Origin of the sequence: Bacillus yunxiaonensis (genome assembly GCF_037104695.1) — a bacterium.
In the GTDB taxonomy this organism is placed as follows: domain Bacteria; phylum Bacillota; class Bacilli; order Bacillales; family Bacillaceae_G; genus Bacillus_A; species Bacillus_A yunxiaonensis.
Genome location: NZ_JBAWSV010000010.1, coordinates 1 through 57671, shown reverse-complemented (window position 1 = coordinate 57671; position 57671 = coordinate 1). Strand labels below are relative to the sequence as shown.

General features: G+C 37.0%; 57 protein-coding genes, 5 pseudogenes, 1 riboswitch and 1 other annotated feature. Of the genes and pseudogenes, 42 read left to right on the top strand and 20 right to left on the bottom strand.

Annotated features, from left to right (window positions below):
* Positions 1-30 precede the first annotated feature (30 nt).
* Positions 31-597 (top strand): annotated as a pseudogene (locus WAX78_RS21985) (sensor histidine kinase); the annotation flags it as partial.
* 137 nt (positions 598-734) lie between these two features.
* Entirely contained in the window at positions 735-1355 is a 621-nt protein-coding gene (locus tag WAX78_RS21980; protein WP_336484268.1) for a hypothetical protein, read from the top strand.
* 74 nt (positions 1356-1429) lie between these two features.
* On the opposite strand, the gene WAX78_RS21975 is transcribed toward WAX78_RS21980, so the two are convergent.
* Entirely contained in the window at positions 1430-2332 is a 903-nt protein-coding gene (locus WAX78_RS21975) for a Nif3-like dinuclear metal center hexameric protein (protein ID WP_336484176.1), read from the bottom strand.
* A 137-nt stretch (positions 2333-2469) separates the two neighbouring features.
* Between WAX78_RS21975 and WAX78_RS21970 the strand changes: the two genes are divergently transcribed.
* Positions 2470-2793, top strand: coding sequence for an iron-sulfur cluster biosynthesis family protein (locus WAX78_RS21970; RefSeq protein WP_336484174.1), 324 nt, complete (start codon positions 2470-2472; stop codon positions 2791-2793).
* A 164-nt stretch (positions 2794-2957) separates the two neighbouring features.
* On the opposite strand, the gene WAX78_RS21965 is transcribed toward WAX78_RS21970, so the two are convergent.
* Complete coding sequence (locus WAX78_RS21965) at positions 2958-3188, bottom strand: hypothetical protein (protein WP_336484172.1); 231 nt, start codon at positions 3186-3188, stop codon at positions 2958-2960.
* A gap of 224 nt (positions 3189-3412) precedes the next feature.
* Between WAX78_RS21965 and WAX78_RS21960 the strand changes: the two genes are divergently transcribed.
* On the top strand, positions 3413-4318 hold the full coding sequence (locus WAX78_RS21960) for a DMT family transporter (protein WP_336484171.1): 906 nt from the start codon (positions 3413-3415) through the stop codon (positions 4316-4318).
* Positions 4319-4341: 23 nt separating this feature from the next.
* Here WAX78_RS21960 and WAX78_RS21955 read toward each other — a convergent pair whose 3' ends face one another.
* Entirely contained in the window at positions 4342-4563 is a 222-nt protein-coding gene (locus WAX78_RS21955; protein ID WP_336484170.1) for a hypothetical protein, read from the bottom strand.
* A gap of 247 nt (positions 4564-4810) precedes the next feature.
* On the opposite strand from WAX78_RS21955, the pseudogene WAX78_RS21950 reads away from it, so the two are divergent.
* Positions 4811-4957 (top strand): annotated as a pseudogene (locus tag WAX78_RS21950) (ATP synthase subunit I); the annotation flags it as partial.
* A 153-nt stretch (positions 4958-5110) separates the two neighbouring features.
* On the opposite strand, the gene pckA reads toward WAX78_RS21950, so the two are convergent.
* Positions 5111-6697, bottom strand: a complete 1587-nt coding sequence (gene pckA, locus WAX78_RS21945) for a phosphoenolpyruvate carboxykinase (ATP) (protein WP_336484168.1) — start codon at positions 6695-6697, stop codon at positions 5111-5113.
* A 219-nt stretch (positions 6698-6916) separates the two neighbouring features.
* Positions 6917-7041: riboswitch (SAM riboswitch) on the top strand.
* 166 nt (positions 7042-7207) lie between these two features.
* Here pckA and metK point away from each other — a divergent pair.
* Positions 7208-8407 carry a methionine adenosyltransferase gene (gene metK, locus WAX78_RS21940; protein ID WP_336484167.1) on the top strand — a complete coding sequence of 400 codons (1200 nt, stop codon included), beginning with the start codon at positions 7208-7210 and terminating at the stop codon, positions 8405-8407.
* An 84-nt stretch (positions 8408-8491) separates the two neighbouring features.
* Here the strand turns inward: metK and WAX78_RS21935 are convergent, their stop codons facing one another.
* Genes WAX78_RS21935 through WAX78_RS21925 form a run of 3 tightly spaced genes read right to left on the bottom strand, consistent with a single transcriptional unit; the run spans position 8492 to position 9230 of the window.
* The gene (locus WAX78_RS21935) at positions 8492-8839 is read right to left on the bottom strand and encodes a DUF3139 domain-containing protein (protein WP_336484166.1); all 348 of its coding nucleotides are present in this window, start codon (positions 8837-8839) and stop codon (positions 8492-8494) included.
* Positions 8840-8859: 20 nt separating this feature from the next.
* Positions 8860-9045 carry a hypothetical protein gene (locus tag WAX78_RS21930; RefSeq protein WP_336484165.1) on the bottom strand — a complete coding sequence of 62 codons (186 nt, stop codon included), beginning with the start codon at positions 9043-9045 and terminating at the stop codon, positions 8860-8862.
* 2 nt (positions 9046-9047) lie between these two features.
* The gene (locus WAX78_RS21925; protein ID WP_336484164.1) at positions 9048-9230 is read right to left on the bottom strand and encodes a hypothetical protein; all 183 of its coding nucleotides are present in this window, start codon (positions 9228-9230) and stop codon (positions 9048-9050) included.
* A 160-nt stretch (positions 9231-9390) separates the two neighbouring features.
* Here WAX78_RS21925 and WAX78_RS21920 point away from each other — a divergent pair, with 160 nt between their 5' ends.
* From WAX78_RS21920 to WAX78_RS21905, 4 genes are all read left to right on the top strand, one after another.
* A complete protein-coding gene (locus tag WAX78_RS21920; protein WP_336484163.1) occupies positions 9391-9900 on the top strand; it encodes a MogA/MoaB family molybdenum cofactor biosynthesis protein in 510 nt (169 codons plus the stop codon).
* Positions 9897-10487: a molybdenum cofactor guanylyltransferase gene (gene mobA, locus WAX78_RS21915; protein ID WP_336484161.1), complete on the top strand. Its 591-nt coding sequence runs from the start codon at positions 9897-9899 to the stop codon at positions 10485-10487. The genes WAX78_RS21920 and mobA overlap by 4 nt, the downstream gene beginning before the upstream one ends.
* 215 nt (positions 10488-10702) lie before the next feature.
* Positions 10703-11098 carry a hypothetical protein gene (locus WAX78_RS21910; protein WP_336484159.1) on the top strand — a complete coding sequence of 132 codons (396 nt, stop codon included), beginning with the start codon at positions 10703-10705 and terminating at the stop codon, positions 11096-11098.
* A gap of 41 nt (positions 11099-11139) precedes the next feature.
* Complete coding sequence (locus WAX78_RS21905) at positions 11140-11784, top strand: NUDIX hydrolase (protein ID WP_336484158.1); 645 nt, start codon at positions 11140-11142, stop codon at positions 11782-11784.
* Between the two features lie 119 nt (positions 11785-11903).
* Here WAX78_RS21905 and WAX78_RS21900 read toward each other — a convergent pair whose 3' ends face one another.
* Both WAX78_RS21900 and WAX78_RS21895 read right to left on the bottom strand, forming a co-directional pair.
* Entirely contained in the window at positions 11904-12437 is a 534-nt protein-coding gene (locus WAX78_RS21900; protein WP_336484157.1) for a GNAT family N-acetyltransferase, read from the bottom strand.
* 286 nt (positions 12438-12723) lie between these two features.
* On the bottom strand, positions 12724-13194 hold the full coding sequence (locus WAX78_RS21895) for a hypothetical protein (protein WP_336484155.1): 471 nt from the start codon (positions 13192-13194) through the stop codon (positions 12724-12726).
* A gap of 442 nt (positions 13195-13636) precedes the next feature.
* Between WAX78_RS21895 and WAX78_RS21890 the strand changes: the two genes are divergently transcribed.
* The 4 genes from WAX78_RS21890 (at position 13637) to WAX78_RS21875 (ending at position 21536) form a co-directional block, all read left to right on the top strand.
* On the top strand, positions 13637-15496 hold the full coding sequence (locus WAX78_RS21890) for a GAF domain-containing sensor histidine kinase (protein ID WP_336484153.1): 1860 nt from the start codon (positions 13637-13639) through the stop codon (positions 15494-15496).
* A complete protein-coding gene (locus WAX78_RS21885; RefSeq protein WP_336484152.1) occupies positions 15471-16109 on the top strand; it encodes a response regulator transcription factor in 639 nt (212 codons plus the stop codon). The genes WAX78_RS21890 and WAX78_RS21885 overlap by 26 nt, the downstream gene beginning before the upstream one ends.
* Positions 16110-16352: 243 nt before the next feature.
* Positions 16353-20504 (top strand): S8 family serine peptidase, encoded by a 4152-nt coding sequence (locus WAX78_RS21880; RefSeq protein ID WP_336484151.1) that lies wholly within the window; start codon positions 16353-16355, stop codon positions 20502-20504.
* 432 nt (positions 20505-20936) lie between these two features.
* Positions 20937-21536, top strand: a complete 600-nt coding sequence (locus WAX78_RS21875; protein WP_336484150.1) for a TasA family protein — start codon at positions 20937-20939, stop codon at positions 21534-21536.
* An 81-nt stretch (positions 21537-21617) separates the two neighbouring features.
* Here the strand turns inward: WAX78_RS21875 and WAX78_RS21870 are convergent, their stop codons facing one another.
* The 3 genes from WAX78_RS21870 to WAX78_RS21860 form a co-directional block, all read right to left on the bottom strand.
* Positions 21618-22763, bottom strand: coding sequence for a glycosyltransferase family 4 protein (locus tag WAX78_RS21870; RefSeq protein ID WP_336484148.1), 1146 nt, complete (start codon positions 22761-22763; stop codon positions 21618-21620).
* Positions 22764-22923: 160 nt separating this feature from the next.
* The gene (locus WAX78_RS21865; protein WP_336484147.1) at positions 22924-23466 is read right to left on the bottom strand and encodes a phosphatase PAP2 family protein; all 543 of its coding nucleotides are present in this window, start codon (positions 23464-23466) and stop codon (positions 22924-22926) included.
* 142 nt (positions 23467-23608) lie between these two features.
* Positions 23609-24124: a gamma carbonic anhydrase gene (locus tag WAX78_RS21860; protein ID WP_336484146.1), complete on the bottom strand. Its 516-nt coding sequence runs from the start codon at positions 24122-24124 to the stop codon at positions 23609-23611.
* 74 nt (positions 24125-24198) lie between these two features.
* On the opposite strand from WAX78_RS21860, the gene WAX78_RS21855 reads away from it, so the two are divergent.
* Positions 24199-24990: an alpha/beta hydrolase gene (locus WAX78_RS21855; RefSeq protein WP_336484145.1), complete on the top strand. Its 792-nt coding sequence runs from the start codon at positions 24199-24201 to the stop codon at positions 24988-24990.
* Positions 24991-25057: 67 nt separating this feature from the next.
* Positions 25058-26119 (top strand): tetraprenyl-beta-curcumene synthase family protein, encoded by a 1062-nt coding sequence (locus WAX78_RS21850; RefSeq protein WP_336484267.1) that lies wholly within the window; start codon positions 25058-25060, stop codon positions 26117-26119.
* A gap of 53 nt (positions 26120-26172) precedes the next feature.
* Here WAX78_RS21850 and WAX78_RS21845 read toward each other — a convergent pair whose 3' ends face one another.
* The 3 genes from WAX78_RS21845 to mnmL form a co-directional block, all read right to left on the bottom strand.
* Entirely contained in the window at positions 26173-26856 is a 684-nt protein-coding gene (locus WAX78_RS21845; protein ID WP_336484144.1) for an aspartate/glutamate racemase family protein, read from the bottom strand.
* 164 nt (positions 26857-27020) lie between these two features.
* Positions 27021-27593, bottom strand: a complete 573-nt coding sequence (gene mnmM, locus WAX78_RS21840) for a tRNA 5-(aminomethyl)-2-thiouridylate-methyltransferase MnmM (protein ID WP_336484143.1) — start codon at positions 27591-27593, stop codon at positions 27021-27023.
* A complete protein-coding gene (gene mnmL / locus WAX78_RS21835) occupies positions 27590-28549 on the bottom strand; it encodes a tRNA modification radical SAM protein MnmL/YtqA (protein WP_336484142.1) in 960 nt (319 codons plus the stop codon). The genes mnmM and mnmL overlap by 4 nt, the downstream gene beginning before the upstream one ends.
* A 105-nt stretch (positions 28550-28654) precedes the next feature.
* Here mnmL and WAX78_RS21830 point away from each other — a divergent pair, with 105 nt between their 5' ends.
* The 17 genes and pseudogenes from WAX78_RS21830 to WAX78_RS21755 all read left to right on the top strand — a co-directional run bounded on the left by WAX78_RS21830 (position 28655) and on the right by WAX78_RS21755 (position 42890).
* Positions 28655-28918 carry a YtzC family protein gene (locus WAX78_RS21830; protein ID WP_336484140.1) on the top strand — a complete coding sequence of 88 codons (264 nt, stop codon included), beginning with the start codon at positions 28655-28657 and terminating at the stop codon, positions 28916-28918.
* Between the two features lie 17 nt (positions 28919-28935).
* Positions 28936-29085, top strand: a complete 150-nt coding sequence (locus tag WAX78_RS21825; RefSeq protein ID WP_003208774.1) for a hypothetical protein — start codon at positions 28936-28938, stop codon at positions 29083-29085.
* A gap of 246 nt (positions 29086-29331) precedes the next feature.
* Positions 29332-29943 (top strand): hypothetical protein, encoded by a 612-nt coding sequence (locus tag WAX78_RS21820; RefSeq protein ID WP_336484139.1) that lies wholly within the window; start codon positions 29332-29334, stop codon positions 29941-29943.
* 220 nt (positions 29944-30163) lie between these two features.
* Positions 30164-30856, top strand: a complete 693-nt coding sequence (locus tag WAX78_RS21815) for a hypothetical protein (RefSeq protein ID WP_336484138.1) — start codon at positions 30164-30166, stop codon at positions 30854-30856.
* 196 nt (positions 30857-31052) lie between these two features.
* A complete protein-coding gene (locus tag WAX78_RS21810; protein WP_336484137.1) occupies positions 31053-31814 on the top strand; it encodes an ABC transporter ATP-binding protein in 762 nt (253 codons plus the stop codon).
* Positions 31815-31830: 16 nt separating this feature from the next.
* Entirely contained in the window at positions 31831-33681 is a 1851-nt protein-coding gene (locus WAX78_RS21805; RefSeq protein ID WP_336484136.1) for an ABC transporter permease, read from the top strand.
* A gap of 298 nt (positions 33682-33979) precedes the next feature.
* Positions 33980-35470 (top strand): FTR1 family iron permease, encoded by a 1491-nt coding sequence (locus tag WAX78_RS21800; protein ID WP_336484135.1) that lies wholly within the window; start codon positions 33980-33982, stop codon positions 35468-35470.
* Between the two features lie 14 nt (positions 35471-35484).
* A complete protein-coding gene (locus tag WAX78_RS21795; RefSeq protein WP_336484133.1) occupies positions 35485-35907 on the top strand; it encodes a hypothetical protein in 423 nt (140 codons plus the stop codon).
* Positions 35908-36049: 142 nt separating this feature from the next.
* Positions 36050-36307 (top strand): SunI/YnzG family protein, encoded by a 258-nt coding sequence (locus WAX78_RS21790; protein ID WP_336484131.1) that lies wholly within the window; start codon positions 36050-36052, stop codon positions 36305-36307.
* Positions 36308-36557: 250 nt separating this feature from the next.
* A complete protein-coding gene (locus WAX78_RS21785; protein ID WP_336484130.1) occupies positions 36558-37019 on the top strand; it encodes a DUF2231 domain-containing protein in 462 nt (153 codons plus the stop codon).
* Positions 37020-37157: 138 nt separating this feature from the next.
* Positions 37158-37871: pseudogene (locus tag WAX78_RS25280) on the top strand (hypothetical protein); the annotation flags it as partial.
* Positions 37869-38333: a hypothetical protein gene (locus WAX78_RS25275; protein WP_413789225.1), complete on the top strand. Its 465-nt coding sequence runs from the start codon at positions 37869-37871 to the stop codon at positions 38331-38333. The pseudogene WAX78_RS25280 and the gene WAX78_RS25275, both read left to right, overlap by 3 nt.
* Before the next feature lie 169 nt (positions 38334-38502).
* Positions 38503-39030: an isochorismatase family protein gene (locus WAX78_RS21775; RefSeq protein WP_336484128.1), complete on the top strand. Its 528-nt coding sequence runs from the start codon at positions 38503-38505 to the stop codon at positions 39028-39030.
* A 287-nt stretch (positions 39031-39317) separates the two neighbouring features.
* Complete coding sequence (locus tag WAX78_RS21770; RefSeq protein WP_413789224.1) at positions 39318-39836, top strand: RNA polymerase sigma factor SigX; 519 nt, start codon at positions 39318-39320, stop codon at positions 39834-39836.
* 3 nt (positions 39837-39839) lie between these two features.
* Positions 39840-41015: an anti-sigma factor family protein gene (locus tag WAX78_RS21765; RefSeq protein WP_336484127.1), complete on the top strand. Its 1176-nt coding sequence runs from the start codon at positions 39840-39842 to the stop codon at positions 41013-41015.
* Between the two features lie 65 nt (positions 41016-41080).
* Entirely contained in the window at positions 41081-42046 is a 966-nt protein-coding gene (locus WAX78_RS21760; protein ID WP_336484125.1) for an ABC transporter ATP-binding protein, read from the top strand.
* Positions 42018-42890, top strand: coding sequence for an ABC transporter permease subunit (locus WAX78_RS21755; protein ID WP_336484124.1), 873 nt, complete (start codon positions 42018-42020; stop codon positions 42888-42890). The genes WAX78_RS21760 and WAX78_RS21755 overlap by 29 nt, the downstream gene beginning before the upstream one ends.
* Positions 42891-43217: 327 nt before the next feature.
* Here the strand turns inward: WAX78_RS21755 and WAX78_RS21750 are convergent, their stop codons facing one another.
* The gene (locus WAX78_RS21750; protein ID WP_336484123.1) at positions 43218-43964 is read right to left on the bottom strand and encodes a hypothetical protein; all 747 of its coding nucleotides are present in this window, start codon (positions 43962-43964) and stop codon (positions 43218-43220) included.
* A gap of 316 nt (positions 43965-44280) precedes the next feature.
* Between WAX78_RS21750 and WAX78_RS21745 the strand changes: the two genes are divergently transcribed.
* From WAX78_RS21745 to WAX78_RS21735, 3 genes are all read left to right on the top strand, one after another.
* On the top strand, positions 44281-45474 hold the full coding sequence (locus tag WAX78_RS21745; protein ID WP_336484122.1) for an MDR family MFS transporter: 1194 nt from the start codon (positions 44281-44283) through the stop codon (positions 45472-45474).
* A gap of 50 nt (positions 45475-45524) precedes the next feature.
* Positions 45525-45812 (top strand) — a binding site (T-box leader).
* 66 nt (positions 45813-45878) lie between these two features.
* A complete protein-coding gene (leuS, locus tag WAX78_RS21740; protein ID WP_336484121.1) occupies positions 45879-48287 on the top strand; it encodes a leucine--tRNA ligase in 2409 nt (802 codons plus the stop codon).
* Between the two features lie 143 nt (positions 48288-48430).
* A complete protein-coding gene (locus tag WAX78_RS21735) occupies positions 48431-48688 on the top strand; it encodes a hypothetical protein (RefSeq protein WP_336484120.1) in 258 nt (85 codons plus the stop codon).
* Positions 48689-49047: 359 nt separating this feature from the next.
* Here the strand turns inward: WAX78_RS21735 and WAX78_RS21730 are convergent, their stop codons facing one another.
* The 4 genes from WAX78_RS21730 to WAX78_RS21715 all read right to left on the bottom strand — a co-directional run bounded on the left by WAX78_RS21730 (position 49048) and on the right by WAX78_RS21715 (position 53745).
* Positions 49048-49476, bottom strand: coding sequence for a pyrophosphohydrolase domain-containing protein (locus tag WAX78_RS21730; protein WP_336484119.1), 429 nt, complete (start codon positions 49474-49476; stop codon positions 49048-49050).
* A gap of 129 nt (positions 49477-49605) precedes the next feature.
* Positions 49606-50712, bottom strand: coding sequence for a Ger(x)C family spore germination protein (locus tag WAX78_RS21725; protein ID WP_336484118.1), 1107 nt, complete (start codon positions 50710-50712; stop codon positions 49606-49608).
* Positions 50688-51782, bottom strand: coding sequence for a GerAB/ArcD/ProY family transporter (locus tag WAX78_RS21720; RefSeq protein ID WP_336484117.1), 1095 nt, complete (start codon positions 51780-51782; stop codon positions 50688-50690). The genes WAX78_RS21725 and WAX78_RS21720 overlap by 25 nt, the downstream gene beginning before the upstream one ends.
* 16 nt (positions 51783-51798) lie before the next feature.
* The gene (locus WAX78_RS21715; protein ID WP_336484116.1) at positions 51799-53745 is read right to left on the bottom strand and encodes a spore germination protein; all 1947 of its coding nucleotides are present in this window, start codon (positions 53743-53745) and stop codon (positions 51799-51801) included.
* A 371-nt stretch (positions 53746-54116) separates the two neighbouring features.
* On the opposite strand from WAX78_RS21715, the pseudogene WAX78_RS25265 reads away from it, so the two are divergent.
* The 6 genes and pseudogenes from WAX78_RS25265 to WAX78_RS21690 form a co-directional block, all read left to right on the top strand.
* Positions 54117-54479, top strand: a pseudogene (locus WAX78_RS25265) (transglutaminase domain-containing protein); the annotation flags it as partial.
* A 6-nt stretch (positions 54480-54485) separates the two neighbouring features.
* Positions 54486-54857, top strand: a complete 372-nt coding sequence (locus WAX78_RS25260) for a hypothetical protein (protein WP_413789223.1) — start codon at positions 54486-54488, stop codon at positions 54855-54857.
* 159 nt (positions 54858-55016) lie between these two features.
* A complete protein-coding gene (locus WAX78_RS21705) occupies positions 55017-56141 on the top strand; it encodes an alpha/beta fold hydrolase (RefSeq protein ID WP_336484114.1) in 1125 nt (374 codons plus the stop codon).
* Positions 56142-56219: 78 nt separating this feature from the next.
* Positions 56220-56525, top strand: a complete 306-nt coding sequence (locus WAX78_RS21700) for a rhodanese-like domain-containing protein (RefSeq protein ID WP_336484113.1) — start codon at positions 56220-56222, stop codon at positions 56523-56525.
* Between the two features lie 135 nt (positions 56526-56660).
* Positions 56661-56882, top strand: coding sequence for a spore germination protein (locus tag WAX78_RS21695; protein WP_336484112.1), 222 nt, complete (start codon positions 56661-56663; stop codon positions 56880-56882).
* 18 nt (positions 56883-56900) lie between these two features.
* A pseudogene (locus WAX78_RS21690) lies at positions 56901-57200 on the top strand (hypothetical protein); the annotation flags it as partial.
* Positions 57201-57671: the final 471 nt, after the last annotated feature.

The window sequence follows — 57671 nt, the reverse complement described above, 5'->3', positions numbered from 1 at the left end:
TAGGTGGAGGATAGAACATTATGAAATGAAGTAAAGGAAATACAAAGATTAAATGGTTTAATTAATAACTTATTTGATCTTTCAAAGTTAGAGCATGGGCAAGAAGAGTTTCATCCAAGTTTAACACATGTGGACAGAGTGTTATTAGAAGTACTAGATTCACATTCTATCTTACTAGAGGAAAAACATATGCATTTAGAAGTACAGGTGTCTGATACATTGCCTCGGCTTTGGATTATGCCGTGTAAAATAGTACGGGTTATTAGTAATTTGTTACATAATGCAATTCGGTATTCCCCTGCATCTTCTACAATTAATTTGATTATGGAGGAAAATAAACAGAAGCGACATGTTCAATTTATTGTGCGTGATGAAGGGGAAGGTATCGCATACAATGATCAATTACGCATATTTGAACGTTTCTATAGAACGGATCAGCCCAGAAGTTCGCAATCTGGAGGATCAGGGCTTGGATTAGCTATTGCGAAATCATTAGTTGAAATGCATAAAGGAGAAGTCGGGGTGCAAGATCGTTCAGACGGTAAACAAGGAAGTGAATTTTGGTTTACTCTTCCTGTTACATCGGAAAAGAAATAAGACTGCTGAAGGAGAATTAAATAATATAGTACCAAATAATTTTTATGATATAGAGAAGGGCAAGTATACAAGCCTGCTCCTATCCTTTCTATATAATATTATATAGAAAGGATAGGAGGTTCGTTTAGTTGAGTGATATTTACAACAAGAAAAATGTGGAACTTTCCCCGCCTTGGATCACATATTTTAATGAAATTAAGTTTTCAATTGGAGCAGATCCAGAAGTAACAGTTGGACCACTTATTTCAGATGATGATCATTATATTATTCTTGTAACAGTAACAGGAAATGAGAAGGCAAGAGCAATTGCAACACTTCTCAATCCTACGATAAGCTTCGGGAATATTCATGTAAATGTTGTTGTTTCAAATAGAGAAGGACAAATTGCTTCTCCATTTCCATGTCCGTTAGATGAGTTTGAAATTGCACATTATTTTCAAGTGGCATTAGAAGGAAATCCTTTTTTTGAGGATGTGGTTGTGAAATCACAATTACCTGGAGGACCGAATGTAGTGTATCCTGTTTTTAAGCCCGCAGTTATTCAGTTTTTCAATGATGACATTTCGAATCTGTGCAATACGTTTGTAGCGGTTGCGGCAGATGTGTTCAAAGATGTAATACAAAATACAATATGCGATGTACCTATCTTGTTTTCTACAAGTTGTGATGGAACAAGTGTAGCGAGCGGAAAATTAGCGGATTTTGAGGTGAAGAATAAGGGGACTGCACCCAAACTTTTTTTAAAAGAAGTAATCTAACTGTTACTATACTGTATCCTCTTAAAATGAAAAAAGCGCTATTCTTTTTTATAGAAAGAATAGCGCTTACTGTATTAACACCACCATTTCTCCTGTGGCAATAACACAACATTTACATGAAAGTTTTGCGAAAACCAATCATACATTAACGTTTTTTTCACTAAAAACTCAGATGCAGAATGAGAGACCCCAATTAGCGACATATTTGTATGAGGGATGTACTCTTTCATGATGGCATATTTCTTTTTGCCATATTCGTTATCGATATAACAATGCACCTCTCCAGTAATATAAGCTTGTGCACCTTTTTCCTCTGCTTCTTGCATCATACTTACTTTATCGCCGCAGCCAGCGATGATTGCGATTCTCGAAATATGAGAATGTGTTTGTCCTTCAAAGTCTACATACGGGATGTCAAAAATTTTTTTTGCTTTTTCAATTAGTTCATTTGTATGTGTTGGAGCGATTCCACAAATCAATCCATCACCTTCAGCGAAGCTTTCAATTACTGATGCATGCAGTGCTTTGGCGATGGCGATACTTGTACCGTAAGTTTGATGACGGTCCATTGGCGCGTGGCATGTGTACACGGACAGTCCTTTTTCTTTTATAGCCCGTAAATAATGTTCTGGAATAGGAATGAATCCGCGCCCTGGTAAGCCTTGTGGATCGCCGCATTCCATGACAAGCGGATGATGCATAAATAATAAGTCACCAGCTGTTCCTTCAGAAAGAAACCTATCTAGCACTTCATCTGTTGGAAAGACAGCTAGAAATACGTTATGAACAGTATCTTCTCCTTTTAACATGAGTCCGTTAAAATATGTCACAAAATCATCCTCGAAGAAATCTTGCCACGGAAAAGAGATTGGATCATAAGCAGCTGGAATAAAGCGGCTAAATCCAGGATCTATTCCATATTTGTGCACTGTAAATAAAGTATCTAATTGATGTTGTATGTCTTGGAGTGCTGGCATGATGCAATCCCCCTTTGGAAAAATATATAAATTTTATTATATATTTGAATGAATTTTCTGTATATATAAATCGAACTGATTTATAAAAAAGAATGCTACAATAGGATAATCGTTATATATGTAGGAGGAAAAAAAGAATGAATGTTACAGTGACAGACACGGCATATGAGAAAATCAAAGAGATGATTCCAAGTGAGGCAAAATATATAAAATTATTTTATGATACAGAAGGATGCGGCTGTGTGATGAGTGGAATTATTGACTTAGTTGCTGTATCTGAAAAAGATGAGCGCGACGTAGAGATCTCATCAAACAAATTTCAGTTTATTGCAGATCGAACGAAGCTTGTTTTTATGGATGATAACTTGATTGTTGATTTTCAGGAATCAGGAGGAAACTTTCAATTAAAAAGCCCGAGTCAATATTATAATCCGAACATGAAATTGCATGTTCGAGTGTAATTGATGGAATAAAAAAGAAGAAAGCAGATTATATTTGCTTTCTTCTTTTTTATTTCACTATTTGTATACGATAAAGTTCAGAGAGAACAAAGAAGATGGCTGGAGGAAAATAGTCTGTAGGAGACTCAGCGGTGAAAGTTTCTATCTAATGATATAAGCACGTATTAAGGGATTTCTTCTTCTTGAATAATTGTTTCGGTTTTGATTGAAGAATCACCGTTTGCAAAGAGGAAGAAAGCAAGGCCTCCAAGAACAACGAGAAATAAAAAGAGTATAATTATAATAAGTATGACTGTGATGATGGTTTTTCGCTTCCTGTGTTGTCGCTGGGATAGTAGATTTTCTATCTTTTCGAGTTGTTGCTCTACATGTTCTAGTCGTTTATCCATACTCATATATATTCCTCCTTTCGTATGATAAAACCTTATGCATACCTTGAGGATTGTTATTTCATCTGTCCTAGTATTTTTTCTGTGTTCATACATATTCTTCCTCTATTATGTATGCAAAACCTGATGCATATAGAAAGGATAAGTAGGATGTTTAAAGGAAAGAAGGAGTTACAGTATATGTCTCGAAACTTAATGAAGTAAAGTATCGGATATAGTGGGGGAAAGATATGAAAAGATGGGGAATTGAATTACTGCTTTTCTGTGTCGTGATTATATGGGGAATTAATTATACAATCGGAAAGTACGGTATTGTGGAATTAACAGCAATCCAATTTACAGCAATGCGCATGGTTACTGCTGCACCACTTTTATTATTGTTGACGTTTTACATAGAAAAATCACTTTATATTGCATGGAAAGATATTGTGAGGCTTATTTTTGTTAGTATGGTGGGGATTACGTTATATCAGACGTTGTTTATGGAGACAATTCAACATACGTCTGCAACAAATGCGTCGTTATTAATTTCGATTTCTCCCATTTTTACAACAATGTTTGCCGTATTCTTGAAAGAAGAACAGTTTTCATCACGTAAACTTATTGGATCGGTCATTGCGTGTATCGGAGCTGCACTCGTATTACTTGCGGGGCATTCACTTGTACAATCTTTTTATGGTAATGCAATTGGACTCATTACTTCGATTTGCTGGGGATTGTATCCTGTTTTAGCAGGGCCGCTTATGAAGAAATATTCAGCCCTGCGCGTAACGGCTTGGTCAGCAGCAATTGGTGCAGTGCCACTTGTATTATTAAGTGGTTGGCAAATTGTTCAGCTGCCTTTTGTCATTCAGCATAGTAGTACATGGTTTTCGTTATTGTATTCTATTTTTCTTGTTACAGTGTTCGGACTTGTCATGTGGTACGTTGGGATCCAAAAAATTGGTGCATCCCATACGATGGTGTATATGTACGTTACACCGTTTGTAGCAGTTTTATTTGCAGCAATATGGGCACGAGAACAGTTATCTTTACAACAAATGATAGGCGGGCTTGTTATTTTTGTTGGTTTATGGTTTGTAAAATCTAAAAAAGCTAATCAAGCATTACTTATAAAAGAAAATATATCAAAATAAGAAAGCAGAGCGAATCTGCTTTCTTATTTTTTTATTTTCGGTAAGAAAATAAGATACAAAATAGCTGTAATAAATGGAATCCAGTTGAGAAAAGGGAAGCGGAAATAAGTGACGAGAATCAGACCGGTGAGAAGAACGCTGAGAACAGCATAGAAAACACTATGCTTAGATGTATACCAATATAATGTTAAGCCAACGAGAGCTGGAATAACAAAATGAATAAGAGCGATTAAAAAGAAGAGCAATGGAAGTCCCTCCTTTATTGTATACTTACTATATAGTATCCATATTTTGTAAGATTGATAGCTTATTTTTTAGAATTTGTCAAAAATGTTTGCGAAAGCGACACAATTAGTTGGGCTGCTAGAAAAAGAAACCGTGTAAAATGTTATTTCTTGAAAATGTTTTACTAATATAATTACTGTGTGTACAAGGGAAATTCTTTGGAGATGGATAACTACACATTGGATGAAGATTTATATAGATAGAAATTTTGTAGCAGCAATACTTGGCGCAACTATTATGTACGAAATTGAACATCATATGGTGATGTGGGCATTTGCTGTTGGAATTATGGGTGGATATACACTAATTGTTATAAATTTAGCATATTACAGTATAAAAGATGCTAATAAATAGGAAAGAGGCTTGCGAGATTACTCGTAAGCCTCTTTTTATATGTAAGTATGTGTTACTGCAAGAAAACGTGGGCTTTGTCGGTGAGTACTTGTTTTCCTGCAATAACAACATGCTTATTCACATGATTTAGGATATTTCAAAGTAAAGTCGGGTTTAAGCGATTGGACCGCCAAGTTTTACAATTGTTTCAGAAACGTTATCAAATTGCTTGAAGTTTTCTTTGAACTTATTCGCAAGCTCAGTTGCTTTTGCTTTGTAAGCTTCTTTATCAGCCCATGTTTGTTCTGGCATTAATACTTCATCAGGTACACCAGGAACATGAAGCGGTACTTCAAGACCAAAGATATCATGTTTCACTGTTTCAGCGCTATCTAATTCGCCGTTTAATGCAGCTTGCACCATTGCGCGTGTATGGCCTAAATTCATACGTTTTCCAACGCCGTATTCGCCGCCAGTCCAGCCAGTGTTCACTAAGAATACTTTAGCATCGTGCTTCTCGATTTTTTCTCCAAGCATTTCTGCATAGCGAGATGCATCAAGCGGTAAGAATGGAGAACCGAAGCATGTTGAGAATGTTACTTGCGGTGAAGTAATACCACGCTCAGTTCCTGCTAGTTTACTAGTAAAACCGCTTAAGAAATGGTACATAGCTTGCTCTTTCGTTAATTTGCTGATTGGAGGCAATACGCCAAATGCATCAGCAGTTAAGAAAATGATTGTATTTGGATGACCTGCAACGCTAGGTAATACGATGTTATCAATTGCATCAATTGGATAAGCTGCACGTGTATTTTCTGTTAAGGCAGTGTCATCATAATTTGCAATGCGTGTATGATCATCAAGCACCACGTTTTCCAAAACAGAGCCGAATTTAATCGCGTCAAAGATTTGTGGTTCTTTCTCGCGAGATAAGTTCACACATTTTGCATAGCAACCGCCTTCAATATTGAATACGCCGTTATCAGACCAACCATGCTCGTCATCACCGATTAATTTGCGGTTCGGATCAGCAGATAATGTTGTTTTACCTGTTCCAGATAAACCGAAGAATAAAGCAACATCGCCTTCTTCACCTACGTTTGCAGAGCAGTGCATAGAAAAAATATCTTGCTCTGGAAGTAAGTAGTTCATGATAGAGAAGATTGATTTTTTCATTTCACCAGCGTATTCTGTACCTCCGATTAACACGATACGCTTTTCAAATGAAACAATAATAAATGTTTCTGAGTTTGTGCCGTCGACTTCTGGATCTGCTTTAAAGTTTGGTGCAGATACAATTGTGAATTGTGCATCATGATTTTTTAATTCTTCCTCAGTCGGACGGATGAATAATTGATGTGCAAATAAGTTATGCCATGCATATTCATTAATAACTTGAAGAGGAAGACGGTAGTTGCGGTCTGCTCCTGCAAATCCTTTGAATACGAATAGCTCTTCTTTTTCTTTTAAGTATTCCAATACTTTTGTATATAATTTATTAAAATGCTCTTCAGAAATCGGTTGGTTTACAGAACCCCAAGCGATTTTATCCGTAACAGATGCTTCGTCTACAATAAATTTATCTTTCGGAGAACGTCCTGTATATTTTCCTGTTGAAACAGAAACAGCGCCAGTAGAAGTTAATTGTCCTTCTTTTCTCATTAATACTTTTTCCGTTAATTGTGGAACGCTCAATTGAACCTGTGCATTGCTTCCGTTTAAAAGTTCATGTAATCCAATTTGGACATTCACAGTACTCATATTTATATACCATCCTTTATTTAATTTATAAATATCTCTCATAATCCCTATGAAGAGTATAACACAATTATATAAATAATGTATACTATTTATTTGTTTTTGTTTGTGTTATTATATTACTTTTTTCCATATATTTCTGCCCTGAAAAACTTATAGGAATATGTGTATATGGATTGACAAATGAAAAGCATTTCTTTAGTATAGTTGAGGACGGATACTCTCTTATCCCGAGCTGGCGGAGGGACAGGCCCGATGAAGCCCGGCAACCTCACTTGTATGTATGATAAGCGCAAGTGAATAGGTGCTTAAACCTGTGCGAGGTGTAATATCTCGAACGATAAGAGCGAAAAGGGCAAAAAGCAGTATGCAAGTAGCGAATACAACCTTTCCTCTATTATAGGAAAGGTTTTTCTTTTGCACTTGTGGGAGAATACATGAATGTCGCAGTTTGTGGCAAATTAAGGATGAGTTCCGTACAATATATACATTTACTGTAGGGAGGTTTACCACATGACAAAAAAACGTCATCTGTTCACATCTGAGTCTGTAACTGAAGGACATCCAGATAAAATTAGTGACCAAATTTCTGATTCAATTTTAGATGCAATCTTAGCAAAAGATGCAAACGCACGTGTAGCTTGTGAAACAACAGTAACAACTGGTTTAGTATTGGTAGCGGGGGAAATTACGACTTCTACTTATGTAGATATTCCCAAAATCGTTCGTGAAACAATTAAAGGAATTGGTTATACTCGTGCAAAATATGGTTTCGATTCAGAAACTTGTGCAGTTTTAACATCTATCGATGAGCAGTCTGCTGACATCGCAATGGGTGTTGACCAAGCGTTAGAAGCACGCGAAGGTCAAATGACTGACGAAGAGATCGAAGCAATCGGTGCAGGCGACCAAGGTTTAATGTTTGGTTTCGCATGTAATGAAACAAAAGAATTAATGCCGCTTCCAATTTCTCTTGCTCATAAATTAGCTCGTCGTTTAACGGAAGTACGTAAAGATGATACATTACCATACTTACGTCCAGACGGTAAAACACAAGTAACAGTTGAGTACGATGAAAACGGTAAACCAGTTCGTGTTGATACAATTGTAATTTCTACACAACATCATCCAGAGATCGCTTGGGAACAAATCGATCGCAACTTAAAAGAATTTGTAATTAAACCAGTTGTACCAGCTGAATTAATCGATGAAGATACAAAATTCTTCATTAACCCAACTGGCCGCTTCGTTATCGGTGGACCACAAGGGGATGCTGGTTTAACAGGTCGTAAAATTATCGTAGATACTTACGGTGGATACGCTCGTCACGGCGGCGGTGCATTCTCTGGTAAGGATGCAACAAAAGTTGACCGCTCTGCAGCATACGCAGCTCGTTACGTTGCGAAAAACATCGTAGCAGCAGGTCTTGCTGACAAAGCAGAAGTACAACTTGCATACGCAATCGGCGTAGCGAAACCAGTATCTATCTCTGTTGATACATTCGGCACTGGAAAAGTATCTGAAGAAGTATTAGTAGAACTAATCCGCAGCAACTTCGATCTTCGCCCAGCTGGTATCATCAAAATGTTAGACTTACGTCGCCCAATTTACAAACAAACAGCAGCATACGGCCACTTCGGACGTACTGATGTAGATCTTACTTGGGAACGTACAGACAAAGCTGAAGCTTTAAAAGAGCAAGCTGGTCTATAATATAGGAAGAAAAAAGCTTTGCGCGTGTGCGCAAAGCTTTTTTTATTTAAATCATATGGTAACGTAGCGTTGTAAACGAGAGTCCTAATACTCCCCAAAATGTTTATGTTTGTATGAATAAGTGTAAGGATTTACCTTGCTATCAAGTAATGTTTCATTATAAGCAAGAACTCCTTTTCTTTCTGTATCTCCAATTTTTTGATAGCGATACGTATAGATAACATGTGATTCATCCTTGTACGTAACATCGACCATATATCCGAACTTAAAGTCGTACCGTACTTCAAGACTTTTTAAATCATCTTTCTGGTCGCCTTGTGAGAATAAATACGCTTCTACTTTATGAGCTATGTGATTTTTATAAAATGAAGTACCGCTCCAAAAACAAATGATTACAATTGTAATTATGAAAGCAATATTTCTTATTTTCACGCAATCACCTTTTTAACATTTTAGTTGCTTTCCTGTTTTTCTACTTTCCCAACGCAAGAAGTGCAATACACTTCCCCGCCGAGTTCAATATATTTTTGAATGTTTGTCATACCGCTTGGCGGATATTGCATGTAAATCCAAGAACGCTCATGTACTGCAATTTCCTTCCCGCATGATGTACACGTAGTTGATTTTTTACCGAACATAGTTATTCCCCTTTACGATAACGAATTTTTCCGGCCCAAAAGGCTGAACATAATAAAAAGAGCGTGCCAAATCCCCAGCCGCCAATTGCTGCATATGGTACAGCGTCTTTTAGTGCCATGCCAGCGCTAATAGAAGCGACGAATAGCAAAATAAATAACGTCGTTAATTTTCTCATTGTATCCATATGAATTTCCTCCCTTTAAAAACCTATATTTTTATTATAAGGTAAATTTTAGAAAAGGAATGTTTTTTCGGTAAAGAAGTGTGACAGGTCTCACATTTTTTTGCTGCCATATTATATATGATAAAATTTAGACAAGCTTATCAATGGGGAGGAAAATAGAATGAGTGTCACAGAACATAAAAAACAATCACCACTATCTGTTCGCTGTAAAATCATAACAATTTCAGATACACGAACAGAAGAAACGGATAAAAGTGGACAGTTATTAAAAGAGTTATTAATAGAAGCAAATCATCAAGTAACAGCGTATGAAATTGTAAAAGACGATAAAGAAAGCATTCAGCAAGCTGTGTTAACAGGCTACCAACAAGAAGATGTAGATGTTGTGTTAACAAATGGCGGCACTGGAATTACAAAACGTGATGTTACAATTGAAGCAGTAGAGGCATTGCTTGATAAAGAAATTGTAGGCTTTGGAGAACTATTTCGGATGATTAGTTATTTAGAAGATATCGGCAGCGCGGCGATGCTAAGCAGAGCAATTGGTGGAACAATTGGAAGGAAAGTTGTCTTTTCCATGCCAGGATCGACTGGTGCGGTTCGCCTTGCGATGAATAAATTAATTTTACCAGAGCTTGGGCACATTACATTTGAGTTGCATCGCCAGTGAAAATAGCAGGAATTGTATTAGCCGGCGGACAGTCCAGTCGTTTTGGAGAGCCGAAAGCATTAGCCATTTGGCAGGGAAAAACATTTATTGAACATAGTATAGAAGCATTGCAAGAAGTTGTAACAGACATTGTTGTAATTAGTCATCCACGCATTACAAATGAACTTTCGCACATATTGGATGTACCCGTTGTAGAAGATATTGAATTATACAAAGGAAACGGCCCGCTTGCCGGTTTATTAACAGGTATGGAATTTGTAGATGCAGATTGGTATATCGTTGCACCGTGCGACACACCAAATGTTTCGAAAGAGTGGGCACTGGAATTAACAGAACGAGCGAATGAAACATATGAAGCAATTGTTCCACTTGTTGAAGAACGAAAACAACCGCTTTTAGCGCTATATCATAATAAAGTAAAAGAAAAAATAGAGCAGTTATTAAAGGAAGAGAAGAGAAGCATGCAGGGGCTATTATCTCAGTGTAATGTTCAGTATGTGACAATAGAAGAAGCACTAGATGTATTTCTGAATGTAAATACAAAGGAAGAATATAGCCAATTACAGAAGCGAAAGGAAAAGGAGTAAGAGCTCTTTTTCTTTTTTTGTTAGAAATTGCAGAAAATTATAATTTTTATTAAAATAATGGAAATGTGTTCCTATATTCATATAAGGTTTAAAAAAAGAAACATCATGTTTAGAGAAGTGGAGGAGGGAAAGTGACCTTTTTCTTAGAAAATTTTTTATTAGGAAAGATAGTAAAGTTAGTTTGTTGTGCGGGGCTTATTTTTGTTTTATTTTCTATGGGGAGAATTTTTGAGGCGGTAGAAAGATATGCCCAAAACATATTTGGGAATCGGATCTCTAAAAAGGTACTGTATGTTCTATTTGTGATAACGACAATGTGCTTTGAAGGAGCAAGTTTGTGGTTGTTATCAATTTTCTTTCACTGGGAACTTGTAACGACCTTATTTGCAGGAAGCTTTGTATTAGTCATTGTGACGTGGAACACACTCTATTTTCGAAATTCATTTCATAATCAAGCAAGAGCGGTAAGTCGTTTTGTGGGAGGCACAGATGAGCATACAGAATTTCGAACAACGGAATTGTCAGCTCATCCGTTTGCGATTGGAACATTTTTATTTGGAATCATTAGCATTGTAGGTTCGTTTCTCTACTATTTACCATACTTGGTATAGAGTAATGATTGAAGAAAATTAGAAAGTAGGGGGAATACATAATGGAAAGTGAATTACTGAAAGTATTTGATGAACATAGAAATCCGGTAGGAGTAGCGACTCGTGAAGAAGTACATAAAATGGGGCATTGGCATGAGACATTTCATTGCTGGTTCATAAGTAGAGAAGATGGAGTAGATTATATTCATTTTCAAATTCGTAGTCATACAAAAAAGGACTATCCGAATTTGTTAGACATTACAGCTGCGGGCCATATATTAGCTCATGAAACCGTGTATGACGGAATACGCGAAGTGAAAGAAGAAGTGGGGATTGATGTCTCGTTTGATGAACTCGTATCATTAGGCATTATCAATTATTGCGTTACAATAGAAGAGTTTATTGATAAAGAATTGGCTCACGTTTTCTTATATGAAAATAAAAAAACAATGGACGAATATAAGCTGCAAATAGAAGAGGTATCAGGAATTGTCAAAGCTGAATTGAATAGTTTTTCTGAACTTTGGTTAGGAGAAATGAATGAAATTACAGTGGAGGGCTTCGAAATGAATGAAGCTGGAGAAAAAGTTTTAATCCATAAAACCGTAGGCAAAAGTAACTTTGTGCCTCATGAACATTCGTATTATGAGAGTATTATCACGTCGATGAGGGAGAACATGAAGTCGTTAGGGAGTATGAAAGCGTAAAGCGAATGACCAAATAATTTTTGTATGGGTAGGAGGTTTTGGATTAACCTCCTCCCCATGTTTATCCCGCTATTCGCGGGCACCTCCCACTGATGGAAGTTTCACTTTATAATCCGTATTTAAAGCATCAAACCCATAATAAGAGTATTGTAATACTCACCATTTATATACGTATCTTGTTGTAATAATCCTTCTTCTTTAAAGCCGACCTTCTGATAAAGCTCTATTGCTTTATCATTGTCTTCTCGAGTTACAAGATGTATTTTCTTAGTTGTGCCATTTTCTTTTGCCCATTCAATAAGTTCTTCCATCATTTTTCTACCTAAACCGAATCCGCAGTGCTCCTCTGCAATCACGATTCCTAGTGTTCCTACGTGTTTTGTTCTAGCTTTTGGACTAGAGGTAATGGAGGCGATACTTATAATTTCATCATCCATTGTTGCTAGTAAGATGATGGAGTTATTATCTGCTCCAGTAGATTCTATGAAGTTTTCATAATCGTGTAAAGACATACTGAATTCATTTTTCCCGAATGAAAGAAAATCAGTTTCACCGCCGACTACATTATAAAAATCGATCATAGATTGAGCGTCCTTTTGTAAAGCCTCCCTTATAATGACTTCTTTTCCGTTTCTCAAACATATTGTTTTCATATTTATCAACTTCTTTCGAATTAGTTATGTTCATCTTAATATTAATGTTTGAAATTGAATAGCGTTAAATTTTTGAATTAAAAAATGACAAAAAAAAGCGAAGAATGTTTATAATTCTTCGCTTTTTTTATGAAATAATAGGGTATATTGTTTATTGCATATATGAGAGAGTTCACTCATATCACATTATAACACTGTAAGCTATTTATAAAATATGCAATATTGCATATTTTAAATATTGACAGTTTAGAATGTTCCTCTTCTTTTTAAATAGTTAGTTGGTTATTTATGAGATACACATAAAGTTTCTAATTTGTGCATATCGATAACTTACTTTTCGACGGCGTCCTGCCTGCCAAGTATATCCAACTACGCCGTTTTTTCTAACTTCAGTTGGATAAAACCAAAAATCCCTTCCAAAAGGTCCTTGTCCTCTTAAACCAATAAATCCCCACCTGCCTAAACAATTACACATCGCTGATCGTATTTGCACCGTTTGTATAGGAGAAGAAAATGCTGCTGGTGCTGCTGGTTGTTGTGCCGGTGGTGGTGATGTTGGAGCATCTTCAGCATCATCGGGGCGATATACGTCATCGTCGATCTCTCTTGTGTCCTCGAATGGTTGATAACTGGGCTGTTGATAACCTGACTGTTGATAACCTGACTGTTGATAACTTGGCTGTTGGTAACTTGGTTGTTGATAACCTGGCTGTTGATTATAATTTACATGTGGAAAGTACATTGGCTGATTATTCATGAAAAAATCACCTCATTTTTTTTTATGCGCACTTAAAATATGAGTATGTTATGTGATTCTGATATGAAGCTTATTTATGGCCCAAATTACTTTTAGCAGTAAGAATTATATGAACAAATTGGATTTAAAGCATTATCTTTTACTGGTAAAGAACCAATTATAAAATGGATTCATATACATCTTTAGTTCTATATGATTAAAATAGAATATATTTACAATTATAACATTTGGTAGATAGTCAAATGAAGAATCTCATTTTATACTAATATTGTGTCACCCCTTCTAAGGGACAACGCACGGCCGGTGATTGGCTAATGGGAACCTTCTCATTTTGCCAGTGCCGGTTTTTTGTTGGATAATGGTAATAATAGATTTTTTAAGATAAAGGGAAACTTCCATCAGTGGGGGTCTTACTGCACGTTAAAGGAGGAGAGGGAGCGTTTTGAAAAAGGTAGATTTTATTTCTATGAGAGAACGAGTAGCTAGTGTTTATATTTATTCTATTTCTTTTCTTGGCTTGATTGCTGTTATCATTTCTTTATTTTTAAGTAAAATGCCTTCTCATCTCATACTGCTTTTGTTGTTAGTTATGTTTATGGGGATTACTGAGTATTTTCCTATCCGTATTTGGAGAGGGGGAATCACACTCAGTCTTACACTCATTTATGTAATGAATTGGCAGTTTGGAATACATATCGCTGTTATTTCTTGTGTATGTGTGATGTTATGTATCCATTTGCTTCGCCGTTTACCTATGCAAAGGACACTATTTAATTGTGCCCAGCTTGCTCTTAGTATTATATTAGCAGACTGGCTTTCCAGCGAATGTCTCTCTCTTTTTATTTCTGGGATGAATCTCTCAGGTTTATATGAAAAATTCATAAGCTTGTTTTTATTCAGCGTGTTTCTTTGCTTTTTTAACAGCATTTTTTACGATCTTTTAATCATACTTCTTCCTCAGCCATATCCGCTAGAAGAGTGGCGTAAAAAAAATATATTAGTAGTATTGAGTGTGAGTTTTTGTTTATTTTACTCCTCACTTATACATATTTTAGTTTACCGATATCGCGGAGTAATGGATGAAATTATGGTTCTGTTCTTCTTTTTTCCGCTTGTGGCAATCTGCATCATCAGCTCTTTTGTTAGGCAAATACGTGTGGAAAAAGAACGATTATATAAGCTTTTTTCCATTACGACGGAATTAAGTCATGGGTTATCTGCCGGAAACTTACAGCAGATGAAACAATCATTGAAAGGATTTTTAGGAATACAGGCATATGTTTTATGGGCAAAAGATGAGGAGAATTGGACACTTTTAGTAAAGGATGGAAAAGTACGTCATAATATTTCTGATTATTCTGACCTGTATACGAGGTTTGAAGAGATATCCGAAACTGTTGTTGTTACGGATTGGAAAACAGGTATGGCTCCGGGAGATGAAGTGTTTGAAAATACTATGCGCTCTCTTGTATATTTACCTCTTAAAGTAAACCATGAATTGGTAGGAATGTTTGTGGCAGGGAAAAGCAGGAGTGCAAGTTTTATTACTGAAGATGTACAGACTTTAGCTACGTTTGCCAACCAATTGGGCAGCTTGCTTAAAACACGGACGCTCGTTTCTGAGCAGGAAAAAAGAACGATTTTGGAAGAAAGAAATCGAATTGCTCGTGAAATCCACGATGGAATTGCACAAGCATTGGCTGGAGTGATATTCCAGATGGAGTCAGCCCAGAAGAAGTACGCAGATCGGCCAGAGGATATGCAGCAAGTGGTAGATACAAGCATAAAAAAATTACGGAAGAGTTTAGGAGAAGTTCGTTATTCTATTTATGCTTTAAAGCCATATCCAACACAAAGGCTAGGGCTAAAACAAGCAATTACAAATAAAATTCAATCCTTAAAACAAGAATATGATTTAGCCATCACATATCATGAAAGAGGTCGTTCTCGAAAACTTAGTTTTACGAAAGAACGAGTCATCTTCGATACTTTGCAGGAGAGTTTGCAAAACATTGTAAAGCATGCGAAGGCAGACAAAGTTGACATTTTACTAAGTTATCAACGGGAACATGTACTTTTGAAAGTGAAGGATAATGGAATTGGCTTTTCACTTTTTGAATCTATGATTAAAGCAAAGAATGAGCCGCATTATGGTATATTACATATGAATGAGCAGGCTGAACAGCTAGGGGCTGCCCTTCAGATTGATAGTTCAGCAGGAAAAGGAACAGAAATCACATTATTAATTCCAGATTCAGAAATGGGGGAGGAGTATCATGATTCGAATATTAGTAGTGGATGATCATACTGTTTTGCGTGATGGAATTCGAAGTATATTGGAACTCGAATCTGATATGCGAGTAGTTGGAGAAGCTGTTTCTGGGGATGAGGTATTAAAGAAAGTGGAAGAGTGTAATCCTGATTGTATTTTAATGGATATTAATTTACCAGGAAAAAATGGTATTGAGGCTACAGCACTCGTGAAAGATCAGTATCCGAACTGCCGTGTTCTCGTATTAACGATGTATGAACATGATGAATACTTGATAGCTGCTCTTCGGGCAGGTGCAGACGGTTATTTATTAAAAGATTCATCATCTGAGCAAGTGGTGGCGGCAATTCGAATGGTATTACAAGGAGATTCTGTAATTCACCCGCGCATGACTAAAAAGTTGATTACATATCATCAGCAAACGAAATCAGAATCAAATGAAAATGAACTGACAGAGCGTGAAAAAGAAATACTGTTTGAATTGGTCAAAGGTCTTAGCAATAAAGAAATTGCTGAAGCCCTATATATCAGTGACAAGACAGTTAAAATTCACATTAATAAGATTTTCAAAAAACTAAATGTGAAAAGTCGTTCGCAAGCTGTCATATATGCTGTTCGAAATCAGCTTGTTCCATTTTCTTAAATGAAAAGTACTTAAAAGAACTACGCTGTGTTTTATTATTTTACTCAAAATAATAGGCACGGAGTAGTTCTTTTGTACTATACAGAATAGAACTAATACCTTTAAAAAATATTCCTTTTTGATAATTTTCAGAAAAGTTTAAATTTAATAAGATAAGGAAGTAGAATCGTAGTCTAATAGCTTCGTAAATTTATGTTAAACAATGACTACAGAATAAAAATAAATTTAGGTGGGGGAACTTTTATGAAGAGAGGGAAATTTGGAAAGGTTCTTACAGGAACGTTAGTCGCTGGCATGCTATTGTCACAAGGCATTCCGTATAACGTATTGGCAGAAAGTCCGGTTGAACTGAATCAAGTTGATAATGCGGAGAAAGTCTTGAAAGACCTGTCTGCGGATCAAAGAAAGGCGTTGGAACAGTTAGATGTAAGTCCTAATTTTACGATTTCTCCTGATATTGATTCTAATAGTCCTGAATTAGTCAACGTTATTGTGGAATTCAATCAGGCTCCAGCAAAAATTGAAGTGATGAAACAAGCAGCAAAAGGAAAGAAAATAGCCTCTACTACTGCGCAAGCAAAAGTGGATGAAGAACATAAAGTGTTTAAACAACATGTCGAATCCTTGAAATCGAAGAAGGATGCCGGCGGCACGTACGATACACAAAAAGTGAAGATCACACGCGAATACAAAAATGCAATCAGTGGTGTAGCAATGACTTTACCTAGTGTTGCAGTGCAGGATTTAATTCAATCCGGAGTAGTAAAGCGTGTTTTTAAAGATTACGAGGTAAAAGTGGAACCTCCGGTAGAAACGAAAGAAACAAAAGAAACAGTCCAGCCAAAAATGGCGGACAGTATTCCGCAAATTGGTGTGGACAAGCTCCATGCAGAAAACATTACAGGTAAAGGAATTAAAGTTGGTGTTCTTGATACAGGTATTGACTATAATCATCCTGATTTAAAAGGTGCTTATAAAGGCGGATATGATTTTGTAGATAACGATGCAGATCCGATGGAAACAACATACGCGGATTGGATAAAAGCTGGTAAGCCGGAATATCCTGGCTTAGTGTATTACACAGAGCATGGTACGCATGTAGCGGGGACGATTGCAGCCCAAAAGAAAAATAATGCAGATTATGCGGTGAAAGGTGTAGCACCTGATGTAGATTTATATGCTTACAGAGTATTAGGCCCTTGGGGCGGAGGAAATACAGCGGGAATCCTTGCTGGAATAGATAAAGCAATTGCAGATGGTATGGATGTCATCAACATGTCGCTAGGCGCGCAAACTAATGATCCATTATATGCTACTTCGGTTGCAACAAATAACGCTATGCTTTCAGGTGTGGTGACAGTTGTTGCTGCAGGTAACGCTGGACCGAACGAAAAAACGCTTGGTTCTCCGGGAACGGCAGCGCTCGGTATTTCAGTAGGAGCAAGTGATGTTTCTATGTCTATCCCTACATTCAGTGCAAGTGCATCCAATGACAAGTTTGAAAACATGCAGTTATTAGGGAAAGACTTTCCTGATAAGTTAGAAGATTTACAAGGACAATCTTTACCGATTGTATTTGCGGGACTTGGTAAACCAGCTGATTTTACAGGGAAAGATTTAAACGGAAAAATTGCGTTAATTCAGCGCGGGGAAATTACGTTTGATGAGAAGATCAAAAACGCCAAAAATGCTGGAGCAAAAGCGGTTATCGTGTATAACAATGTAGACGGACAAATCTCTGCTTACTTAGGTGAAGGGGTAGGTCTTATTCCATCTTTCCGTCTGTCAAAAGCGGATGGCGAACGGTTAAAGGCGCTAGGTGAAGTATCTTTCAAATTCGAAACGTTAAGTAATACAAAAACGGAAGGCGATCACTTAGCTGATTTCAGTTCGCGTGGACCAGTAAATGGAAATTATGATATTAAGCCGGATGTAGTTGCTCCTGGTGTGTCAATTTTCTCTACTGCACCGGAATATATCAATGATCCGCAGGACGGTGTGAATTACAGCAATGCATATATACGCTTATCAGGTACTTCCATGGCGACTCCTCACGTGACAGGTACAGCAGCATTGATTTTGCAGGAGCATCCGGATTACACTCCTTTCGATGTAAAAGCAGCTCTTATGAATACATCGGATGATTTGAATGGCAAGAATTCCGTATACGAAGTGGGTGCGGGGCGCATCGATGCGTATCAAGCTGTTCATACGGACACATCCATCAAAGTATGGGACAAAACAAAAAATATTGAGAACGGAAATATTGTCGAAATTGACGACCAAACAGGCTCTATTATGTTCGGAAGACATTTTAAGCAAGGTGATAAACCGATTGAAGCGAGCAAAAAGGTGACGGTTCAAAACAACGGCAAGGAAGAAAAATCCTTTAAATTGGAAGTGGAGTATCACGGCGAACGTACAGGTATTCAAGATGCAGTGAAGAACGGTATAAAAGTTGAGGTGCCTGAATCTCTTACAGTAGCAAGCGGAAAATCGCAGGAGCTGCAGCCGAAAATTACGATTCCTTCTAGTGCAGCGAAAGGCAGATATGAAGGGTATATCCATGTAACGAATGCGAACAATCCGGCCGAAACGTATCAAATTCCATTCGCTGTCATGGTGACGGAAAAGGGATTTGAATATATAAAAACGAGTACACCATCCGTAACAAATAATACACCTTTCTGGGAATATTTAAACACTACGGTTCACGGAATCATGAAGTTGAATAGCCCAATGCAAACAATGGATATAGTTGTTAAGGACAGTAAAACAGGAAAAGCTGTAGGTTTTGTAGGAACAGCTAACACTAGTAAGTTACTAACGGACAGAGAAACCTTTCTTATAGGGGCATTCAGCGGCACTGTATATCCATTTACAAATGATCCTTCCAAGCCAATCAGCGATCTTCCTGTGAAGCTTCCGGCAGGTGATTATATACTGGAAATAATTGCGCACGATGAAGAAGGGAAATCATATGTTGCAGATAATCCGCTTATCGTGGACAATACAGCACCGGAAGTAAATATGGATAAAAAACCGGGTGTGATTGAGGTTAATGACTCCATGTTTACGGAAGAAGATGGACAGAAAGCGGTATGGCTGCATGGAACAGCTAAGGATGCGACGGTGGATGTATTGAAATCTAAAGGCTTGAACGTTGACCAATCATCCAACAGAATGGATTACTATGCAAATTCTGGATTCATAAGTGGGTTCTTCCCAATCCAAGCAAATGGAGATGTAAAATTCGGTATTGAGGCAAGTGATATTGCGACAAAACCTCTAAAATTGACTTTGAATACGTCTGATATTGCAACGACATTTAATAAGCAAAACTATATCTTCCTAAAAGAAGGTACGGAGTATACGACTTCTAGTTATGATAAGAAAGATGTAAAAATTGACGATACAATTACGATGACACTGAGCCTCAATAATGTAAAGCAGCTTGTATCTGGAGAATTCCAAGTAGGGTTCATGAAAGATTTGTATAAGTTTGAGAATGTGAAGCTGAACAATGCGGCAAACGAGTATGCAAAGGAAAATGGCCTGAAGGTATCGTTGCAAGAACCTGTGGTGACAGAAGGAACTAACACTAATACGGTGAAAGTTGGCGCATCTATGAAAGGGAATGCATTCAACGGTATGGACGGAGATATGCCTTTCCTTGATGTAACATTCAAAGTAGTAAGTGATGCATATTTCGATAATGCTACCGGATTTCAGGTGAATCAGGCGTCTTATATGAAAGCGGGACAAACAGCTGCTACTGCTATTCCTTATTTCGGTACGGAAAGCTTTAACATTATTCCAACGCATTCGAGAGTGCAGGGTTATATCACTCCAGAAGCATTTTTGAGAAATGACGGTAGTTTGTTAAAAGGTGATTATACAAAGATCGGTGCCCAAGTATATGCGATGTCTCCAAGCGGCAAAAAATATAAAGGAACGATTGATAACCGAGGATTCTACGAGATCAAAGGCATCCCAGCTTCTACTGAAGCATACACAGTTGTTATTGATGCCCCTGGACATCTCAAAGCAATGAAGAAGTTCATTCCTGGATATTCTGTAAACGGTGAGATGCGCGGGCAACATGTTAGAGTAGGTGCTAAAAATCTTGCAGGGGACGTGAATGGTGATAGATTGATTGATATTCGCGATCTGCAAAGTGTAGTCGATGTATACGGTAAGAAGGATGCATCTATCGTGCCACAAGACATCAATCAAGACGGTGTCGTAGATGAGACAGATGTCCGTTTCATTGAGAAAAACTTCTTGCAAAAAGAGGTCGGCGTTCCAGAAGTGGTTAAGCCAAAAGAAACAATCGGCAAAAAAGGTCTGGCAGACTTCCTGCGTCAAATCGGTTTGGAGCCAAAATCAAAGTAATACAGTGAAACTTCTATGAATGGGGGATTTTCTTCATCCCCCATTGATGGAAAGCTTTCACCAATCGGGCTCTTATTACCCCGAAGTAGCGGGATAAACATCATATCAGCAAGAAATGTTGAGAAAAGGGAAGGAATACAAAGTGTTCCTCCTCTTCTTATTTGTTATAAAGTATGAAGTGGATTAATTTCCGTATTTTGGATATTTATCACTTAATGTAATGATAAGGTTTATCCACCATTCATAAACCTTATCATTACTGTATTTTCTGCAAATATTGATGCAACGTCGCTTTAAAATTAAAAGTTCTTTATTAAGAACTTAGCTGTAGCTATCCTAGTAGTATTTATCGATTTTGATTCGGTTTTACTTCATATGAACTTATTGGCTTTTAAAAAGTTTAAATATTATAAAATTAGGGGGAGTATTAAAATGAGTCTTAAGAAAAAACTTGGTATGGGTGTTGCATCTGCAGTTCTTGGTTTATCTTTAATTGGAGGCGGAACGTTTGCGTACTTCAGTGATAAAGAAGTATCAGCAAACACGTTTGCGGCGGGTACGTTAGATTTGAGCATTGATCCACAAGTTATCATCGATGTTGACAAAATCAAACCAGGTGACCAAGTGGAACGCGATTTCCACTTAATCAACAACGGCACTTTGAAAATTAAGGACGTCCATCTTCTTACAGACTACACTGTAACAGATGCAAAAGGTGATAACGGAAATGCTGATTTCGGTGATCACATTAAAGTGGAGTTTTTATGGAACATCGACAAGAACACAGTTCCTGTATGGGAAACTACTTTGTCTGAATTGAAAAAAGCTACTGCTGATGGTAATTTTCCTGATCTTGTACAAAAGGGTATTGTGAACTGGGAAGGAAACGGACTTGCTCCAGGTAATGATGACACTTTCTATGTGAAATTCACATTTGTAGATAATGGAGAGGATCAAAACGTATTCCAAGGAGATACATTGAAATTGAACTGGACGTTCGATGCGACTCAAACAAAGGGTAAAGACAAATAAATAAAAACACAAGATAAAGAGAGGTCATACTACGAAGTAGGACCTCTCTTCCTATATTTTGTACAATATAGAAGTTTCACTTTATGCCAGCATTTCCGCTTTTCGATTTTGAATGACATCTTCATAATGCATCACGAGGTCACTGAAAATTTCATCCCAGCTTTGTGTTAAAGCATAGTTTCTACCTTGTTGCCCCATGTATTCACGTTGCTCTTTCTGATCAAGTAATGTGTAAATAAAAGATAAAAAGGAGTTCGTTTGTTTCGGCTCACAAAGAAAGCCTGTTGTTCCGTGTGTAATAATATTTTTCACACCACCTGCGTTTGCGCCGATAACGGGTGTACCGCATGCAAGTGATTCTAAGACGACATTTCCGAATGTTTCTGTTGAAGAAGGGAATACCATAACATCTGAACAAGCATATGCTTCAGCTAACTCTTCTCCTTTTAAATATCCAGTAAATGTTACATTTTCTGTAATTGTTTCTTTTACTTCGTCAGCCAGAGGCCCGTCTCCGACGATTAGCCAATGAACATCATTTTTTCGTTCTTTCGTTGTTTTGTGGATTAATGCCAGCAATGTTTCGATGTCTTTTTCAGGGGCTAAACGTCCAACGTAAGAGAGGATATATGGCGATGTAATGTTATATTTTTTTCGAAATACGTCCTGATTATAATGAGGATGAAATAGATTGCAATCTACTCCGCGGCTCCATAAGTATAAGTCCTGGAAGCCTTTTTTCTGTAATTGATGCATCGTTTCAAACGAAGGGACAAACGTTTTTTGAAAGGAGCTATGAAACCATTTTAAATAGTTCCATAACATATTGGAGAAGAATTCAATTTTATAATATTGTAAATACGCATCAAAATCTGTGTGATAGGAACCGACAAGAGGGATGTTTAGTTTTTTTGCGTAATACATGCCGCAAAGCCCCATATTAAACGGTGTTGCAACATGGATAAGATCTGGTTGAAATTGAAAGAGTTCTTTTTTGATGTAACGTGGATTTGGAAATGCGAATCGGCACTCTGGATACAGTAGTTTAAGTGGAATACTTTTTATTTTATTGACGTTGGTAACGAAATTATCTTCGGCTGTATGCTGCGGCGCAAATACTGAGTAAGAGATATTTTGCTTTTGCAAATACTGTGTAAAGCGATCGAGTGTTTTCGCAACACCGTTCACTTGCGGTGTAAACGTATCTGTAAAGATGGCAATTTTCATCAAATTCCCTCCTTCTTCTCCATTAATGGGGAGTGATACCCCACCTCAAAGTGCAAAGAAAATAAAGAAAGTAGGTGGGGGATAACCGCCCCTAAGAGCCTGATTGCTGAGAGCTTTCCATCAGTGAGGATGAACTCCCCCCACCGATGGAAGTTTCGCCTTATATAAAAAGTGGAATGAATTGATAGTAAGAAATAATGCCGGTCATTGTTCCGAGGCACATGCCAACAAGTACATCAGATGGATAGTGCAAGCCGAGATAAATGCGTGAAACTCCCACGGTAATTGCTAGTGGAAGCAGCAAGAATGTCATACTTGGTTCATATAATAAAAAAGGAGTAATAACAGAAAAGATAGCAGTCGTGTGTCCTGATGGAAAAGAATGATCTACTAATGGATTTGTTGGATGCTTTGCATTAAGAATTGTTAAATAAGGTCGTTTTCTTGGATAAAACTTTTTTAGAATTTGCACAGGTATATGGCTAATCGCAAGGGAAATAGCACTTGCAATTGATGCATTGTGTAAAGATCCGGTTGTGAAAAAAAGTAAGAATAGAACGAGAGAAATCGTAACGGTAGCACCGCCCATATGTGTAATGGTGCGAAAAAAGATGTTTAATGTTTTGCGCTCAAAATAGCGATTAATTCCTTTGAAGATGTAGCACTCTATTTTATATAAGGAGCTGATGGATCTAGTTTTCATCAAAATTCTCCTCCTCACTACATATATATTTGAAGATTTACTTTTATTTTAATAAGATTTTATTGAGGGAATACTAAGATTTTGTAAAGAAAAGGTAGAGATTTGCAAAGAAAAAGCTGCCTGTATAGTGGCAGCTAAAAAATCATTTTGTTTGTAAGCTTTTATAATATTGCCCTTTTTCTACGTATTCACGACGGATGCGAGCCATATCTTTACGGTCTTCATCAGTTAACTCACGTATAACTTTTGCAGGGCGGCCGAATGCAAGTGTATTTGGCGGGATTTTCTTTCCTTGTGGTACTAAACTGCCGGCACCAATAAATGCACCTTCACCAATTTCAGCTCCGTCTAAAATAATAGACCCCATGCCGATTAACGCATCTTTTTTCACTGTACAGCTATGTAAAATAACTTGATGTCCAATTGTGACATCATCTTCTAAAATAAGCGGGTATGCGGGGCTTTGATGAAGTGTACATTGATCTTGTACATTGACCCGGTCTCCGATAATGGTTGGAGAAACATCTCCGCGAATGACAGTGTTAAACCAAATGCTTGATTCTTCACCAATTGTGACATCGCCTGTAATTGTGACATAGTCAGCGATAAATGCGCTATTAGCGATTTTCGGGTTTTTGTCTTTGTAAGGATAAATCATATAAGTAATCTTCCTCTCCTAGAAACTAATATTAGTGTAGCAAATTATGAAAGAGAGTGAAACGGAGGAGTTTTATGTGGAATTATGAAGCAGAAGAGGCGAAAGCTGTTATAGTTATGGTACACGGTGCGATGGAGCATCATGGCCGTTACGAAGCACTTGCAGAAATGTGGCGGTATATTGGTTTTCATGTGGTAATGGGTGATTTACCAGCGCACGGAACAACTTCAAGAAATAGAGGACATATTACTTCATTTGATGAATACATAGAAGAAGTAAAGGCATGGATCAAAGAAGCGAGAAAATATTACTTGCCTATTTTCCTATATGGGCATAGTATGGGAGGCTTAACGGTCATTCGTGTGCTGCAAGAAACGAAAATGGATGTGCAAGGAGTAATTTTAACTTCACCGTGTTTAGGGGTTGTATTAAGGCCTAAAGCACCGCTTCAGACTATTATAAAAGTGCTGAATGTTGTTGCGCCGAAAATGCAGTTTCATTCGAATATTACAGTTGAAATGGCAACACGCAATCATGAAGCTCGTGATGCGATGGAAAATGATTCATTGTTCTTGCGCAAAGTATCAGTTCGTTGGTATAGTGAGTTAATTAAAGCTGTAGAAGTCGCCCATGAAAAACGCGATGAATTTCCAGATGTACCACTCTTGCTAATGCAGGCGTGTGAGGATAAACTTGTAGATAAAACACGTGTCCGCAAATGGTTTGATAATCTGAAAATTAGTGATAAAGCATACAAGGAATGGCCGAATTGTTATCATGAGCTATTTAATGAGTATGAAAAAGATGACGTTTTCGCATATGCAAAATCATTTGTAGAAACACATTTAATTCAGAAAGAAAAATAAACAGATGAAATTTGTAATACATTTTGAACATGTTTAACCATATTCATTAGAGGAGATGAAGAAAGAAGTGACAGTACCAAGTAACCCCATAACGCTCATGGCGAAAGTATACCGAGATGTGTTTCCGGTCGTACACCATGAGCTCGCAAAGTGGAAAGAACGCGCCTATCATATTCCGAATGATGAACTTCATAATCAAGCATTAGCGAGTATTGAGCATAAAACGTTTCACTGTGAGGGTGGCGGAATTTTAGCGCTGCTTGCCCATGAACATCGTGAAGAATGTATTCGATTTATTGTAGCGTATCAAACGATTAGTGATTACTTGGATAATTTATGTGACCGCAGCACATCGCTTGATCCGAATGATTTTGCGGCGCTGCATGAATCGATGCTTGCGGCGTTAACGCCAGGAAGTGAAGGAAGCAATTATTATCGTTACCGTGATGATCAAGATGATGGCGGTTATTTAGATGAACTTGTAGAAACGTGTCAGGACGTGCTTACAAAAACGAAGCATTATAACAAGATTGCACCAATTCTTCATGAGCTTGCTTGTTATTATTGTGATTTGCAAATTCATAAACATGTAAAGCTAGAAGAGAGAGAAGAGCGTTTAAAAACGTGGTTTGCAGCGCATAGTGAAAAAGTCCCGCCAATGAGCTGGTTTGAATTTTCCGCATGTGCAGGCTCAACGCTTGGTATTTTCTGTCTTGTCGCGTATGCGTTCCACGATGAATTAGCAGACGAAGATATTATGAAAATTAAGCAAGGATATTTTCCGTATGTACAAGGATTACACATTTTACTTGATTATTTCATTGACCAAGAAGAGGACCGTATTGGCGGAGATTTAAATTTCTGTAGTTATTATGAGAATAAAGAAGCAACTCTTGAGAGATTGAAACATTTTGTAATAGAAGCGGAAAAAAGTTTGGAACAAATCCCGCATATGAAATTTCACCGCCTCATTAGCCGCGGATTACTAGGTATATATTTATCAGACCAAAAAGTGTCGCAGCAAAAAGAAATGCAGCAGATGGCGCGGCGCATTGTAAAATATGGAGGTCTTACTTCGCGCTTTTTCTATTGGAATGGGAAGATGTATCGAAAGAAAATAGCGCAGTGATGCAAAAAGCCGCTCTTTATACTGTTGTATAAAGAGCGGCTTTTTTACTTCTATCATGCATTTTGATCAGATAAATACTTGTTTACAATAGCCTTGGCAAGACATGTAGAGGAATCTATAAAGTGAAGATTATTGTGTTTTGTCTCTAATACGACATTCAAATCTGTACATGCTATGACAACAGCGTCAACCATTTCAGCTAATTCTGAGCATAGTTTACTCCACAATTTGCTTGCTTCGTTTATTTGTCCTATTTTTATTTTAGATATGATTTGATTTATATTAGTTTGCCAGCTATCTTTTTGAATATAATCTATATCACGCTTTAAAAAGCCTGCTTGATATATACCAGACTGAACAGTAGCATCAGTTGCTAAAAGAGCAACTTTGTTAGTGTGATGAGGTATTTCTTTTAGCGTTTCATCCACCATATTTAATAGTGGAATGGAAAGTGAATTCTGCAGCTGATCAAAATAAAGATGTGCTGTATTACATGGCATCGCAATAAAATCAACACCAGTACTTTCAAGCTTTTGTGCGCCATTTATAATAGCTCTTTCCATATCAGTATGATCAATAGTTCTATCGATATAGAAAGGTGTTGGACATGAATAAATCATCATATGAGGAAAGTCCATGTCATCTTTCGCACCGTAAATTTTTTGGCATTGTTTTACTACGTTATCAACGAATGGTCCTGTAGATTTTGGCCCCATACCTGCTAGTATTCCAATCATAGTTGTTCATCCCCTTTGTAGACTTTAAATCTTACTCCGGGTGTAGAAATTCTTGTTTTGAGTCGGATAATCCTTCTTTTGGCATGTAATAAAAAATACGCGCACGCTGCACGTATTTTTGTAGGTGTATTTGTGTCGAAGCACCGATATATGGACGAGGTGCCTTATCGTTTTTCAATTGCGATAATAAACGGCGGGTTATTTTGTTGATTCATAAATTCGTACTTCAGTACATGCGCTTCTTTTTGATCGAGCTCTTGCGCAAATTTCACAACAGCATCACGTTCGACTTGTCCTTCTGGATGTCCATGATAAATAACGAGAACGATGATGCCTTCAGGTGCCATTACTTCTAATAGTTGCTGTATGGCAGAAAGAGTTGAGTTAGGTTTTGTGACGATGTTTTTGTCACCGCCAGGAAGGTAGCCTAAGTTAAAGATGGCTCCTGTCACTTTTCCTTTTGCATCTTCTGGTAGTACGGCTGTTAATGTATCGTGACTATCATGAATAAGAACAGCGCGCTCAGTCAGTTCTTTTTCTTGTAGACGCGCGGTTGAATTTGTGATTGCTTCTTCTTGAATATCGAAGCCAAATACTTTTCCGTTCTCTCCAACAAGTTCTGCTAAAAAACAAGCGTCATGACCGTTGCCAAGCGTTGCATCAACGGCATAATCTCCTTCTTTCACAGCTCGCTCTAGCAGTGTGCGAGCAAAAGGTAAAATGCGTTCTAATTTCATACTTCCTTCACCTCATTTGCATATTTGCCTTGCCAACTGCCACGGCGTACAAATTCAGCATCAATTGCATTTAATACTTCCCATTTATTTAAGCTCCACATCGGACCGATCATTAAATTTGGTGGACCGTCACCTGTGATGCGGTGCACAATGACATCTGATGGAATGATTTCAAGTTGATCAACAACAAGGTTTACGTAATTTTCAAGAGAAAGGAATTCTAATTGTCCTTTTTCATATTGTTTTACCATCGGTGTTCCCTTCAATAAATGAAGCAAATGAATTTTAATTCCTTGAATATCAAGCTTTGCGACTTCGCGCGCTGTTTCCATCATCATGTCATAGTCCTCAAGCGGGAGGCCGTTAATGATATGTGAACATACGTTAATGTTATGCTTACGAAGTTTATTTACACCCTCTACATAAGATGGATAATCATGAGCACGGTTAATAAGAAGTGCTGTACGTTCATGCACGGTTTGTAAGCCAAGCTCAACCCAAAGGTAAGTCCGTTTATTTAAGTCCGCTAAATATTCGACAACATCGTCTGGTAAGCAGTCTGGACGAGTTGCGATTGATAAACCGACAACACCTTCTTCTTTTAAAAGAGGTTCAAATTTTTCTTTTAACACTTCAACAGGAGCGTGTGTATTCGTATAAGCTTGGAAATACGCAATACATTTTCCATCTTTCCATTTTGTATGCATTTTCTCTTTCATTTCATGATATTGCTTCACAACATCATCACGGCGGTCACCAGCAAAATCGCCAGAACCAGCCGCACTGCAAAATGTACAGCCGCCGTATGCGACTGTGCCATCACGGTTTGGACAATCGAAGCCAGCATCTAAGGAAACCTTAAAGATTTTCTCGCCAAAATGTCCGCGCAGGTGATAGTTCCATGTATGATAACGTTTATTGTCATTTGAATATGGGAAAGGATTTTGAGCTTTCATGTTATTCCTCCTCAATGATATGAGCAAAAATCATTATAACATACTCATAAGGTTCAGATGGAAGGGATAGACTAATGGAGAAATGAAAGGCAAGGAGGAAACATGATGGCAGAGCGTTACGCAATTGAACGATGCATCAATGAAGCAGAACAAGCGATGGAATACGCAAAACAACAACTAGAATGTGGTATGAGACAAGAACATTACAATAAGATGAATTATTCAGATGCACAGCTCCAATTGGAAAAAGCTTATACAGAAATCGAAACAATGGAGCACTTTGCAACTGCTGAGCAGCGCGATCAGTTATATCGTGCTCGTCTTGCGGTGCAACAGCTACGGCATCAAATGATCACTACACCGCATTAATAAGGAGTGAAAGATAAATGGCAAAACGTTCTGATCAAAATAACCCAGAACAAAAAACGCAAAATGGACATAATGCTGAGTTTTCAAATGAATTAGATCCAGTGGTACAAGCGAAGCAAAGAAATCGTAAAAAAGGACAACCACAAAAATCAAAGCAATCAGAGTAAGCCAGGTCGAAGTATGACCTGGTTTTATTTTTTATCCCGCATTAACGTGGAGTAAGCCCCTCACTTCAAGATTCAGAGAGAAACGAGGAAGGTAGGTGAGGGTAGTTCAATGCACCTTGTATTGTGTCAGAACTCCTATTATTTTTTTGTACGTTTTAAAAGTTAAGGAAAAGTTAAGGAAAAGTTAAGGAACCTGTCCGATAATACTGCTTGTAAGGTCATTACGTATTTTAGGAGGAATTTCAAATGAAACTAAGATCAAGTTTGATTGCACCTATTTTAGCAGCAACTATATTGACTCCAGCAGCAGGAAGTGCAGTAGTGAATCATTCCAATACATCTAACAAATCAGCTACACATGAAACAGCAGAGCATCACCATAAAGGTAACCATGAGAAGGAGCTTACGAATATCATTAATCAATACGCTTCTTCTGATTTGAAAACGAAACTTACACAAGATTTAGCAACACATAAAAATTTAGAGCAACAACTGCACAAAACAGCTGGTTTCCAAAAACAAGAGGCACAAGAGAAAACGCAACGAAAAGCTTTTTACGAAGCTCATAAACAAGAAATTGATTCTATTAAACAACAAGTAAAAGATGGAAAATTAACAAAAGAACAAGAGCATAAGCAATTAGAAGCGATATTTGGAAAACACGAAGATAAAGATCATGATAAAGATAAAGGTAAAGGTAAGGGTAAAGAACAAGGCGAACGTGGTATTCAAAAAGAATTGAAAGCGGCTGTTCAAAAGAAAGACACAACAGCTATTAATGCTGCATTAGAAAAATTTGATCAACAATTACAAAATTCTAATCAGAAATTACAACAAGAAATTAATGCTAACAAATAAGATGAATTTGAACAAAAAGGCGGCTGATCTTAGCTGCCTTTTTGTGTTGCAGCTCATAACACAGAAAAAACAAAGCTCTCGTAAGGAGAGCATATCGTTGTTAGAGTGGTTTTTATGTTCAGTATGGTAATATATAGTATATTTGATGTAGAGAGAAATGTTGACATGCTTGAGGTTTTTATACAACACGACAGGAAAAAATAAAGGGGAGGAAATAGAGATGAAAAATACTATGGAGACAAGAGCTAATCATGCACGGGAGAAACTCAATGTATTTGGAAGTAAATCTTTTTCACAACCAGTTATTGCCGAAAGTGTCCGTGTGAAAGGCGTTGCATCTTTTAAAAAGGATGTACAGACTAATGAATTTAGTATAATCGGGGACTGTACAATTCGGGGAAGTTTAGTTGCTGAAAGTTTTAGCAATTCTGGTACATGCAAGATTGAAGGGGTATCTCAAATTAACGAAATAAAAAACACCGGTAGTTGTAAGTTAGGAAAAATACAGGCAAAACATATACACTCATCGGGTACTTTATCGATAAAGGAAGATGTGTGTGCCGAAACACTTACAGTGCAAGGGGCTGTTCGAGTAAATGGAAATCTACAAGTAAAAAAGATTGAAATAGGATTTATAGCACCTAGTGAATTGCAAAATGTTGAAGGGGATATAATCACGTTAGCACCCTCTCGTAAATTTATATCTCTTACAAGTTTCATTCCAGGCATTAAGAAAAGAATTGCTTGTAAAACGATAAAAGGAAACGACATCACTTTAAGTAAAACAGATGTATCAATTGTGTCTGGCCGTCATATAAAAATCGGTCCAGACTGCAATGTGGATGAAGTTGAATATAGCGGTACATTACATGTAGATCCAAGTGCAAGTGTTGGAAAGATCACACAGTTGTAATGTAACTTTATTACGTGAAATAAAAATATATATCTTAAAATAATAAACGGCTCCATATGCTACGTGTTTACATGTAACATATGGAGCCGTTTATTTATCTTACAAAAATGTAAGTTAAATGTAAGTTTAATCAATGGCAGAGGACGTCCAAAAAGAGCAAAATAGGAGCTGGGAAACAAAGTACAGGAGGGTTTATATGAAAACACCAGTTGTTGACGTAAAAAATGTTCAAAAAGTATACGGTAAAAAAGGTGAGAGCCAATCACATGCATTAAAAGGCGTATCATTCTCCATTCAAGAGGGTGAATTTGTTGGGATTATGGGGCCATCTGGTTCTGGTAAAACCACTTTATTAAATGTCATTTCAACGTTAGATAAAGCTACGGATGGCATTGTTGAAATTGCAGGTACGGATATTACGAAAATGAAGCAAGGGGAGCTATCTGATTTCCGTTCACAAAAACTAGGATTCATTTTCCAGGACTTTAATTTACTAGAAAATCTATCAATCTATGAAAATATTGCCCTGCCACTTTCTCTACAAGGCGTTCCTTCTAAAAAGATTGGTCCAAAAGTAGAAAAAGTAGCGGAAATGTTAGGGATTTCAGCAATTCTTCAAAAATATCCTTCAGAAGTTTCTGGCGGACAAAAGCAGCGTTCAGCAGCAGCGCGTGCGCTTGTACATGAACCAGCAATTATTTTAGGGGATGAGCCAACAGGAGCGCTTGATTCGAAAAACGCAACAAGCCTTTTAGATGCGATGACAAACTTAAATGAAGAACAAGGTGTTTCGATTATGATGGTTACACATGACCCGTATAGTGCAAGTTATTGCCGACGCATTTTATTTATTCAAGACGGAGAGTTATATAAAGAAATTCACCGCGAAGGTACACGTGAAGAATTCTATAAAGAAATTTTAGATGTGCTTGCTGATTTAGGCACACAAAAAGCATAAGAAAGGAGGTTCAGGCATGTTATTTAAGCTTTCTATGTCAGGGCTGAAAAGTAAGTTAAAAGACTATATCGTTTTACTTGTCGGCCTTGTTATGTCAATTTCTATTTTTTATATGTTTCAAACGCTTGCAATGAATAAAGCGTTTCTTGAATCGAATTCTGTTATTGCAGCAATTGGGTTTGTCTTTCAAGCGGGTTCATTTTTATTAGCCATTATAACGTTCTTCTATATTTTATATGCAAACTCTTTCTTATTATCTTTGCGTCAAAAAGAATTTGGTATGTATATGATGTTAGGGGCAAAAAAACATAAGATTACATTGCTTATGTTTATAGAAACAATCGTAATAGGAGTAGCGTCTCTTGTAATCGGGATTGCAGTCGGTGTCGGGCTGGCGCAAGGAGTTGGGCAGCTGCTTATGAAGCAGCTTGAGTTTACTGCAGGTGGTTATCATGGATTTTATGTTCCATCGATGACTGTTACGGGTATTTTCTTCTTTGCATTATTTGTGTTATCAGCAATTATGAATAGTATTAAACTATCACGTATTTCAGTATTGCAGCTTGTGCATGCAGATGCGCAAACAGAGCGAGTTGCTGTAAAAGGAAAAATGACTGTTGTTGTCGCATTTCTTGCGATTATTTTATTAGCAATCGGCTATGCTTCTATGATTTATATGGACAAGTTACAACAATTTGGTATCATCATTGCGCTCATTACAATAACATCAGGAACGTATATGTTATTTGCTTCTGTTCTTCCGCTTATTATTAAAAAGCTGAAAAGTAATAAAAAACGAAGCGAAAAAGGGCTTAACGCATTTACATTTGCACAGCTAAACTTCCGTATTAACAGTTTAACGAGGGTACTAGCAACTGTAGCGATGTTAGTAGCACTTGGGGCAGGTGCCATTTCTGGCGGTATGGCTTTTAAAAATAATGTAATGCTTACTGTAGATGGTTTTGCGATTTATGATACAGCCATTCATAATCCAACAGCAGAACAGAAGAAAATTTTAGACGGTATTACATTCAATGAGAAAAACGAGTATCGTTATAAAGTTGATGATAAATATGTTTACTATTTAAAAGAGGATTTAGAAAAAAATCGCCCGTTAGTACATGAAGGTAAAGGGAAAGAAGGCTTTGGTAAATTTAAACGTGTTTCGGGAGAGCTTCCTGTAGGTGCTATTTCTAGCTATGGTCAAGAAAAAGCAGAACAAGCAGTGGCAATTCCAGAAGAATGGGACGAGGCTTTAAGAAATATTCAGCCATTCTACCTATACCGTGATCACACTATGAAAATTGTTGATCAAAAGATGTACAATGAAGTGCAAGGAAAAGAAGGAATTGCCTTCATTGGAAAAACAGATAATTTTATAGCACATAAAGATGAATGGAAAAAACTTGATGAATTGGAGTTAGCGAAATATAAAGATATAAAAGCTGATGATTTATCAACGAAATATGCGATGTATACAGGGTTTTACAGCATTGCGAGCGGAACCGTATTTATGGGCTTCTTCCTAGGAATTGCTTTCTTAGCAATGATGGCAAGTTGTTTAATGTTTAAGATCCTTTCTGGTGCATCAAAAGATATTACACGTTATAACATGCTTCGTAAAATCGGCGTGCGCCGTGAGCTATTAACGAAGTCCATTTATAAAGAGTTATTCTTAGTATTCTTATTCCCGGCAATTGTGGGAATTGTACACGTGTTAATTGGGATGAAAATGTTCGGTTTTATTTTACTTGATCCGTACTTCCGCATTTGGCTTCCACTTGTCATTTTCATAGTCATTTATGCGATTTATTATTTCATTACCGTTCAATTGTATAAAGGGATTGTTCTTCCGAAAGAAGAATAGAATTTTAAAAATACCGAGCAATGTATGCTCGGTATTTTTTTTATGTTATAAAACATGATTATGGTAAATCTGGGGGCTTATGGTTACTAAATAAACACTCTAATTGCGTATTTTAAATAGAAATATTTTTCTTTAATCATGTGGTAATTTTATGCAGAGGATAAATGCAAAGAATATAATTGACATTCGAAATATAAAACCCTATAATTTTGTTAGCGATTTAAATGATAATGATTTTCAGTATTGATTAAATTGTATTTAATGGAAAATTGTTGATATATAGAAATGAGGGGTTAGCATGAGGTGGAAAGTACATACCTTTTTACTAATAGTGTTATTAGGTTTTGTGAGTTTGCCATTCCGTGGGTTTGCTGCAACAGCGGCAGATGATTTAGGAAAAGCAAATAAACCGGTTATACAAGCACTTCAGCTTGTACAACAAGGAGATATAGATGGAGCTTCCAAACAATATGAAGCCTTTAGGTCGACATGGCTTTCCATTGAAGAGGGAATCAAAAAACAATCTTCAGAAGCATATCGCGATATTGAAGATGCAATGGGGCAGGTGCAATTTGCGTTTGCTCAGCAACCAGCAAATAAAGAAAAAGTAGAGACAGCACTTCAAAAACTAAAGGACGTAAACGATAAATTTATTGCCGGTAAGTTCGCTGCTACATCTACTCAAAAAGACGAGGGAAATACAAAAAAAGCGGACGTGGCTAGTTTGATTACCCTTTTAGATGATTCACTTTCCAAAATTGATAAACATGACATTGAAGGAGCGAAAAAGGATATTGAGACATTCCGTTCCTCATGGTTGGATGTAGAGGGCGTAGTGTTGACACAGTCCTCCAAAATATACGGAGATGCTGAGCGTGATATGGTTACTTCGTATGCTATGCTTGCTTCCGATTCTCCTGATATAGCAGGGGCTAAGCGAACAATTGAAGACATGCGGAATTACTTAGCACCGCTTGTTCAGAAGACGAGCTACAACATGTTAGATGCAACTACTATTCTGTTACGAGAAGGATTGGAAGGGCTATTGGTCGTTGTAGCGTTGCTTGGCTTCTTGAAAAAGGCTGGACATGAAGAAAAGAGCAAATGGATTTGGATTGGTGTTGGAACAGGGCTTGGCGTTAGTATCATTCTTGGTGTGATTGTGAATATGCTCTTCTCCGCAGGGGCATTTGGGAGTAATAACTTTCTCATTGCTGGATGGACGGGAATATTTGCTGCGGTGATGCTGATGTACATGAGTTATTGGCTTCATAGTAAATCCAGTATCGCGGAGTGGCAACGGTATATTCGTACCCAAAGTACAAAAGCATTGGATACAGGAAGTCTATGGTCATTAGCAATCCTGTCATTCCTTGCAGTATTTCGTGAAGGAACAGAAACTGTATTGTTTTTCATTGGTATGGCATCTTCCATTAAAATATCAAGTCTGCTAATAGGCATTGCGCTTGGAGCTTTTATACTCATCATCCTATCGTATTTAATTTTAAAGGTAGGCTTGAAAATTCCGATGCGTCCATTTTTCTTAGTTTCAAGTATTCTCATGTTTTACTTATGCTTTAAATTCACAGGAATGGGTATTCATGGCTTGCAACTTGCTGGATTATTGCCGGCTACGCACCTTTCAATCCCAACTATAGACTTTTTCGCGATTTATCCATCATGGGAAAGTACCATCCCACAAGTAATTCTTCTTGCTGTTGCAGTAATACTTGCAGTACGGAATAAGAAAAAAGATAAAAAATTAGAACCACAACAAAAACAGGCATAATAGGAGGAAACAATATGAAATCTCGTAAATTAATTTTACCGGTTATAGTAGCAACTTCTCTAGCATTAGGGGCTTGCGGAGCGCAAGGAGAAAAGAAAGCCGAAAGTACGAAAACTACGGAGCAGGCGTCTGAGAAAAAAACAGTCTCTATTGCTGATGGGGCAACTAGCATGAAAAAAACAGTGAGCGATTTGAAAGCTCAATTACAAGCAAATGATGCTGCCAAAGTAAAAGGTGATGCAGAACAACTAGAGAAAACATGGCAAACATTTGAAGATTCAGTAAAAGAAAAGAATGCTGATTTATATGAAAAACTAGAAACACCGCTTCACACAATCGAAGCAGGTGCAAAGGTCCAACCGCTTGATGTACAAACTTTAAATAAAGCAGCGGAAGATTTAGATACTGTGTTAACTGAAGTAGGAAAACTAAAATAAGAATACAAAAAAAGCATCTTATCGAATAAGGTGCTTTTTTTATTGCAAAAGAGAGGGGTGGAAATAAAAACATGTAATGATAAATAAAGGAATTTTACTTATAATGAAATTGAAAAGAAATTAACAGGAAGGTTCTGATTATATGTTTACGGCGGGGATTGATGTTACAAAAACGGAAAAAGAATTAATTATTAAGTGGCAACTTGCAACAGTCAATATTCCATTGGAAGAAATTATTGAAATTACCGAAGATGATACTTACGGTGGCGAAAAGGCTGATGCAATTCGAATAGGTACACCATACGGTACAACGAATCGGATTTTAATTAAAACGAAAAAACAAAATTACATATTGTTTATGAGTCATACTCCTAACATTTTAAAAGAAATATATTCCTGAAAAACAAAAAGGGTTCTCGATACTCAGTCGGGGACCCTTTTTGTTTGATATGCAAGTAATAGCTTTAGCTGTTAAAACTTAGCTTGATGGCAATGTGGTGAGGTACTAAAGAGAAGACCATTTTGATCAGTTGATTCATTATGGTTAAAATAGCTATTTTCGTTAAGAATATGAATTGTATTTTTAAAGAAATTTTAAAAATTAAATAATAGAATTCTTGATATACATTTTTTCTAGAGGAGGAAAAAAGATGTTTCAGGAAGTGTTTTCTCATATTCACCCCATCATGGTGCATTTTCCTATTGTGTTAATTATTATGGCTACATGTTACGATTTATTTTGGATTATCACGCACCGTGAGCTTTCGCCTAGAAAAGGTTATTGGCTATGGATGCTTGCTTTTATTTTTGCTTGGATTGCGGTTGGCACAGGTCCAGAAGAGGATGCAAGAGGAAATACGAATATTTTCGAGTATCATCAAAACTTAGCAGATTTTACTACTATATTGGCGTTTCTTGTAGTTGCTTTTCGTACATTCTTTATTATTAAAAAAAAGGAATTTCAAAGGTCTATACTGGTTGTGTATTGTTTGCTTTCAGTAATATGTTCTGCTGCTATCCTTTCTGTAGGGTATTTCGGCGGAAAAATGGTTTATGATCAGGGAGTGGGCGTAAAAGTGAACGATAAATATGTAAACCCTCCAAAACCGTGAAATTTTCATCATAGTAATTAAGTAATGCCGGCTGTTTCGCATTGGATTGATGCAACACGTATAGAGCATTAAATAGATAGCAATGGCGTAACAGTTTAAAATTCATACTAAAAAACTAGGGCACATTCGATACAATAAATGTGCCCTAGTTTTTTTATTTTACCTATCAATTGTATAAAGGAATTATTCTTCTCGAAAGAAGAGTGTTCAAGAAAATTTGGAACAAAGTTTTATAAAAAACATATATGGAAATTATTGCATGATAAAATGGTAAGGAAGAGGGAGGGGAAAGAAATGAAAATAAAATTAGTAGCATTTATGTTAGGGTTAGCTATGTTCGCAAATATAGCAAGTGTGTTTGCGGCTGAGAATGGAATGTCATGGAAACAAGAAAATGGAAAGTGGTATTTGTATAACGGAAGTGGACAAAAAGCATCGGGATGGCAGTTTATAAATGGTTCATGGTATTACTTAGATCCAAATGGCGCTATGCAAACAGGGTGGAAGCATCTCAATGGAAAATGGTACTACTTAGAGAATAGCGGTGCGATGAAAACAGGCTGGAAACAATTAAATGGACAATGGTATTACTTAAATGCAGACGGCTCTATGGCAACAGGTTGGAAACAAGTAAACGGACAATGGTATTACTTAAATGTAGACGGCTCTATGGAAACAGGCTGGAAACAAGTGAATGGACAATGGTATTACTTAAATGAAGATGGATCTATGCAAACAGGATGGAAGCAAGTGGATTGGAAATGGTACTACTTAAATGCAGACGGTTCTATGGCAACAGGCTGGAAACAAGTAAACGGACAATGGTATTACTTAAATCCAAATGGATCTATGCTAACAGGTTTTAAAACAATTAACGGAAAAGACTATTATTTTGACTCAAGCGGTGCAATGAAGTCAGAAGCTGTAGACATAAAACGTACTTTACAAACTGCTTTAAATGAAGGGAAATTAGGACCTTTTGGATTTGATGTGATTGGAAAAGATTTCTCCGAAGTTAAAAGAGAATTTGGTGCACCGGACGAATGGTGGGAAGCTGGTTGTACAGAATGCGATTCACCTAATACTGCAATTTATCATGGTTACGGTCTTGATATGTTTCCTACAGAAGTTAGCAGAGTCTGGATGCCGGTCAATGTATCCATAAGAGAATTAAAAGAATGGCTCGGTGAATCAGATGGCATAGAAGCAGGTATGGAGGGGGAGGCCCTTGCATATCATCGTGCAAACTATTCCTTGTATGCATACTTTTATAATGGTTTTGTTGAGCGCGTTGATCTGTATAAAGCAGAATAGCTAAAGATAATAAGTAGGGGACTTGCATAGTTGCCTACTTATTTTATTGGATTCAATATGTTTTTTCGTACTGAGCTTATTTTAGGTTAAGGAGTCACTTTTGAAGTGTAGAACTCTTTTTGAATGAAATGTTATAATTGTAAAGAAACAAATAGGATGTGAAAAGATAATGAAGCAAGCTTTAGTTGTTATTGACATGCAAGAGATCTTTTTTAATGAACCGCAAAATTTTTTGTACGACAAGGAACAGGTAGTTGCAAATATAAACGAATTAATCACAAAAGCTCATGAGACAAATATCCCAGTTATTTTCATTCAACATACAGGTACAGAGGAAACAGATGAAATGTTTGAAGGGAAAGATGAGTGGCAATTACATAAGGGGCTAGTGAAAACTTCCTCAGATAAAGTTATTCAAAAAACAAAATGGGATTCATTCTATCAAACAGAACTATTAAACTACTTAAAAGAGAAAGAAATTGAGCAAATTATTTTTGCGGGAGCGCAAACAGAATTTTGCTTAGATACTACAATTCGTGCTGCTTATAGCTTAGGTTATCAAAATAACATTCTTTATAAAAATACTCATAGTACGATAACGAGTACAGTATTAGAAGCACAAACTATTATTAAACATCACGAGAACATTTGGCATAATCGATTTCTAAAGATTGAAGAATTAGATACAGTACTATGAATAAAAGCTAGGAAAAGATTCATTTGTTTTATTGAATTTTTTCCTAGCTTTTTCTTTGTTAACGAGTGGTATGTATAGTTAAAAAAACAAAAATTAGCATAGCAACAAGCTATGGATTATTGCCAATATCAAATTTGTTCTTTTTCTTATTAGTAAACTAGGCTGAACCGTTACAAGAAAATATTTTTTATTTTTTTGTCACAAATCGCTAATTTGCGGTTTCTTTATAGTGAAAGCGGCTAATAAGGAGGAAGAAACGAGTGGAGGTGAATGCTTCATTGCTAAATATGTATGAACAAGATTCAGTTTCAAATATACAGTTTCAAGATGTATTTAAACAATATTATGCTCACGTTGTTAGACAAATTATGCGGATTGTGCGAGATCAAGTCATTGCTGAAGATTTAGCGCAAGAAGTATTTTTGCAATTATATCATACAGAATGGAAACAGATTGAAAGTTTATCAGCATGGCTTGCAAAGGCATCCATTTATGCAGCATATAACTATTTGCGATCTGAAAAAAGGTATCAAGCAAGAATCGAAAAAGAAGCCAATAATAAACAGTCAATTAGCAGTCCGTCATCGGAAGAACAATGTATTCAAAAAGAAGAAATTACTCGTGTACAAAGTACATTAAAAGAAATGGATGAGCGGGAACGTACCCTCTTATTAATGAAGTTTTCTGGGTTTCAATACAAAGAAATCGCGGAGGCTACTCATATGGAAGTATCCTCGGTTGGAACACTGCTAGCACGAGCGAAAGCAAAATTCCGGAAAATGTATAGAGGGATGAAGGAGGAGTAACAAATGAAATGCCAAGATATTGGATTTATTCAGGCGTATTTAGATGGAGAGTTAAACCGCGATGAAAGAAAGCAATATATTCAGCATCTTGATCAATGTAAAGCATGTCAAAAGACGTTAGAAGAAGTAAGCAAACTTAATCAATGGGAACAAGTGATATTGGATGATGAGTTCGCAAACTTTAGTCAAGAGATTGATATCGATGTTGATAAAGCTTGGGAAACCTTTGAACAAAATATACAAAAACATAAAATTGAAGAAACAAACAGTGAAGAAAGTAAAAAGAAGGGAAGATGGCATAATATGAAGAAATCATCTAAACGTTGGATTACTGCAGCAGCAGCGGCGGCAGTTGTGTGTGTGTCTTTAACAGTTCCAGAAGTACGAGCAGGAGCAAGCAGCTTGTTATCGATTTTTCGAGTAAAGGATGTGCAGCTCGTTCAACTTACAGAATCGGACTTACATGAAATTGAAGGATGGATCTCTAATATGGAAGAAGGAGAAAAGTCCATTAAAGGAATTGGGAAAATAGGAATCAAAGATAATGGAATCAAAAAAGATGCTCATTTTCAGTCAGAGCAGCAAGCAAGAGAGGCGGGATATGCTGTTCCAAAAGTGCCAAATGGATATCGTGTAATGAGTGTGGATGCGAACCCGTCATTTATTATGCAATTTGAACTTGATACAGAAAAGGCAAATAAATTGTTGAAGCAATTACAAAGCAATACTCAGTTTGAAAGTGCTTTGAATGGCAAGCAGTTTTCGATCACAGTTCCGGAATCAGTACGTACACAAATAGAGGCTGAGGGCAATCGAACATCAAGCATTTTTTCTTATAATGTAATTGATGCACCAAAAATTTCTGTTCCAGAAGGCGTAGATGTTACGAAATTACAAAAAACAGTTTTAGAGCTTCCGATTATTCCTGGGAATGTGAAAACACAACTTGCAGGTATTCAAGATTGGACACATACATTGCCGATTCCTTATGTAGCAAAAGATGCAAAATCATCAGAGACAAAGGTTCAAGGAGTAAAGGCCGTTTTATATAATACAGATTATGAAAACGTGCTTATTTGGGAGAAAGATGGGAAATTGCATATGATGGAGCAACATAAAGAGCAGGGGAAAGATATGAATGCAAGTGATCTCATTAAACTTGCAAATGAATTAAAATAATGATTGAACAAGAGCGGCTCCGCAAAAAGGGGCGGCTCTGTTCCTGTATGGGGCGGAGGTAAAACATGAACGAAGACTGGATTATTCAAACGAAGAACTTAACAAAACAATATAACGGAAAAGGCGGTATCCGCAACATTTCATTAGAGGTGCCGCGCGGTACTGTATTCGGATTTATAGGTCCTAACGGTGCCGGAAAAAGTACGTTTGTACGAACGATGCTTGGCTTACTTCATCCGGATTCTGGAACGGCGCAGATGTTAGGACAACCGATTGGGACAATTGAATCCAAACGACGCATTGGCTATTTACCTGAGCTCTTTCGCTACCCTGATTGGTTGACAGGATGGCAGTTACTTGAAACGCATGCAAAATTATGCGATCTTCCTTTTCGGGAGCGGAAAGCAAAAATGAATGAGGTTATTGAAAAAGTTGGCCTAAAGGGAAGAGAAAAAGAAAAAATTCGCGGTTATTCAAAAGGAATGCAGCAGCGTATCGGACTTGCTTGTGCTCTGCTTTCTGATCCAGAATTGATTTTTTTAGATGAGCCAACATCCGCGCTTGATCCAATCGGGCGAAAAGAAGTACGTCATTTAATGGAAGAGCTTCGTGAACAAGGGAAGACAGTATTTCTAAACAGCCATCTATTAAATGAAATTGAACATCTATGTGATCACGTGGCGATTATTAATAAGGGAGAGTTAATTGTACAAGGAGATTGGCGCTCATTGGTGATGATTCAAACGGAAGTTGAAGTAACACTTGGTGAAAAGAGCGAATTATTTTTTAAACAACTGCCTTCGTTTATTAAAAATGTAAGGAAGATAGAAGAACAGCAAAATCGTAAACGTTGGATTATAACGCTGCAACAAGAGGACGACATTCCTAGATTGTTAGAAGCACTTGTATCACTACACATTCCTGTGTATCAGCTAAATCCAGTTCACCCGCATTTGGAAGATGTGTTTATGTACTGGGTAAATAAGAAAGAGGGGACGCAGCATGTGGACAATCGCCAAGTTATCATTTAAAGAAATCCTGTTAAAGCGTATTTTTACTATTACATTATGTATGACTTTTGCCTTTTTAATATTTTATGGAGTGGCCATTCATTACGCCGTCAGTGAAATCATTCCAGGAGAATCTAGCGGTCTTTCGACAGCTCAAGATTTTATGAGCAAGAGTTTCTTTTCTACACAACTTCTTGGCATTGGTTTATATTTTTCTTCGTTTATTACGGCGTTGTTAGCTATTTTAAGTAGTGTCGGCAGTATTGCCAATGAAATTGAAAGTCATCAAATTGATACATGGTTAACGAGACCGATTTCACGCTTCTCATTTTTAATGGGGAAATGGATCGGCTTATGTTGCTTACTAATTGCGTACGCAGCTTTTCTATTTATAAGTATCGTGCTCATCCATCAAACAATGGGAGGCACCGCGTTTCATTTAGACTTCACGGCCGCACAGATTATAAAAGCATTGGCTCTTTTCTTGCTGCAGCCTGTCATTTTAATTAGCATAGCGATATTACTAAGCACGCGTATGGCGACATTAAATGCTGGTATTGTGTTAATTATTTTATACGGAACTGGATTTATTGGCGGATTTGTTGAACAAATCGGTACATTGGTACACAAAACAGCACTTGTGAACATGGGCATAATTGCAAGCCTTTTATTCCCAATTGATACTATGTATCGTAAAATGACAATCTATTTATTTGATACAGGAGACAATCCTTTATCAATAGCCTCACAAGGATTGTTCGGGAGTGTTTCTACACCAAGTAACACGATGATTGTTTATGCTGTTTTATACGTGTTAGTAGCTATTTTTATAGCGATTCGTACATTTAAATCACGTGATTTATAGGGGAGAGCCTAAACCGATTGGCTAAAATGTCAGGTTTACTCTATCGGTAGTAATTATGCCTCAATTTTTGTATTCTCCTAATCTTGTAAAGCGTGAGAAACAACCATTTGGATTTTGAGAAAAGGATGTATGTTTAGCATAAGCTTTATCCCAGTAACCTTTACCTCAAGATTCAGAGAGAAGCGAGGGAGGTAGGTGGAGGATAACTGCTGGCATGCGCCCGATTGGTTTAATTAACTATCAATGGGAGATGAAAAAACCACTGACGGAAGTTTCATTTTATATACTATAGTTAAAGCTCCTTCAATTGTAGAGAAGGAGCTTTAACTATAAACGGAAGAGATTCTTTTTTTTAACTGTTAATACAATAGCTATGATTAACAAAATAACGCCTAATAAACATGTGAGTATCGGATAAATTATAGGAAAGAATAGACTTGGATATGCTTTCGTTATGTTTGAATGATGCCCCATTGACATTAAGCCCGTATAAGAAAAATTAATAAGTTCCACACCAAGTGCATGGTTGCTTCTTTCGGCATAAGTGAAGCGTTCTTCGGAGTAGGTGCCGTTTTGATTAATACCAATGATTTTCCACTTTTGCTTTTCTATAGGATCCTCATCGCCTGTTAATCTTTGCACAAAATAAACTTGCTGTTCATCAGTTCGTTTATTTTTTACGATTAATACATCTAACCATGAAAAATACCTTCCGCCTTTTGGACGATTAGAGAGCCATATCTCATCAGGAGTAGAAACTTCTTTATTATTTATAAAAAGATGAATCTTAACGATTTCACCAGGAGGAACATTTTCTTCTGCATCAAAAGAAGTGAGTGGTGCTAGTTTATTTGTTTTTTCTTCTTCTATTTTAAGATTGATACCATTCACATTTAATTCTTGAACATCTAATGAATTTTCAAATCCATCTTTACCTATATAAGCTTCGTGTATTTCATAAGTGTTTCCCATTTTTGTTTCAATCCATAACTCTCTTAGCATATGAAACATCGGAATACAAGAAAGAGCGAGTAAGATGAGAGAAAAAATAAAATAATAACGAGCTTTTTTCATGATTTTTCTCCTAATATCATTACATTATTTTTAATTTATTCAATAATACACCATATTTATGTTGAATTTTCATGAAATGATATTTTGAGGTGAAAAATCTCCGGGAATAATTTTTTTTAATGTTCGTCCTCTTATATATTGATGTTACATGGAGAACTAATATTTTCAGATTGTGGTTGAAGAATTCCTATGAACACGATTTCAACTCATTATCTGAATTTCACCAACTATTAATCATTTGCCTTCCTATCCAAAAACGAATACAATTTTACTGTTATTGAAGACCGAAAAAATAATAGAATAGGAGGGAAGAGGTATGCCAAGGAAAGTATGGCTATTAGTAGCTGGGATGATTATTAATGTCACGGGTGCTTCTTTTTTATGGCCTTTTAATACAATTTATTTACATGATCATTTAGGGAAGTCATTATCTGTGGCCGGAATGGTATTGATGATTAATTCTTTAACAGGAGTAATTGGTAATTTACTCGGCGGTGTTTTATTTGATAAATGGGGTGGATATAAGTCCATTTTAGGCGGTATTGTTATTACACTATTCGCGATTTTAGGACTGGTATTTTTCCACGGTTGGCCATTTTATGTTGTATGGCTTGCATTAATTGGATTTGGTTCTGGAATGGTCTTCCCGTCGATGTATGCGATGGTTGGGGCGGTTTGGCCAGAAGGCGGACGGAGAGCGTTTAATGCGATGTATGTTGGGCAAAACGTTGGGATTGCGATTGGAACAGCGTGCGGTGGTTTAGTTGCTTCTTATCGTTTTGATTATATTTTCTTAGCAAACTTTGTTTTATATTTTGTCTTCTTTTTAATTGCGTTTATTGGGTTCCGTGGTATGGAAGATAAGAAAGATAAACATGTAGAAGGAAAAGAAAAAACGAAAAAAGGTTGGTCACTTACACCAGGATTCAAGGCGCTTCTTATTGTATGTGTAGCATATGCTTTATGCTGGGTTACATATGTACAGTGGCAAGGAGCGATTGCAACGCATATGCAGGAGTTGAATATTAGTCTTCGTCAGTATAGTTTATTATGGACGATAAACGGGGCGATGATTGTTTGTGCGCAGCCATTAATAAGTATGATTATTCGTGCGATGAAACGCTCTTTAAAACAACAAATTATGATCGGAATCGGTATTTTCGCAGTGTCGTTTATCGTATTAAGCCAAGCGCAGCAATTTACAATGTTCCTTGTCGCGATGGTAACTTTAACAATTGGTGAATTATTTGTTTGGCCAGCTGTTCCAACGATTGCGAATATCCTTGCGCCAAATGATAAGCTCGGTTTTTATCAAGGTGTTGTAAATAGTGCAGCAACTGTTGGGAAAATGTTTGGACCAGTTGTCGGCGGAGCAATTGTAGACCTATATAATATGAAAGTATTGTTTATAGCGATAATGGTAATGCTTGTAGTAGCACTTATCGCAACGAGTATTTATGATAAGAGAGTACAGGTTGAAGAAACAGTAGACGAAAAAATTGCAGTTTAGTTTGACGGAACATGTAACTTGTTTTAGAATATATTTTAAATAACTCATATGTAATAACAGTGATAAGGAGTAGTAGTAATAGAAGCTGGTTTAGAGAGTTGACGGTCGGTGCAAGTCAATCCACGTTTCGTTATGAACTCGCCTTGGAGTTGCAGTCGTGAAAGAAAGTAGCGATTTGCCGTCTATCCACGTTACGGATCTAAGCGAATGTATATTAGTGCTTGTTCAAAAAGGAGGATAAAGAAATGCGATAGCTATCTTTACCGGACGTTTTGAACATCCTTTATTACATTAATTTAGGGTGGTACCGCGGGAATCTATAACCTCTCGTCCCTTTTCTGGGATGAGAGGTTTTTTGTATTTTTGGCGGTGAAAATATATAGAATTTGAATGGAGGGTGTTTAATGAGCTTCAATCATCAAGAAATTGAGAAGAAGTGGCAAGCGTATTGGGAAGAGAATAAAACATTCCGTACGCCAGATGAAACAGATAAACCGAAATTTTACGCACTAGATATGTTCCCATATCCATCAGGTGCAGGGCTGCACGTAGGACATCCAGAAGGATATACAGCAACGGACATTTTATCTCGTATGAAACGTATGCAAGGCTATAATGTACTACATCCAATGGGATGGGATGCATTTGGTCTTCCAGCAGAGCAATATGCACTTGATACTGGAAATAGCCCAGCTGAATTTACAGAGAAAAACATTAACACGTTCCGTAACCAAATTAAAGCATTAGGTTTCTCTTATGATTGGGACCGTGAAGTAAATACAACAGATCCAAACTACTACAAATGGACACAATGGATTTTCTTACAGCTATTTGAAAAAGGATTAGCTTACGTAGATGAAATCCCTGTAAACTGGTGCCCAGCACTTGGTACAGTACTTGCGAACGAAGAAGTAATTGATGGCGTGAGTGAGCGCGGCGGACATCCTGTTGAGCGTCGTCCGATGAAACAATGGATGCTTAAAATTACAGCTTATGCAGATCGCTTACTAGAAGACTTAGATGAGCTTGATTGGCCAGAAAGCTTAAAAGATATGCAGCGCAACTGGATCGGTCGTTCTGAAGGTGCAGAAGTACACTTCAACATCGACGGTACAGATGAGAAGTTTACAGTGTTTACAACGCGTCCTGATACACTATTTGGTGCAACTTACTGTGTACTTGCTCCAGAGCATGCGCTTGTTGCAGAAATTACAACTGCGGATCAAAAAGAAGCAGTTGAAGCATACATTGACTCTGTAAAAGCGAAAAGTGATTTAGAGCGTACAGAGCTTGCGAAAGAAAAAACAGGCGTATTCACAGGTGCTTATGCAATTAACCCGGTAAATGGTGAGAAATTACCAATCTGGATTGCTGACTATGTACTTGCTACTTATGGAACAGGTGCTGTAATGGCAGTTCCAGCTCATGATGAGCGCGATTACGAATTTGCAAAAACATTTGACCTTCCAATGAAAGAAGTTGTAGAAGGCGGAGACATTACGAAAGAAGCACATACAGGTGATGGTGCACACGTAAATTCAGCATTCCTAGATGGTCTAAATAAAGAAGAAGCAATTGCAAAAATGATTGAATGGCTTGAAGTAACAAGTGCAGGAAATCAAAAAGTAACATACCGTCTTCGTGACTGGTTATTTAGCCGTCAACGTTACTGGGGTGAGCCAATTCCAGTTATCCATTGGGAAGATGGCACAATGACAGCTGTGAAAGAAGAAGAATTACCATTAGTTCTTCCGAAAACAGAGAACATTCGTCCATCTGGTACAGGCGAATCTCCACTTGCAAACATTGATGAGTGGGTAAATGTTGTTGATCCTGAGACTGGTAGAAAAGGTCGCCGCGAGACAAACACAATGCCGCAATGGGCAGGTAGCTGCTGGTACTATTTACGCTACATTGATCCAAACAACAGCGAAGCACTTGTAGATCCTGAAAAAGTAAAACAATGGCTTCCAGTTGATATATACATCGGCGGTGCAGAACATGCTGTACTTCACTTACTATATGCACGCTTCTGGCATAAAGTATTATATGATATCGGTGTGGTTCCAACGAAAGAGCCATTCCAACAATTATTTAACCAAGGTATGATTCTAGGTGAAAACAACGAGAAAATGAGTAAATCAAAAGGTAACGTTGTAAATCCTGATGATATCGTAGCAAGCCATGGTGCAGATACACTTCGTCTATACGAAATGTTTATGGGACCATTAGATGCTTCTATTGCTTGGTCTGAAAATGGCCTTGACGGAGCTCGTCGTTTCTTAGATCGCGTATGGCGTCTATTTATTCAAGATAATGGTGAACTAAGCGAGAAAATTACAGATGCAGCAAATCAAAATCTTGAAAAAGTATATCATCAAACAGTGAAGAAAGTTACAGAAGACTACGCAGAACTTCGCTTTAATACTGCAATTTCTCAAATGATGATGTTCATTAACGATGCATATAAAGCAGAAACACTTCCGAAAGAATATGTAGAAGGTTTCGTGAAAATGCTAGCACCAGTTGCGCCGCACGTAGCGGAAGAACTTTGGAACAAGCTTGGACATAACGAAACAATTTCATATGTAAGCTGGCCAACATTTGATGAGTCTAAACTTGTAGAAGATGAAGTTGAAATCGTTGTTCAAGTCATGGGTAAAGTACGTGCGAAGCTAACAATGAAAAAAGACGCATCAAAAGAAGAAATGGAACAACTTGCACTTGAAGCAATTAAAGAACAAATTGAAGGGAAAACAGTTCGTAAAGTAATTGTTGTTCCTGGAAAACTTGTAAATATCGTAGCAAATTAATGAAAAAGAGCACCTATTTTAGGTGCTCTTTTTATGTTTTGAACGGGATGGAAGAGCTCAATTTTAGAATAGACAAACACCTATTTCTCTTTTTGCAATATGATAAAATCGACACATTAATTTGTGAGGAAGAGGTGAACGGAATGAATTATAATGAACAACGACAAATGGTTAGCCCATATGGTATGGGTGGCTTCCCTACAACACAAGTAGGATACCATCCATATGGAGGATATCCTTATGGCTATCAACATGTGGGATATCATCCACATCATCATTATCCTTATCATCACCATGGCTATCAACATGTTATTTATCACCCTCATCATGGTTACCACCACGGTCATCATTATGGTATGCCACATCAAGGTATGCCATATCAAGGCATGCCGCATCAATAACAACAGATGAATGTAAGATTAATCAACTATGGAATAGGACGTTAGTTCCTTAAAGAAAATCTCCTTCTATGCAAGGAGATTTTTTATTTGGGAATGATAAAGAAAAAGGGGGTGTATACATATGGGTAAAGGAAGAAGCAATAACGCTGGAAAAAGACAGCCAAATTTTGATGATTCATCTAATTTCTCGAAAGGGAAACAAAGTCAAACGACAGCACCAAAGAAGAAATAACGTAAAAGGAGCTATCTGTATAGATAGCTCCTTTTCAAAGTATCGATATATCGGCGATTTTATAAGATATAAGGGCGTTTCGACATAACTTAAAGACCCTTCGGCAATATATGACGTGATTTCGCTGCTATTTTCCTACTTTTTCAAGTGCTTCTTGACGTTGACGCTCAATTTCTGCACGAAGTTGTGGTTCTGGCGCTTCCCATCCTTCAGGTTTTAAAATCTTGCCATCACCCTCACGGAAGCGTGGTTTACCGTCTGGGAATAATTTTGCCATGTTTGCATTGTTCACGATCTCAAAACCTTTATCAGGACGTACACCCATTTCAGCAAACGTTCCGAATGCAAAGTAAATTAAGTCAATTAATGCATCATATTGGTCTTCTACTGTATTTGCTTCTAAGAACTCTTCTAGTTCTTCCTGCATAAAGCTTGCACGAATTTTTGCGCGCTCTTCCGTTAATTTTGTTGGTACATCTGTAACAGGGTGACCGAATACTTCATGCATTTTCGCAACAAGTTCATATCCTTTATCTAAACCTTTTTCGTTTGTCATGTTGTTCATCCTTTCTCGTTTTATCACGATTGTTATTGTAACATGATTTACGTTAGGGAGGCTTAAATTCTGTTTTTACTAAAAAAGATCCTCCTTCCAATTTAATTTTAGGAAAGAGAATCAAATATTTTACTCAATAACGCCTGAATTTGTAATATCAACTGTATACTTTACTTTCACAGAAACATCTTTGTACATTTTTTTCCACTCTTTTAATTTAAAAGGTCTGTAGTGCTGTTTAAATCTGGCACCCAAAGCAAGCGGGTCTGTGCCAAGAGATTGAAATTTTTTAATTAATTTTACCCCATCTTCATTTAAGCTTTTTTCAATGTCTTTTTTTATTTTTTCCACATTTTTTTGGTTTTCTAAGTTAGTATGTTTCGAAATCTCTTGAATGCGAGCTTTCATTTTTACTTGAATAAAAAAGGAAGGCTTTCCGCCTTTTACATATACATGATAAGAAGGAGAAGAACGAATGTTGTTAATGATCGTATAGCCTAATTTTGTTTTAAATTCATGTGAATCCAGTTCACTTTTCTCGAGCAGAGTTTTAAAAAGAAACATATCTTTTTCTTCTATTTTTCCCACATACTTATCTTTTTTGAAAAGAGCCATACTCGTAATTTTAATGCTTTTCTTTTTCTTTTTTAAAATAGGCATATACGTATCTTGCCCTTCGCGATAATAGCGAAAAGCTTGAAGTTGTAAATTATCTTCTGGCACTACACCTGTTTTTATATTATGTTCTAACATTTTTGTCATGTAGATTGCTACGTTAGCAGATGTGTTATATTTACCTGATAGTAGTTTTTGACCTTCTCCATTTCCACCTCCTTCAAGGAGACCAACAAATACTAAGTTTCCAATATTTACATCGCGAATAAGTGTATCAAATAAGCTGGAGAGTCCTTTTTTAGCTAATTTTTCTGTAAAAAGAGTAATGCGTATTTGTCCGCTAGCAAGAGGTTGTCCAGATTCTAAAGAAGTTGATACTTTAATTTGTTTGACTGTATTTCCATATCCTTCAAGTACTTGTACTTTATTCCCTTTTCTTTGAATAGGACAAACGTAAGTCACCTTTACTCTTTCCTTCTTTGCACCTGTATCTGAAGCAATATCAAAAACAGAACCTTGAATGAGGCTAAGATCATCAACGATGTTTTTGGGAACACATGCCGTTGTAAAAAATAAGCACAAACTAAAAAAGAATGCTATTTGCTTTTTGATGTTTTCCATTTCTTTTTCACCCACATTATAAGAAATAAAACCGGGATGTACACGTAAACAATCCAAAAATCTAAATTTGAGACATGAGTAATAAAGTTATTAATATCGTGTCGTTCCGTTAAGAATTGTGAAATAATGACGGTTAAAAATAAAAAGGAAATTAATATGTATTTCTGCTTTATGCGAAATAGTTCATAGAATCCTCTTGTTGCACCCCATAAGGGTAAGATGAAACTTGTAATTGCAATGATAGCGTAGCCGGAGATGGCGATATATTCTAGACGTTCAATAAAAGGAAGACGAATTACTTGTGTGATGGATAGCTGTGACCAAATTGTTTTTGATAATTGTTTTTCGCTAAAAAAAGCAAAGGCAAGAATGGTACTTAGTAAAAATAAAAAGTTAGAAAATAAAACACCATATTGTGCAAATTTATGAGATTTTTCCGGAGTTTTGATAAACGGATATATCATCAAAATGAGTTCGAAGCCAATCATGGTATAAATCGACGCTTGAGTTGCTTTTAAAATATCCCCAAAAGAATGAGAAAACATAGGTAATAGGTTTCCGAAATTAGCGTATTTAATGGTTACAAACAGCATCATGATATATCCGCATGTAGCAACAACGGAGATAACACAAATACCAGTCATAACCCGAAAGCCAGATGAAATAATGTAATAACTAAGTATGCATAAAAAGATTGTTAATTTCCATGTAGCTGCTGTTGGAAACATCCAAACTTGAATAATTTCTACATAGGTGCGTATAATGGATACGCTGTCTAGAAAGAACAATGTAATAAAGATTAGATTGAATGCATTGCCTAGCCATTTTCCAAATATATTTTGATGCACTGTAAGCAAGTTTCCATTTGCGTCTCCTAATAGACGATACATCATCCACATAAGAATGTGAACGCCTATCCCCGCTATAATTACACCCATCCATGCATCATATCCGGCAGCTTTTGCAATAACACGTGCAAATCCAAGAACACCAACACCGAATTGAGCTGCATGGATTAAGAAAAAAACAAAAATGGGAGATACTTTGTAGTTTGTTTTAACTGTACTCATATGCTCTCCTCGTTTCTTACTCATCAAAATCTGTCATGCGTTTTTGAAATACTTCTTTTACATAACGACCGACATGTTGCGGCCTTGATTGAATATTACGCGTATCCATTTTAGATAGGGGTAGTTGTATGAGTGAGTCTTTTATTGACTGTTTCCGAAATGGATAAAAAAAACCATACGGCTTTCGAAGGGACGATAATCGAAAAAGTCGCGTTAAAAGAAAGATAAATCCTACCGAAATTCCTAATAGTCCCCATAGCTCTGCAAGTATTAAAAATGGAAAACGAAGTAAACGAACTGCATTGCCCATTTTATAAATCGGTGTAATAAATGATGCTAGTGCAGATAAGGCGACGATAATTAACAAAATATTACTTGTTAATCCTGCTTGTACAGATGCTTGTCCAATAACAATACCGCCTACAATACCGAGTGTTTGTCCAACCTTCATTGGTAAACGTGCTCCTGCTTCACGGAGAAGGTCAATGGCTAACTCTAGAAAAATAGCCTCCATTAAAGGCGGGAATGGCACTTGTGCCCGCGATAAAATTAATGTCTCCAGCAAATCACTTGGAATCAATTCGTAGTGATAACTAAGTACCGCTACATATAGAGGTGTTGCGGCAATTGAAAAAATAATTGCTATAAAACGTAATAAGCGAGAAAAGGTTGCATAAAACCATGACACACTGTAATCCTCAGGCGAGATGAAGAAATCCAGTAGAGATACAGGTGCTAATAAAATATTTGGTGCACCATCGACAAATATAGCAATTTTTCCGTCAACGAGCCCGCTGCTCACACGGTCAGCACGTTCTGTAGTAATAAAAGTTGGAAAAATAGATGTATCGCCCATTAGATGAGCAATATAATTGCTATCATTAATTTGGTCATATTGAATTTTGTTCAGGAGATCTTCTAAATATGTGATGGTTTCTTTTTCTGCTATATTATCCAAATACATCATTACAACCTTTGTTTTTGAAAATTCTCCAATTAGTAATTCTTTTGTTTTTAATTCCAGAACTGGCAACCGTTTACGAACAAGGTTAATGTTTGTATCGATATCCTCTACAAATCCTTCTTGCGGTCCAGTAACGGTTGATTCGTTTAATGGTATGCTCGGTAATCTGTATTTCTCAATTGCGATGTTTGCAAGTAGACATTTCGTATCATACTCTTGCAGTTGAATAATGGCGTGACCTTTTAGGACCATTTCTTCAATTTTTTTTACGTCACTCGTAATGATAAGGCCGCTTATTGGAATCATTTCTTTTATTTCTTCTAGTGTTGGTGCAGTGTGATGTAATAAAGCAGGCATTAAATAATTTTGTAATCTCATACCATCCATTGACGTACGAAAATACGAAATCCAATAAGGTTTAGCTGGATCTTCAGAAGTATGAGAACGAACAAAATCGCTTGATTCTTGTAATTTTTGAAAAAGTTCTTGTAGTGAATGAGCTGTTTCATGCTCTGGCTTACTAAAATCGAAAATGCCGTTTTTACTTTGCTTGGAATATTGTTTGTTTGATTGTTGTTTACTTGCTTGAGCTTGTTGCTGTTCGGGTTGTTGCTTGTTTGCTTGAGCTTGTTGCTGTTCTGGTTGTTGCTTGTTTGCTTGAGCTTGTTGCTGTTCTGGTTGTTGCTTGTTTGCTTGAGCTTGTTGCTGTTCTGGCTGTTGCTTACTTGCTTGAGCTTGTTGCTGTTCTGGCTGTTGCTTACTTGCTTGAGCTTGTTGTTGCTCTAGCTTACTAAAATCGAAAATGCCGTTTTTACTTTGCTTGGAATATTGTTTGTTTGATTGTTGTTTACTTGCTTGAGCTTGTTGCTGTTCTGGTTGTTGCTTGTTTGCTTGAGCTTGTTGTTGTTCCGTTTGCTTAGTTTGTTGCGTGCCTTTCATTTGTTCCTTCTTTGTTGCATCTGTACTGTTCTTTTTTCTATGAAACCATTTGAAAAACATATGTATTCCCTCTTTATCCAAATAAGATAACTTTAGTCTGTGGGAATTTTTATATATTATGCATATATTTGTATTTGTAAAAAGGGGAAAGATAGATGTCTTGTATATAGAATAAATTTTCAAATTATTTACATTATTTACAAAGAATTAACTTTATTAATATCGCTAATTTTCAATATAATGACAATAGAACAATAAAGGGGATGGAGAGATTATTTATGAAAAAGAATATGAGAGTGTTGGCTATGGCATTAGGATTAACCGTGCTGGGAAGTGTAACATCTGTATATGCGAGTTCTGGTGATCATGATAAAAACTGGAAGAAAAATAATGGTCAATGGTATTTGTATGATAAAGATGGAAGAAAATTAACAGGTTGGCAATCGATTAATGGTGTATGGTATGACCTGAACGAAAACGGAGTAATGCAAACAGGCTGGCAGCAAGTAGGCGGCACGTGGTATTACTTAAATGAAAGTGGAGCAATGCAAACAGGCTGGCAGCAAGTAAGAGGTACATGGTATTACTTAAATGAAAGTGGAGCAATGCAAACAGGTTGGCAGCAAGTAAGAGGCACGTGGTATTACTTAAATGAAAACGGAGCAATGCAAACAGGCTGGCAACAAGTGGGCGGTACATGGTATTACTTGAATGAAAGTGGAGCAATGCAAACAGGCTGGCAGCAAGTGGGCGGCACATGGTATTACTTAAATGAAAGCGGAGCAATGCAAACAGGTTGGATTCAAGAGAAAGATAAGAAGTACTTTTTAGAAAATAACGGAGCCTGGAATTCAAATCCATTAACAGAGTATGAGGGGTACTGGACTACAACTCACAGCAATCCGGAAAAGGATGTATTTGCAAGTATATCTGTACAAGTGGATCCAAACAATGAACATGAAGCAATTGTTAAAATTGATTCTAACGAAAGAGGAAGTCGGAATGTTGCATCTGTAACGGGAAAAGTGCAATTTACAAATAGTAAAGGGATCTTAACTTTTGAAAATGATGGCTGGGGAAATGCTGGTACTGTTGAAATTAAATTAGATAACGATTCTATAAATCTTAATATTAAAATTAACAAAAAGGAAATGGTGAATGGGGTATGGTAGAAGGAAATCATACGCTATCTTACGAATAAATATAATGGATCATGGTGTACATATAATCCTCATGATAAAGTGAAACTCCCATCAGTGGGGGTTTTTCTTCAATTGTCTTCACACACTTTTTTGTATGAATAGAAATGTGTTATGTAAGGAGGGAGACAGGTGTTATATGTAAAAAAACAAGAGTTTCGATTAGAGAAATTCACATTTGAAAACGGTACGTCAATTCCAATTCAAATTGGTTATGAAACATACGGTAAGTTAAACCGTGAGAAGTCAAATGCGGTTTTAGTATGTCATTATTTTAGTGCAACGAGCCATGCAGCAGGAAAGTATACAGAGCAGGATCTTTTGCCGGGTTGGTGGGATGAGTTAATCGGACCAGGAAAAGCAATCGATACAAATAAATATTTTGTTATTTGTACGGACAATCTGTGTAACGTGCAAGTGAAAAATCCCTATGTTATGACAACAGGGCCAAAGACGATAAACCCAGAAACAGGTGCAGAATATGGAATGATTTTTCCCGTCTTCACGTTTTTTGATATGGCTCGTATTCAATATGAATTAATACAGCATATGGGGATTGCTAGATTGCATACCGTGATTGGTCCATCAGCTGGAGGCATGATCGCACAGCAATGGGCGGTTCATTATCCACATATGATGGAGCGAATGATTGGTGTCATTACAAATCCCCAAAATCCAATTGTGACGGCTGTTAATGTTTTGCAAAATGCAATAGATGCAATTCAATTAGACCCAGCTTGGAATAAGGGGAATTACGGAGGGAAGCAACCGGTGAAAGGACTGCATATGGCCGCTAAAATGATGTTTATAAACGCATTTGATGCGCATTATTATGAGACCACATTTTCGCGGGGCTATGCAGAATCTGCGCCTTATCAAGACTTCTTTACATTAACTTCATTTGAAGAAACAATTCATGAAGTAACATTACAGAATATTGCATTTGTCGATGCGAATTCATGGATGTATACAGCAAAGGCAACGTTATTACACGATATTGCTCGCGGTTTTTCTTCATTAGAGGAGGCGCTTCGCCAAGTAGAAGCGAGTGTTCTTATGATTCCTTGTAAGCAAGATGTACTCCAGCCTTCTCGTTATAATTATGAAATGGTTGAATTATTGAGGAAGAATAGAAAATTTGCAGAAGTATATGAGATTGAAAGTATATATGGACATATGGCAGGCGTGTTAGAGACGCATTTGTTTGCTAAAAAAGTACATCAATTTATGAATCAGCAAATTTCAAAGGTTCTCTAATGAGACTTGGGCACATATCTTGTTTTCTAGCTGTTGCATGCTAAAATTGAGAATGAATCGAAAGAAGGAGGCAGTTCCATGTCTGAAATTAAAACAATTATGCCACAAGAAGTACAAGAGCGTTTAGAAAAAGGGGAAACGCTGTTTTTAGTAGATGTGCGTGAAGATGAAGAAGTAGAATACGGGAAAATCCCAGAAGCAGTTCATATTAAAATGAATGATATTCCGCATAAAGTAGACTTCTTTGATAAAGAAAATGAATACATTTTTATTTGTAGATCAGGTGTGCGCAGTGAAAATGTTTGTCATTATTTAAATGAACTAGGCTATAAAACAGTAAACATGGTTGGCGGCATGATGCAATATGAAGGTGAAACTAAATAAAGTGAAACTTCTGTCAGCGGGGATATCTCTGCTAGGAATAATTTTTTTAAAACTTGAAACGCGTCCGTTTCAAGTTTTTTTCTTTTGCATACAGTGTAGAAAGAAAGAGATATTGTTAAGGAAGGTGGCTTACGGGTGAATCCACTTATTCGAAAAATTAAAGTTATAAACAATACGGGACCAATCAATATGGGGAATTGTTATGATCTTTCTCCGTTTATTGCGCTGAAGAGATTTAGTGGAGCTGGTGGATCAAGCTCTGCTAGATTGTTAAATGGGAAGGTAACGCCATTGACAGCACCACGAGGTAATACTGAATTTACTTCGGCAGACATAAGTTCAACAGCAGGAGTGTAATAGAAAGGTTGTATAAAAATGGGAGCTTGTATTAAGGAGTTTGTTATTGTAAATAATTCTGGGAATATATTCACAGGAGATAATTTGCGGGATACTTCGTTTGTTGCAACGAAAACATTTAGCGGATCAACAGGACCAACATGTATGGATGTTGTAGTCGTTATCGGAAATACAGGTGAAGTTTGCCTGAAACCTGGAGACACACTTACAACAACTATTACACGAGGTAGCACCTTGACAGGTGCTGCTGCAAGTAGTAGCGGGATGGCCGGTGCTTTACCGGGAGCTCAGAATAGCAGTGGGATGACCAATGCTTCACAGGGAGCTCAGAATAGCAATGGGATGACCAATGCTTCACAGGGAGCTCAGAATAGCAGCGGAATGACATGTGCTTCACAGGGAACTACGAATAGCAATGGGATGACAGGGACTTCACAGACAGCTCAGAATAGCAGTGGGATGGCCGGTGCTTTACAGACGGCTCCGAATGTGACTCGTATAGATTGTGTAGTAGAATAAGGAAAAAAGCATTCTGATGAAAGGAATGCTTTTTCGTTTTTGTAAAAACATGTATTATGAATTTTACTATTATGATAGGTCATTGGAAATGAGGTAGGGATGCAAATTATGATTAATTATAGTATTTGTGTATACAAGATCCAATGAATACTCCCCCACTTAGCAAAGCTTGAAGTGGGGGTTTCTAACGTTTCGACCTAACGGACGATTAACGTCAGTGGAGTTAACACACTAGCGAGCTGTTTCACGCCTAACCCCTCTATCCCGTTT

Excerpts from the sequence above, each read along its gene's own strand:
- WAX78_RS21975 (WP_336484176.1), bottom strand. The coding sequence starts at position 2,332 with ATGCCAGCACTCCAAGACATACAACATCAATTAGATACTTTATTTACA.
- WAX78_RS21970 (WP_336484174.1), top strand. The coding sequence starts at position 2,470 with ATGAATGTTACAGTGACAGACACGGCATATGAGAAAATCAAAGAGATG.
- WAX78_RS21965 (WP_336484172.1), bottom strand. The coding sequence starts at position 3,188 with ATGAGTATGGATAAACGACTAGAACATGTAGAGCAACAACTCGAAAAG.
- WAX78_RS21960 (WP_336484171.1), top strand. The coding sequence starts at position 3,413 with ATGAAAAGATGGGGAATTGAATTACTGCTTTTCTGTGTCGTGATTATA.
- pckA (WP_336484168.1), bottom strand. The coding sequence starts at position 6,697 with ATGAGTACTGTGAATGTCCAAATTGGATTACATGAACTTTTAAACGGA.
- metK (WP_336484167.1), top strand. The coding sequence starts at position 7,208 with ATGACAAAAAAACGTCATCTGTTCACATCTGAGTCTGTAACTGAAGGA.
- WAX78_RS21930 (WP_336484165.1), bottom strand. The coding sequence starts at position 9,045 with ATGTTCGGTAAAAAATCAACTACGTGTACATCATGCGGGAAGGAAATT.
- WAX78_RS21925 (WP_336484164.1), bottom strand. The coding sequence starts at position 9,230 with ATGGATACAATGAGAAAATTAACGACGTTATTTATTTTGCTATTCGTC.
- WAX78_RS21920 (WP_336484163.1), top strand. The coding sequence starts at position 9,391 with ATGAGTGTCACAGAACATAAAAAACAATCACCACTATCTGTTCGCTGT.
- WAX78_RS21910 (WP_336484159.1), top strand. The coding sequence starts at position 10,703 with ATGGGGAGAATTTTTGAGGCGGTAGAAAGATATGCCCAAAACATATTT.
- WAX78_RS21905 (WP_336484158.1), top strand. The coding sequence starts at position 11,140 with ATGGAAAGTGAATTACTGAAAGTATTTGATGAACATAGAAATCCGGTA.
- WAX78_RS21900 (WP_336484157.1), bottom strand. The coding sequence starts at position 12,437 with ATGAAAACAATATGTTTGAGAAACGGAAAAGAAGTCATTATAAGGGAG.
- WAX78_RS21895 (WP_336484155.1), bottom strand. The coding sequence starts at position 13,194 with ATGAATAATCAGCCAATGTACTTTCCACATGTAAATTATAATCAACAG.
- WAX78_RS21885 (WP_336484152.1), top strand. The coding sequence starts at position 15,471 with ATGATTCGAATATTAGTAGTGGATGATCATACTGTTTTGCGTGATGGA.
- WAX78_RS21880 (WP_336484151.1), top strand. The coding sequence starts at position 16,353 with ATGAAGAGAGGGAAATTTGGAAAGGTTCTTACAGGAACGTTAGTCGCT.
- WAX78_RS21875 (WP_336484150.1), top strand. The coding sequence starts at position 20,937 with ATGAGTCTTAAGAAAAAACTTGGTATGGGTGTTGCATCTGCAGTTCTT.
- WAX78_RS21870 (WP_336484148.1), bottom strand. The coding sequence starts at position 22,763 with ATGAAAATTGCCATCTTTACAGATACGTTTACACCGCAAGTGAACGGT.
- WAX78_RS21865 (WP_336484147.1), bottom strand. The coding sequence starts at position 23,466 with ATGAAAACTAGATCCATCAGCTCCTTATATAAAATAGAGTGCTACATC.
- WAX78_RS21860 (WP_336484146.1), bottom strand. The coding sequence starts at position 24,124 with ATGATTTATCCTTACAAAGACAAAAACCCGAAAATCGCTAATAGCGCA.
- WAX78_RS21855 (WP_336484145.1), top strand. The coding sequence starts at position 24,199 with ATGTGGAATTATGAAGCAGAAGAGGCGAAAGCTGTTATAGTTATGGTA.
- WAX78_RS21845 (WP_336484144.1), bottom strand. The coding sequence starts at position 26,856 with ATGATTGGAATACTAGCAGGTATGGGGCCAAAATCTACAGGACCATTC.
- mnmM (WP_336484143.1), bottom strand. The coding sequence starts at position 27,593 with ATGAAATTAGAACGCATTTTACCTTTTGCTCGCACACTGCTAGAGCGA.
- mnmL (WP_336484142.1), bottom strand. The coding sequence starts at position 28,549 with ATGAAAGCTCAAAATCCTTTCCCATATTCAAATGACAATAAACGTTAT.
- WAX78_RS21830 (WP_336484140.1), top strand. The coding sequence starts at position 28,655 with ATGGCAGAGCGTTACGCAATTGAACGATGCATCAATGAAGCAGAACAA.
- WAX78_RS21825 (WP_003208774.1), top strand. The coding sequence starts at position 28,936 with ATGGCAAAACGTTCTGATCAAAATAACCCAGAACAAAAAACGCAAAAT.
- WAX78_RS21820 (WP_336484139.1), top strand. The coding sequence starts at position 29,332 with ATGAAACTAAGATCAAGTTTGATTGCACCTATTTTAGCAGCAACTATA.
- WAX78_RS21815 (WP_336484138.1), top strand. The coding sequence starts at position 30,164 with ATGAAAAATACTATGGAGACAAGAGCTAATCATGCACGGGAGAAACTC.
- WAX78_RS21810 (WP_336484137.1), top strand. The coding sequence starts at position 31,053 with ATGAAAACACCAGTTGTTGACGTAAAAAATGTTCAAAAAGTATACGGT.
- WAX78_RS21805 (WP_336484136.1), top strand. The coding sequence starts at position 31,831 with ATGTTATTTAAGCTTTCTATGTCAGGGCTGAAAAGTAAGTTAAAAGAC.
- WAX78_RS21800 (WP_336484135.1), top strand. The coding sequence starts at position 33,980 with ATGAGGTGGAAAGTACATACCTTTTTACTAATAGTGTTATTAGGTTTT.
- WAX78_RS21795 (WP_336484133.1), top strand. The coding sequence starts at position 35,485 with ATGAAATCTCGTAAATTAATTTTACCGGTTATAGTAGCAACTTCTCTA.
- WAX78_RS21790 (WP_336484131.1), top strand. The coding sequence starts at position 36,050 with ATGTTTACGGCGGGGATTGATGTTACAAAAACGGAAAAAGAATTAATT.
- WAX78_RS21785 (WP_336484130.1), top strand. The coding sequence starts at position 36,558 with ATGTTTCAGGAAGTGTTTTCTCATATTCACCCCATCATGGTGCATTTT.
- WAX78_RS25275 (WP_413789225.1), top strand. The coding sequence starts at position 37,869 with ATGCTAACAGGTTTTAAAACAATTAACGGAAAAGACTATTATTTTGAC.
- WAX78_RS21775 (WP_336484128.1), top strand. The coding sequence starts at position 38,503 with ATGAAGCAAGCTTTAGTTGTTATTGACATGCAAGAGATCTTTTTTAAT.
- WAX78_RS21770 (WP_413789224.1), top strand. The coding sequence starts at position 39,318 with ATGTATGAACAAGATTCAGTTTCAAATATACAGTTTCAAGATGTATTT.
- WAX78_RS21765 (WP_336484127.1), top strand. The coding sequence starts at position 39,840 with ATGAAATGCCAAGATATTGGATTTATTCAGGCGTATTTAGATGGAGAG.
- WAX78_RS21760 (WP_336484125.1), top strand. The coding sequence starts at position 41,081 with ATGAACGAAGACTGGATTATTCAAACGAAGAACTTAACAAAACAATAT.
- WAX78_RS21755 (WP_336484124.1), top strand. The coding sequence starts at position 42,018 with ATGTGGACAATCGCCAAGTTATCATTTAAAGAAATCCTGTTAAAGCGT.
- WAX78_RS21750 (WP_336484123.1), bottom strand. The coding sequence starts at position 43,964 with ATGAAAAAAGCTCGTTATTATTTTATTTTTTCTCTCATCTTACTCGCT.
- WAX78_RS21745 (WP_336484122.1), top strand. The coding sequence starts at position 44,281 with ATGCCAAGGAAAGTATGGCTATTAGTAGCTGGGATGATTATTAATGTC.
- leuS (WP_336484121.1), top strand. The coding sequence starts at position 45,879 with ATGAGCTTCAATCATCAAGAAATTGAGAAGAAGTGGCAAGCGTATTGG.
- WAX78_RS21735 (WP_336484120.1), top strand. The coding sequence starts at position 48,431 with ATGAATTATAATGAACAACGACAAATGGTTAGCCCATATGGTATGGGT.
- WAX78_RS21730 (WP_336484119.1), bottom strand. The coding sequence starts at position 49,476 with ATGACAAACGAAAAAGGTTTAGATAAAGGATATGAACTTGTTGCGAAA.
- WAX78_RS21725 (WP_336484118.1), bottom strand. The coding sequence starts at position 50,712 with ATGGAAAACATCAAAAAGCAAATAGCATTCTTTTTTAGTTTGTGCTTA.
- WAX78_RS21720 (WP_336484117.1), bottom strand. The coding sequence starts at position 51,782 with ATGAGTACAGTTAAAACAAACTACAAAGTATCTCCCATTTTTGTTTTT.
- WAX78_RS21715 (WP_336484116.1), bottom strand. The coding sequence starts at position 53,745 with ATGTTTTTCAAATGGTTTCATAGAAAAAAGAACAGTACAGATGCAACA.
- WAX78_RS21700 (WP_336484113.1), top strand. The coding sequence starts at position 56,220 with ATGTCTGAAATTAAAACAATTATGCCACAAGAAGTACAAGAGCGTTTA.